54 protein-coding genes and 3 pseudogenes are annotated in these 56,923 nt (G+C 66.8%); 19 read left to right on the plus strand and 38 right to left on the minus strand.

Annotated elements, in window-relative coordinates; translation table 11 throughout:
- The 11 genes from fliH to fliR form a co-directional block, all read left to right on the plus strand.
- A partial coding sequence (fliH, locus tag M3A49_RS18130) for a flagellar assembly protein FliH (RefSeq protein WP_266229971.1) occupies positions 1-586 on the plus strand: 586 nt, incomplete at its 5' end.
- On the plus strand, positions 580-2,298 hold the full coding sequence (gene fliI / locus M3A49_RS18135) for a flagellar protein export ATPase FliI (protein WP_266229972.1): 1,719 nt from the start codon (positions 580-582) through the stop codon (positions 2,296-2,298). The genes fliH and fliI, both read left to right, overlap by 7 nt.
- Positions 2,295-2,747 (plus strand): flagellar export protein FliJ, encoded by a 453-nt coding sequence (gene fliJ / locus M3A49_RS18140; protein ID WP_266229973.1) that lies wholly within the window; start codon positions 2,295-2,297, stop codon positions 2,745-2,747. The genes fliI and fliJ overlap by 4 nt, the downstream gene beginning before the upstream one ends.
- Before the next feature lie 21 nt (positions 2,748-2,768).
- Complete coding sequence (locus tag M3A49_RS18145; RefSeq protein ID WP_266229974.1) at positions 2,769-4,319, plus strand: flagellar hook-length control protein FliK; 1,551 nt, start codon at positions 2,769-2,771, stop codon at positions 4,317-4,319.
- A gap of 263 nt (positions 4,320-4,582) precedes the next feature.
- On the plus strand, positions 4,583-5,086 hold the full coding sequence (fliL, locus tag M3A49_RS18150; protein ID WP_254358105.1) for a flagellar basal body-associated protein FliL: 504 nt from the start codon (positions 4,583-4,585) through the stop codon (positions 5,084-5,086).
- Between the two features lie 46 nt (positions 5,087-5,132).
- Positions 5,133-6,131 carry a flagellar motor switch protein FliM gene (fliM, locus tag M3A49_RS18155; RefSeq protein ID WP_254358122.1) on the plus strand — a complete coding sequence of 333 codons (999 nt, stop codon included), beginning with the start codon at positions 5,133-5,135 and terminating at the stop codon, positions 6,129-6,131.
- Complete coding sequence (gene fliN, locus M3A49_RS18160; RefSeq protein ID WP_028203378.1) at positions 6,124-6,582, plus strand: flagellar motor switch protein FliN; 459 nt, start codon at positions 6,124-6,126, stop codon at positions 6,580-6,582. The genes fliM and fliN overlap by 8 nt, the downstream gene beginning before the upstream one ends.
- A complete protein-coding gene (gene fliO / locus M3A49_RS18165) occupies positions 6,579-7,220 on the plus strand; it encodes a flagellar biosynthetic protein FliO (protein WP_416338973.1) in 642 nt (213 codons plus the stop codon). The genes fliN and fliO overlap by 4 nt, the downstream gene beginning before the upstream one ends.
- A gap of 102 nt (positions 7,221-7,322) precedes the next feature.
- On the plus strand, positions 7,323-8,063 hold the full coding sequence (gene fliP / locus M3A49_RS18170) for a flagellar type III secretion system pore protein FliP (protein ID WP_245623582.1): 741 nt from the start codon (positions 7,323-7,325) through the stop codon (positions 8,061-8,063).
- 10 nt (positions 8,064-8,073) lie between these two features.
- Complete coding sequence (gene fliQ / locus M3A49_RS18175) at positions 8,074-8,343, plus strand: flagellar biosynthesis protein FliQ (protein WP_028203375.1); 270 nt, start codon at positions 8,074-8,076, stop codon at positions 8,341-8,343.
- Between the two features lie 51 nt (positions 8,344-8,394).
- Positions 8,395-9,186, plus strand: coding sequence for a flagellar biosynthetic protein FliR (gene fliR / locus M3A49_RS18180; protein ID WP_266229975.1), 792 nt, complete (start codon positions 8,395-8,397; stop codon positions 9,184-9,186).
- 82 nt (positions 9,187-9,268) lie between these two features.
- Here the strand turns inward: fliR and flgL are convergent, their stop codons facing one another.
- From flgL to M3A49_RS18240, 13 genes and pseudogenes are all read right to left on the minus strand, one after another.
- Positions 9,269-10,513 (minus strand): flagellar hook-associated protein FlgL, encoded by a 1,245-nt coding sequence (gene flgL, locus M3A49_RS18185; protein WP_266229976.1) that lies wholly within the window; start codon positions 10,511-10,513, stop codon positions 9,269-9,271.
- An 11-nt stretch (positions 10,514-10,524) separates the two neighbouring features.
- Entirely contained in the window at positions 10,525-12,552 is a 2,028-nt protein-coding gene (gene flgK / locus M3A49_RS18190; RefSeq protein ID WP_266229977.1) for a flagellar hook-associated protein FlgK, read from the minus strand.
- A 209-nt stretch (positions 12,553-12,761) separates the two neighbouring features.
- Positions 12,762-13,532: a flagellar brake protein gene (locus tag M3A49_RS18195; protein WP_266229978.1), complete on the minus strand. Its 771-nt coding sequence runs from the start codon at positions 13,530-13,532 to the stop codon at positions 12,762-12,764.
- Positions 13,533-13,800: 268 nt separating this feature from the next.
- The gene (gene flgJ / locus M3A49_RS18200) at positions 13,801-14,802 is read right to left on the minus strand and encodes a flagellar assembly peptidoglycan hydrolase FlgJ (RefSeq protein WP_266229979.1); all 1,002 of its coding nucleotides are present in this window, start codon (positions 14,800-14,802) and stop codon (positions 13,801-13,803) included.
- A gap of 10 nt (positions 14,803-14,812) precedes the next feature.
- Entirely contained in the window at positions 14,813-16,012 is a 1,200-nt protein-coding gene (locus tag M3A49_RS18205) for a flagellar basal body P-ring protein FlgI (protein ID WP_051481339.1), read from the minus strand.
- Positions 16,006-16,737, minus strand: a complete 732-nt coding sequence (locus tag M3A49_RS18210; protein ID WP_416338976.1) for a flagellar basal body L-ring protein FlgH — start codon at positions 16,735-16,737, stop codon at positions 16,006-16,008. Before M3A49_RS18210 ends, M3A49_RS18205 begins: the two co-directional genes overlap by 7 nt.
- A 14-nt stretch (positions 16,738-16,751) precedes the next feature.
- Positions 16,752-17,540, minus strand: coding sequence for a flagellar basal-body rod protein FlgG (flgG, locus tag M3A49_RS18215; RefSeq protein ID WP_266229981.1), 789 nt, complete (start codon positions 17,538-17,540; stop codon positions 16,752-16,754).
- Between the two features lie 65 nt (positions 17,541-17,605).
- Positions 17,606-18,364 (minus strand): flagellar basal-body rod protein FlgF, encoded by a 759-nt coding sequence (flgF, locus tag M3A49_RS18220; protein ID WP_254358114.1) that lies wholly within the window; start codon positions 18,362-18,364, stop codon positions 17,606-17,608.
- A 27-nt stretch (positions 18,365-18,391) separates the two neighbouring features.
- Entirely contained in the window at positions 18,392-19,576 is a 1,185-nt protein-coding gene (gene flgE / locus M3A49_RS18225; RefSeq protein ID WP_416338977.1) for a flagellar hook protein FlgE, read from the minus strand.
- Positions 19,571-19,630: pseudogene (locus M3A49_RS42695) on the minus strand (hypothetical protein); the annotation flags it as partial. The pseudogene M3A49_RS42695 and the gene flgE, both read right to left, overlap by 6 nt.
- A gap of 26 nt (positions 19,631-19,656) precedes the next feature.
- Entirely contained in the window at positions 19,657-20,301 is a 645-nt protein-coding gene (locus M3A49_RS18230; protein ID WP_081771589.1) for a flagellar hook assembly protein FlgD, read from the minus strand.
- 196 nt (positions 20,302-20,497) lie between these two features.
- Positions 20,498-20,923, minus strand: coding sequence for a flagellar basal body rod protein FlgC (gene flgC / locus M3A49_RS18235; protein WP_028203363.1), 426 nt, complete (start codon positions 20,921-20,923; stop codon positions 20,498-20,500).
- 93 nt (positions 20,924-21,016) lie between these two features.
- On the minus strand, positions 21,017-21,532 hold the full coding sequence (locus tag M3A49_RS18240; protein ID WP_266229983.1) for a flagellar basal body protein: 516 nt from the start codon (positions 21,530-21,532) through the stop codon (positions 21,017-21,019).
- A gap of 246 nt (positions 21,533-21,778) precedes the next feature.
- On the opposite strand from M3A49_RS18240, the gene flgA reads away from it, so the two are divergent.
- From flgA to M3A49_RS18255, 3 genes are all read left to right on the plus strand, one after another.
- Complete coding sequence (gene flgA, locus M3A49_RS18245; RefSeq protein ID WP_266229985.1) at positions 21,779-23,101, plus strand: flagellar basal body P-ring formation chaperone FlgA; 1,323 nt, start codon at positions 21,779-21,781, stop codon at positions 23,099-23,101.
- A gap of 180 nt (positions 23,102-23,281) precedes the next feature.
- Positions 23,282-23,635 carry a flagellar biosynthesis anti-sigma factor FlgM gene (gene flgM, locus M3A49_RS18250; RefSeq protein WP_254358118.1) on the plus strand — a complete coding sequence of 118 codons (354 nt, stop codon included), beginning with the start codon at positions 23,282-23,284 and terminating at the stop codon, positions 23,633-23,635.
- 49 nt (positions 23,636-23,684) lie between these two features.
- On the plus strand, positions 23,685-24,128 hold the full coding sequence (locus M3A49_RS18255) for a flagella synthesis protein FlgN (protein WP_028203359.1): 444 nt from the start codon (positions 23,685-23,687) through the stop codon (positions 24,126-24,128).
- Between the two features lie 164 nt (positions 24,129-24,292).
- On the opposite strand, the gene M3A49_RS18260 is transcribed toward M3A49_RS18255, so the two are convergent.
- The 20 genes and pseudogenes from M3A49_RS18260 to flhD all read right to left on the minus strand — a co-directional run bounded on the left by M3A49_RS18260 (position 24,293) and on the right by flhD (position 47,529).
- Positions 24,293-25,024, minus strand: coding sequence for an RNA polymerase sigma factor FliA (locus tag M3A49_RS18260; RefSeq protein WP_254344869.1), 732 nt, complete (start codon positions 25,022-25,024; stop codon positions 24,293-24,295).
- A gap of 359 nt (positions 25,025-25,383) precedes the next feature.
- A pseudogene (locus M3A49_RS18265) lies at positions 25,384-26,166 on the minus strand (MinD/ParA family protein); the annotation flags it as partial.
- Complete coding sequence (flhF, locus tag M3A49_RS18270) at positions 26,159-28,273, minus strand: flagellar biosynthesis protein FlhF (protein WP_266229986.1); 2,115 nt, start codon at positions 28,271-28,273, stop codon at positions 26,159-26,161. The gene flhF and the pseudogene M3A49_RS18265, both read right to left, overlap by 8 nt.
- Positions 28,274-28,571: 298 nt before the next feature.
- Entirely contained in the window at positions 28,572-30,671 is a 2,100-nt protein-coding gene (flhA, locus tag M3A49_RS18275; RefSeq protein WP_266229987.1) for a flagellar biosynthesis protein FlhA, read from the minus strand.
- 131 nt (positions 30,672-30,802) lie between these two features.
- Positions 30,803-32,008: pseudogene (gene flhB / locus M3A49_RS18280) on the minus strand (flagellar biosynthesis protein FlhB); the annotation flags it as partial.
- Between the two features lie 241 nt (positions 32,009-32,249).
- A complete protein-coding gene (locus M3A49_RS18285; protein WP_266230171.1) occupies positions 32,250-33,500 on the minus strand; it encodes a DUF3443 domain-containing protein in 1,251 nt (416 codons plus the stop codon).
- Positions 33,501-33,555: 55 nt separating this feature from the next.
- On the minus strand, positions 33,556-34,056 hold the full coding sequence (locus M3A49_RS18290) for a DUF2844 domain-containing protein (protein ID WP_266230173.1): 501 nt from the start codon (positions 34,054-34,056) through the stop codon (positions 33,556-33,558).
- 311 nt (positions 34,057-34,367) lie between these two features.
- Entirely contained in the window at positions 34,368-35,024 is a 657-nt protein-coding gene (cheZ, locus tag M3A49_RS18295; RefSeq protein ID WP_051481355.1) for a protein phosphatase CheZ, read from the minus strand.
- 130 nt (positions 35,025-35,154) lie between these two features.
- The gene (cheY, locus tag M3A49_RS18300; protein WP_028203354.1) at positions 35,155-35,550 is read right to left on the minus strand and encodes a chemotaxis response regulator CheY; all 396 of its coding nucleotides are present in this window, start codon (positions 35,548-35,550) and stop codon (positions 35,155-35,157) included.
- A gap of 130 nt (positions 35,551-35,680) precedes the next feature.
- Entirely contained in the window at positions 35,681-36,739 is a 1,059-nt protein-coding gene (locus M3A49_RS18305; protein ID WP_375542628.1) for a protein-glutamate methylesterase/protein-glutamine glutaminase, read from the minus strand.
- 59 nt (positions 36,740-36,798) lie between these two features.
- A complete protein-coding gene (gene cheD / locus M3A49_RS18310) occupies positions 36,799-37,659 on the minus strand; it encodes a chemoreceptor glutamine deamidase CheD (RefSeq protein WP_266229990.1) in 861 nt (286 codons plus the stop codon).
- Positions 37,656-38,603 carry a CheR family methyltransferase gene (locus tag M3A49_RS18315; protein WP_266229991.1) on the minus strand — a complete coding sequence of 316 codons (948 nt, stop codon included), beginning with the start codon at positions 38,601-38,603 and terminating at the stop codon, positions 37,656-37,658. Before M3A49_RS18315 ends, cheD begins: the two co-directional genes overlap by 4 nt.
- Positions 38,604-38,831: 228 nt before the next feature.
- Positions 38,832-40,691 carry a methyl-accepting chemotaxis protein gene (locus M3A49_RS18320; protein ID WP_266229992.1) on the minus strand — a complete coding sequence of 620 codons (1,860 nt, stop codon included), beginning with the start codon at positions 40,689-40,691 and terminating at the stop codon, positions 38,832-38,834.
- A gap of 203 nt (positions 40,692-40,894) precedes the next feature.
- On the minus strand, positions 40,895-41,431 hold the full coding sequence (cheW, locus tag M3A49_RS18325; RefSeq protein ID WP_028203349.1) for a chemotaxis protein CheW: 537 nt from the start codon (positions 41,429-41,431) through the stop codon (positions 40,895-40,897).
- Positions 41,432-41,488: 57 nt separating this feature from the next.
- Positions 41,489-43,777 carry a chemotaxis protein CheA gene (gene cheA, locus M3A49_RS18330; RefSeq protein WP_266229995.1) on the minus strand — a complete coding sequence of 763 codons (2,289 nt, stop codon included), beginning with the start codon at positions 43,775-43,777 and terminating at the stop codon, positions 41,489-41,491.
- A gap of 57 nt (positions 43,778-43,834) precedes the next feature.
- Positions 43,835-44,209 (minus strand): response regulator, encoded by a 375-nt coding sequence (locus M3A49_RS18335; protein ID WP_028203347.1) that lies wholly within the window; start codon positions 44,207-44,209, stop codon positions 43,835-43,837.
- 13 nt (positions 44,210-44,222) lie between these two features.
- Entirely contained in the window at positions 44,223-45,299 is a 1,077-nt protein-coding gene (motB, locus tag M3A49_RS18340) for a flagellar motor protein MotB (RefSeq protein ID WP_266229996.1), read from the minus strand.
- Positions 45,300-45,309: 10 nt separating this feature from the next.
- Positions 45,310-46,170, minus strand: a complete 861-nt coding sequence (gene motA / locus M3A49_RS18345) for a flagellar motor stator protein MotA (RefSeq protein ID WP_028203346.1) — start codon at positions 46,168-46,170, stop codon at positions 45,310-45,312.
- Positions 46,171-46,562: 392 nt separating this feature from the next.
- Positions 46,563-47,105 carry a flagellar transcriptional regulator FlhC gene (gene flhC, locus M3A49_RS18350; protein ID WP_266229999.1) on the minus strand — a complete coding sequence of 181 codons (543 nt, stop codon included), beginning with the start codon at positions 47,103-47,105 and terminating at the stop codon, positions 46,563-46,565.
- Between the two features lie 106 nt (positions 47,106-47,211).
- Entirely contained in the window at positions 47,212-47,529 is a 318-nt protein-coding gene (gene flhD, locus M3A49_RS18355) for a flagellar transcriptional regulator FlhD (RefSeq protein ID WP_028203344.1), read from the minus strand.
- Between the two features lie 595 nt (positions 47,530-48,124).
- On the opposite strand from flhD, the gene M3A49_RS18360 reads away from it, so the two are divergent.
- Positions 48,125-49,189 (plus strand): glycosyltransferase family 4 protein, encoded by a 1,065-nt coding sequence (locus tag M3A49_RS18360; RefSeq protein ID WP_266230000.1) that lies wholly within the window; start codon positions 48,125-48,127, stop codon positions 49,187-49,189.
- 192 nt (positions 49,190-49,381) lie between these two features.
- Here the strand turns inward: M3A49_RS18360 and M3A49_RS18365 are convergent, their stop codons facing one another.
- Positions 49,382-49,678, minus strand: a complete 297-nt coding sequence (locus tag M3A49_RS18365; protein WP_028203342.1) for an H-NS family nucleoid-associated regulatory protein — start codon at positions 49,676-49,678, stop codon at positions 49,382-49,384.
- Positions 49,679-49,964: 286 nt separating this feature from the next.
- Between M3A49_RS18365 and aqpZ the strand changes: the two genes are divergently transcribed.
- Together aqpZ and M3A49_RS18375 are read left to right on the plus strand one after the other, a co-directional pair.
- The gene (gene aqpZ / locus M3A49_RS18370; protein ID WP_266230003.1) at positions 49,965-50,711 is read left to right on the plus strand and encodes an aquaporin Z; all 747 of its coding nucleotides are present in this window, start codon (positions 49,965-49,967) and stop codon (positions 50,709-50,711) included.
- A gap of 214 nt (positions 50,712-50,925) precedes the next feature.
- Complete coding sequence (locus M3A49_RS18375; RefSeq protein ID WP_266230004.1) at positions 50,926-51,642, plus strand: histidine phosphatase family protein; 717 nt, start codon at positions 50,926-50,928, stop codon at positions 51,640-51,642.
- A 67-nt stretch (positions 51,643-51,709) separates the two neighbouring features.
- On the opposite strand, the gene M3A49_RS18380 is transcribed toward M3A49_RS18375, so the two are convergent.
- Positions 51,710-52,531 (minus strand): Cof-type HAD-IIB family hydrolase, encoded by an 822-nt coding sequence (locus M3A49_RS18380; protein WP_266230005.1) that lies wholly within the window; start codon positions 52,529-52,531, stop codon positions 51,710-51,712.
- Between the two features lie 93 nt (positions 52,532-52,624).
- A complete protein-coding gene (locus M3A49_RS18385; RefSeq protein WP_266230006.1) occupies positions 52,625-53,521 on the minus strand; it encodes a BadF/BadG/BcrA/BcrD ATPase family protein in 897 nt (298 codons plus the stop codon).
- A 179-nt stretch (positions 53,522-53,700) separates the two neighbouring features.
- Between M3A49_RS18385 and M3A49_RS18390 the strand changes: the two genes are divergently transcribed.
- Both M3A49_RS18390 and M3A49_RS18395 read left to right on the plus strand, forming a co-directional pair.
- On the plus strand, positions 53,701-54,297 hold the full coding sequence (locus tag M3A49_RS18390; RefSeq protein ID WP_266230007.1) for a DNA-3-methyladenine glycosylase I: 597 nt from the start codon (positions 53,701-53,703) through the stop codon (positions 54,295-54,297).
- A 294-nt stretch (positions 54,298-54,591) separates the two neighbouring features.
- A complete protein-coding gene (locus M3A49_RS18395) occupies positions 54,592-55,050 on the plus strand; it encodes a hypothetical protein (RefSeq protein ID WP_266230009.1) in 459 nt (152 codons plus the stop codon).
- A gap of 111 nt (positions 55,051-55,161) precedes the next feature.
- Here the strand turns inward: M3A49_RS18395 and rpsU are convergent, their stop codons facing one another.
- Both rpsU and M3A49_RS18405 read right to left on the minus strand, forming a co-directional pair.
- Positions 55,162-55,374 carry a 30S ribosomal protein S21 gene (gene rpsU / locus M3A49_RS18400; RefSeq protein ID WP_004198205.1) on the minus strand — a complete coding sequence of 71 codons (213 nt, stop codon included), beginning with the start codon at positions 55,372-55,374 and terminating at the stop codon, positions 55,162-55,164.
- 381 nt (positions 55,375-55,755) lie between these two features.
- A complete protein-coding gene (locus tag M3A49_RS18405) occupies positions 55,756-56,697 on the minus strand; it encodes an aldo/keto reductase (protein ID WP_266230051.1) in 942 nt (313 codons plus the stop codon).
- Between the last annotated feature and the right edge of the window lie 226 nt (positions 56,698-56,923).

The raw sequence follows: 56,923 nt of genomic DNA on the forward strand, positions 1-56,923 counted from the left end.
GCCCACGCCCGACGAGACTGCCGCGTTCGAGGCCCAGCTCCACGCGCTGCGCGACGCGGCCCACCAGGAGGGGCTGCGCTCCGGCCACGTGGCGGGTCAGGCGCTCGGTTATCAGGCCGGGCACGAACAGGGCCGCCAGCAGGGCTTCGAGCAGGGCCAGGCCGAGGCGCGCGCGCAAGCGGCGCAGCTCGCGGCGCTCGCCAGCCGCTTTAGCGACGCGCTCGAAACGGCGCAGGCCGGCGTGGCCGAGACGCTCGTGGAACTCGCGCTCGACATCGCGCAGCAGGTCGTGCGCCAGCACGTTCAGCACGACCCGACGGCGCTCGTCGCGGTCGCGCGCGAAGTGCTCGTGGCCGAGCCGCAGCTCGCCGGGTCCCCGCAGCTCGTGGTGAGCCCCGCCGATCTGCCGATCGTCGAGGCTTATCTGCTGGACAACCTTCAGGCGCGCGGCTGGAGCGTGCGCACCGACCCGACGATCGAGCGCGGCGGCTGCCGCGCGCAGGCCGCGACGGGCGAAACCGACGCCAGCATCCGCACGCGCTGGGAGCGCGTGACGGCCGCGCTCGGCAAGGCACGGCCATGGTGAACCACCCCCAGCCGCCGAGCCATCAGACCATCCACACGGGCGGTCTCACGCCGCTCGAGCAGGAACTCGCGCTCGCCTCGTTCGGCCCGCTCGCGAGCGACCCCGCGCAGCTTGGCGCGCTGCTCGTGGGCGACCTCGACATCCCGCGCAATCCGACCGGGCGCGAGGCACGCGAGCTGGGCGCCGTCGACGCGATCAACGCGATCGACGCCGCGCTTGCCGCGGACACGGCCGATGCGCCGCCGGGCCTGACGGGCCTGACGGATCACGGCGCGCCGGTCGCGGCCGAAGTCCCGCCCGCGCCCTACGTGCCGCCGGCGAACTACGACCCGGCCAACCCGTTCCTGACCACGTGGAACGCGCAACTGCGCAGCGTGCGCGAGCGCAATGCGCTCGCCCTGCCGCTGCGCGGCTGCGGGCGTCTCACGCGCGCGGCGGGCCTCGTGCTCGAAGCCGTGGGGCTGCGCCTCGCCGTGGGCGCCGAGGTGATGATCGAACTGCCGCCGGGCAGCTCGCTGCCGATGGCCGAAGCGGAAGTGGTCGGCTTCGGCGGCGACAAGCTCTTCCTGATGCCGACGACCGAAGTCGCGGGCCTGTTGCCCGGCGCGCGCGTCTGGCCGCTGGAGACCGCGCCGATCGCCGACCCGAAGGCGGGCGCGAAGCGCCTGCCGGTGGGCTGGGGCATGCTCGGCCGCGTGGTCGATGCCTCGGGCCGCCCGCTCGACGGCCTGGGCCCCTTGAACACCGAAGCCGACGCGCCGCTCACCGCGCCCGTCATCAATCCGCTGAACCGCGAGCCGATCCACAAGGTGCTCGACGTGGGCGTGCGCGCGATCAACTCGCTGCTCACGGTCGGGCGCGGCCAGCGCATGGGCCTCTTCGCGGGCTCGGGCGTCGGTAAATCGGTGCTGCTCGGCACCATGGCGCGCGCGACCAGCGCGGAAGTCATCGTGATCGGCCTGATCGGCGAGCGGGGGCGCGAAGTCAAGGAATTCATCGAGCAGATCCTCGGCGTTGACGGCCTCGCGCGCTCGGTCGTCGTGGCCGCGCCTGCCGACGTTTCGCCGCTGCTGCGCTTGCAGGCCGCCGCGTACACGACGTCGCTGGCCGAATATTTCCGCGACCAGGGCAAGCACGTGCTGCTGCTCATGGACTCGCTCACGCGCTATGCGATGGCGCAGCGCGAGATCGCGCTCGCCATCGGCGAGCCGCCCGCGACCAAGGGCTATCCGCCTTCGGTGTTCGCCAAGCTGCCGGCGCTCGTCGAGCGCACCGGCAACGGCCCCGAGGGCGGCGGCTCGATCACCGCGTTCTACACCGTGCTCACCGAAGGCGACGATCAGCAGGACCCGATCGCCGACTCGGCGCGCGCGATTCTCGACGGCCATATCGTGCTCTCTCGCGCGCTCGCCGAAGCGGGGCACTATCCGGCCATCGACATCGAGGCCTCGATCAGCCGCGCGATGACCGCGCTGATCGACGACCAGCATCTGAACCAGACGCGCGCGCTCAAGCAGATGCTTTCGCGCTACCAGCGCAACCGCGACCTCATCAACGTGGGTGCGTACGTGAGCGGGCGCGACGCCGTGCTCGACCGCGCGATCGCGCTGTATCCGCGCATCGAGGCCTTTCTTCAGCAGGGTTTTCGCGAAACCGCGAACTATGATCAGAGCGTCGAGATGCTCGGCCAGCTGATCGGAGCCAGGACATGACGAAACAGACCGCGCTGCAAACCTTGATCGGCCTCGCGCAAGACGACGTCGACGCCGCCACGCAAAAGCTCGGCCGCGTGCAGCGCGAGCGCGTCGAGGTCGAAAAGCAGCTTGAGGCGCTCATCACCTACCGCGACGAGTACCACACGCGTTTCACCGAATCGGCGCGCAGCGGCATGGCCGCGGGCAACGTGCGCAACTTCCAGGCGTTCATCGACACGCTCGACGCGGCGATCGAACAGCAGCGGCGCCTGCTCGAGCAGGCCACCGCGCGCGTGGACGCCGCCAAGCCCGAGTGGCAGCGCAGCAAGCAGAAGCTCGGCTCGTACGAAGTCCTGCAAACCCGCCACGACGATGTGCAGGCCAGCAAGGAGGCCCGCCGCGAACAGCGCGACGCCGACGAGCATGCCGCCCGCGTGACGCGCATGCGAACGTCGCAACATCCGTAACACGTTTTCGAGGCCGCCAGCATGTCGCTCCTCTCTACCGTTTCCTCGCTGCTCGGCGCCGCCGCCGACGCGGTGACGGGCAATTCCGCATCGAACGCCGTGTCGAACACGGCGTCGAACTCCATCAGCCAGGCAGATGCCGCCAGCCAGGGCTTCGCGCAGACGCTGCAGCAGCAGATGAACGCACAAAGCGCGCAGGCCAGCCAGAACGCCCAGGCGGCGCAAAGCGCGCAATCGAATGCGTCCGCGCAGTCGAACTCGAACGCGTCGAGCAGCAGCGCCTCGCAAAGCAGCAGCAGCACCTCGCAGACCTCTAACTCTAGCTCGAACTCGAGCCAGGCCTCGCAGGGCACGCCGGGCGCCGATCGCCGCGCCGCCGCCGCGCGTGTCCAGCAAAAGCAGGCCGCCGACGCGGGCGCGCAAGCCGCCGCGGCGCAGGCCCAGCAGGCGCAACAGGGCCCGCAGACCCAGGACGACACGAGCACCACCGCGAACGCCGATGGCAGCCAGACGAGCAGCGACAGCACGCTCGCCGGCGTCGCGTCCGCCGCTGCAGCAGCGGCCGCCACGGCCGCCGCCGGGGCGGCAGGCGACGGCACGGCCACCGGCAGCGCCGCGAGCGGCAACTCGAAGTCGGTGCACGACGCCCTGCAAGCCGCGCTCGCGCAGCTGCGCGGCGGCGCGGGTGCGCTCGCCACGCATGCGACGAACACAGCCGGCACGGCCGGCTCGGCGGCGAATGGCGCAACCACGTCCAGCACGGGCTCGGGTTCGAACATCGTCAGCAGCTTCGCCTCGCATTTGAGCGCGACCGCCCAAAGCAAGGCGTTCAGCACGGCCGCGAGCAGCGGCGCGAGCGCCGACGCGGCCAAGGGCGCCACGACCACCGCGACCGACGCCGCAAAGGGCGCCACCGACGCGCTCACGGCAGCGGCGCAGCAGCAGGCAGGCGCCGCCACGCAGACTGACGCAACGGCGAGCACCGCGACGACCGACGCGCTCTCCGCGACCCAGGCCGCAGCGGTCGCCGCCGCGACGGCCGCGCAGGCCCAGGCCGCCCAGGCGGCCAGCGCAACCGCAAATCCGGCGGCTGCGGCCGCCGCTTCCGCGTCGATCACGCCGCAGGTCGGCACGAACGCCTGGGAAGACGCGCTCAGCCAGAAGGTCGTGTTCCTCTCGAACGCGCACCAGCAATCGGCGGAACTCACGCTCAATCCGAAGGACCTCGGACCGCTCCAGGTCGTACTGCAGGTCTCGGACACCCACGCCCACGCCCTCTTCGTCTCGCAGCACCAGCAGGTGCGCGAGGCCGTCGAGGCGGCCCTGCCGAAGCTGCGCGAGGCGATGGAGCAAAACGGCATCGGCCTTGGCAGCGCAAGCGTGAGCGACGGCTTCTCGCGGCAGATGAACCAGCAGGCGCAGCAGGACGGCCGCGGTTCGGGCCGCTCCGGCGGTTCCGGTTCCGGTTCGGGCTCGGGCAGCACGCTCGCCGCGGCGGACGCCGTGGACGACACGAGCAGCGTCACGAGCGTCACGACGCGCTCCGTCGGTCTGATCGACACGTTCGCCTGACCCTTTCTCCTCACCCTGCCCGAACTGCCCGGCACGTTCGGCGCGTTCGGGCAGCGCAGCCGCGCCCAGCGGCTGCGTGCGCTGACATCGCGCCTCGTGCAAGCGGCTTGCCGCGACGCGCAACAAAACCACGAGATAGCCGGAATTCCCCCGTCTATTCCTCCCATCGCTGAAAGGCAAAAGCCGGAACAATGCAGCATGCCCGGACTGACCACCAGGTCGGTGCCCCGGACCCTTGCAAGCATCCAGGCTGACTTTTCGACATGGCGACCACCACCGCATCCCAGCAAGCCGCGCCCCAGGGCGCGAAACCCGGACCGATGAAGCGCATTATCGTCATCGCGCTCATTGCGATCCTCGCCGCCGCCGCGGCGGGCGGCGCGACGTGGTTCTTCATGTCGCGCCACGCGGCGAGCGCGCCGGCCACGCCGGCCGCCGCGCCGCCGGCCGCGCCCGTCTACTACGCGCTCGAGCCGATGACCGTCAACCTGCAGTCCGACGACGGCGAATCGCACTACCTGCGCATCGGCCTCACGCTCAAGCTCGACAGCCAGGCCACCCAGGACGCGCTCGTCGCGCGCATGCCCGAGATCCGCAGCCGCCTGCTGCTCGCGCTCTCGAACAAGCATCCGTCCGATCTCGCGCCGCTCGACGGCAAGCGGGCGCTCGCCACGGAACTCGCCGTGCTGATCTCTCAGCCTGCGGGCGCGAACGAGAAGCCGATGCACGTCGACGACGTGCTGTTCACCGAATTCGTCGTCCAGTGAGCGTGGCTGACATGATTCCCGCGATGGAGGGCCAGTCATCATGACGATGGGTCACGACGAGTTCATGTCCCAGGAGGAGGTCGATGCCCTCCTCAAAGGCGTCACCGGCGAAGTCGACTCCGATTCGGGCGGCTCCGATAACAAGGGCGTTCGGCCCTACAACATCGCGACGCAGGAACGTATCGTTCGCGGCCGGATGCCCGGCCTCGAAATCATCAACGAGCGCTTTGCGCGCCTGTTGCGCGTCGGCGTCTTCAATTTCATGCGCCGCACCGCCGAAATCTCGGTCGGTCCGGTGCGCGTGCAGAAGTACAGCGAGTTCACCCGCAACCTGCCGATCCCGACGAACCTGAACCTCGTACACGTGAAGCCGCTGCGCGGCACGTCGCTGTTCGTGTTCGACCCGAACCTCGTGTTCTTCGTCGTGGACAACCTGTTCGGCGGCGACGGGCGCTTTCACACGCGCGTGGAAGGCCGCGACTTCACGCAGACCGAGCAGCGCATCATCGGCAAGCTGCTCAATCTCGTGTTCGAGCACTACATGTCCGCGTGGAAAAGCGTGCGGCCGCTGCAGTTCGAATACGTGCGTTCTGAAATGCATACGCAGTTCGCAAACGTTGCCACGCCCAACGAGATCGTGATCGTCACGCAGTTCTCGATCGAATTCGGGCCGACGGGCGGCACGCTGCACATCTGCATGCCCTACTCGATGATCGAGCCGATCCGCGACGTGCTCTCCTCGCCGCTGCAAGGCGAAGTGCTCGACGTGGACCGCCGCTGGGTGCGCGTGCTCTCGCAGCAGGTGCAGGCCGCCGAAGTCGAGCTCACGGCCGACCTCGCGCAGGTGCCCGTCACGTTCGAGCAGATCCTGAACATGAAGAAGGGCGACGTGCTGCCCATGAACATCGCGGAGCACATCACCGCCAAGGTGGACGGCGTGCCCGTGATGGAGTGCGGCTACGGAATTTTCAATGGTCAATACGCGTTGCGGGTCCAGAAGATGATCAGCGCAGCCGACACGATGAAGGAAGGTGGATATGAGTGACATCAACGGCACGAGCGCAGACGAGCCGGTGCTCGACCCGGGTTTCGACGCCGCGGTGCAGGAAGCGGGCGGCGACTCGATGGACGACTGGGCGAGCGCGCTTGCGGAGCAGAACAGCAACGAAGCGCCCGCCGCGCAACCGGCGGCCGTGTTCCAGCCGCTCTCGAAGGTCGATTCGACCAGGACGGCCAACGACATCGACATGATTCTGGACATTCCCGTCCAGATGACCGTGGAGCTGGGCCGCACCAAGATCGCCATCCGCAACCTGCTGCAGCTCGCGCAGGGCTCGGTCGTGGAACTCGACGGCATGGCCGGCGAGCCGATGGACGTGCTCGTGAACGGCTGCCTCATCGCCCAGGGCGAAGTGGTGGTCGTGAACGACAAGTTCGGCATCCGTCTCACCGACATCATCACGCCGTCCGAGCGGATCCGGAAGCTGAACCGATGAAACCCCAGGCTGTTCCCGGCGCCGCTTCTGGCACCAGCACGCAGCGCACGCGGAAGTCCCGCGGCGCGCGCGTGCTGCGATTCTCGTGGCGCCTCGCCGTACACCTCTCGCTCGCCGGCGCCGCCGTTTTTGCGGTCATGAGCGCGCGAGCCGCCGACCTTCAGGCGGTCAACGAAGCCACGCGCGCGGCGTCGGGTGCTTCCGGCGCCTCCGCCGTGATCGCCGGCAGCGCGGTCCCCTCGCTCGGCTTCGGCGCGGTCGTGCAGACGGTGCTGGGTCTGGCGCTCGTGATCGCCGTGGTGTTCGGCTGCGCCTGGCTCGCGCGGCGTCTCGGCCTGCAAGGCGGTCCGAAGAACGCGCTCGTGAAGACCGTGGGCGGCGCCTCGCTCGGCGGCAAGGAGCGCGTGGCCGTAGTCGAGATCGGCGACACCTGGCTCGTGCTGGGCGCCGCGCCCGGCAACGTGCGCCTGCTCCACACGCTGCCCGCGGGCGAACTTCCCGCAGGCGCCGCGGCGGCCGCTCCCAACGCCCCCGCCCTCTCGGGCACCTTCGCACAGCGCTTTCGTGACGCGCTGAAAAGCGAGGCGAACAAACGCATCAACGCGCGTTTCATGCGTCACGACGGCGGAGCGCAGTAAATGCACGGCAGTTCCCTTCATGCGCCGAACGCAGGCGGCGATGTCCGCGCGCGCGCGGCTACCCTCGCGAAGATCGCCAGAACGGCGCTCCCGTTCGCGCTGATGCTCGGCGCGGGCGCCTTCGCCCTCGCGCTGCCGCACCTCGCGCACGCCCAGGCGGCACAGCCGGCGGGCCTGCCCGCCTTCAACACGAGCCCGGGCCCCAACGGCGGCACGACCTACTCGCTGAGCGTGCAGACGATGCTGCTGCTCACGATGCTGTCGTTCCTGCCGGCGATGGTGCTGATGATGACGAGCTTCACGCGCATCATCATCGTGCTCTCGCTGTTGCGCCAGGCGATCGGCACGACGACCACGCCGCCCAACCAGGTGCTCGTGGGCCTCGCGCTCTTTCTCACGCTGTTCGTGATGTCGCCGGTGCTCGACAAGGCCTACAACGACGGCTACAAGCCGTTCGCGGCCGGCACGATTTCGATGGACGACGCCGTGACGCGCGGTGTCGCCCCCTTCAAGACCTTCATGCTGCGCCAGACCCGCGAGTCCGACCTCGCGCTCTTCGCGCGCATCTCGCACGCGGCGCCCATGCAGGGCCCCGAGGACGTGCCGCTCACGCTGCTCGTGCCCTCGTTCGTCACGAGCGAGCTGAAGACGGGCTTCCAGATCGGCTTCACGGTCTTCATTCCGTTTCTCATCATCGACCTGGTGGTGGCGAGCGTGCTGATGTCGATGGGTATGATGATGGTCTCGCCCTCGACGATTTCGCTGCCGTTCAAACTCATGCTGTTCGTGCTGGTGGACGGCTGGCAACTGCTGATCGGCTCGCTCGCGCAGAGCTTTACCTGAGGACACAGACATGACGCCCGAAATGGTCATGACGCTCTCCCACGAGGCGATGTATGTGGCGCTCCTGCTTGCCGCGCCGCTCCTGCTCGTCGCGCTCGTGGTGGGTCTGGTGGTGAGCCTTTTCCAGGCGGCCACGCAAATCAACGAATCCACGCTCGCATTCATCCCGAAGCTGGCCGCCATCGCGGTCACGCTCGTGATCGCCGGCCCGTGGATGCTCACGACGATGCTCGACTACATGCACCGCATCTTCACGAGCATTCCGCAGCTCGCGGGCTAGGCGCAGCCCCGGCCGCCCCCTGCGCGTTCGGCGCAACTCTTCCGGCACACGATGTTCACGGTCACCTACGCGCAGCTCAACGCCTGGCTCACGGCCTTCCTCTGGCCGTTCACGCGCATTCTGGCGCTCGTGGCGGTCGCGCCCGTGGTGGGCAACCGCTCCGTGCCGACGCGCGTGAAGATCGGCCTCGCGGGCTTCATCACGCTGATCGTCGCGCCCACGCTCGGCGCCATGCCGCAGGTCACGGTGTTTTCCGCCGAGGGCGTGTGGATCCTCGTCAACCAGTTCCTGATCGGCGTGGCGCTCGGCTTCACGATGCAGCTCGTGTTCGCGGTCGTCACCGCGGCGGGCGACATGATGAGTCTCGGCATGGGCCTGGGCTTCGCGAGCTTCTTCGACCCGCAGGCCAACACCAGCTCGCCCGCACTCTCCTCGTGGCTGAACATGATGGCGATGCTCGCCTTCCTGGCGTTCGACGGCCATCTGCAGATGATCGCGGCGCTCGTCGCCACGTTCCAGACGCTGCCGGTTACGGCGAGCGTGCTCGGCGCCTCGGGCTGGCAGCTGATCGCCAACTATGGCACGACGATCCTCACCTCTGGCCTGCTGCTCTCGCTGCCGGTCGTGGTCGCGCTTCTCATCACCAATCTGTCGCTCGGCATTCTGAACCGCGCGGCCCCGCAGATCGGTATCTTCCAGATTGGCTTCGCGCTCACGATGCTCGTGGGCCTGCTGCTCATCCAGCTCATGATGCCGAACCTGATTCCCTACTTCGCGCGCCTGTTCGACAGCGGCATCGACCAGATGGGCCGCGTGGCGGCCGCACTGCGGCCGCACGGTTAAAACCGGCTTCGCACCGCGCGTGCAGGGCAATAAAAAAGCGGACCGAAGTCCGCCTTTTTTTCGACCGCTCAGTGCCTCGTGATCAAGGATTGATGTACTGGAACAGCGAGAGATTCTGCGTGGCGGCAAAGCTTTTCTGCGAAGCCGTGAGCGCGTTCGACAGCTGCTCGAACTGGCTGATCGCGGCCACCGTGTCGGTGCTCGTGAGGTCGGAGAGGTTCGACGTGACCTGCAGCGAGTTGGTCGACGTGACCGTTTGCAGCGCCTTCACTTCCTGCTCGCGGCCGCCCACGGAAGCCTGCACCGTGATCACGTTCGACAGCGAGTTGCCGATCTGCGTGAGGCCGGTGTTCAGCGCGTTGTTGAGGTTGGCGACCGCGGCGGTGGAGCCGCTCGTGGGCGTATTCAGCGCAGCGATGATGCTGTCGATGCTCGCGAACACGTCCGTGTTCTGCGACGCCGTGGCGGGCGTGACCGAGAACGAATCGCCCGCGGCGGGCGTGCCCGACATCGTCACGCTCATGCCCGAGCCGAGCGAGATCGCATTGCCTGCGGTGTAGTTGGCCGGCGTCGTCGTCGTCGCCGGGCTGACGCTGTTGTCGGTCACCGTGTAGGTGAGCGCGCCCGTGGTCGCGTCGGTCGCGAACGCGATCGAGTAGTTGTCGTTGTTGGTCGCCTTGGTCGGGTCCGTCACCGTCACGCCGCTGATCACGCCCGTGCCCGTGTTCGACGAACTGCCCGAGGCCACGTTGGCCGAACCCACGGCCTGCACGCTCTGGAACACCGTCGTGCCCGTGTCGCCGACCGCGATGTTGCGCGTGCCGGCCACCTGCATCACACGCTGGCCCGCGTCGCCGTTGTAGGTCACGCCGCCGCCCGACTTGTTCGAGAACACCTGCGAGGTGCTCTGGAAGCCCGAGAAGATGTAGTTGCCCGCGCCGTCCGTGGTATTGGCGAGCGTGAGCAGCTGCTCGCGGTCGCCTTGCATCTGCTGGGCGATCGCCTGGCGCGCCTGGTCCGTGAGCGAGCCGTTCTGCGCTTCGATGATGAGCGAGTGGATGCTCTGCATCGTGCTCGTCACGCTCGAGAGCGTCGTGTCCTCGAGCTGCAGCGCGGTGAGCGCCGTGGTCTGGTTCGACGAGTACTGCGTGAGCGTCGCGCTCGTCGCGGAAAGCGTCACGGCCTGCGCGGCGCCGAGCGGATTGTCGGCCGGGTTCGAAATCGCCACGCCGGTCGAGATCTGCTGCTGGACCTGGAGGAGCTGGGACTGCTGGTTCTCCATCGTCGACAGACTGGAGGAAAAAATCTGGGAAGTCGCGATACGCATGGGTCAGCGCCTCACTGGAAAATGCCGATCAGGGTCTGGAATAGCGATGCCGCCGTCTGGATCACTTTGCTGTTGGCCTGATAGAGCTGTTGATACTGCAGCAGGTTCGCGGCTTCCTCGTCGAGGTTCACACCCTGCACCGACTGTTGCTGCGAAGTGAGCTGCGTCACGAGCGACTGCTGCGACGTGTTCGACGCCTGCAGCTGGCTAGCGGTGTTGCCGATCGAGTTGACGTAGTTCGCATACGCCGTGGTCAGCGTGGTCGATCCCGTGTACGCCGTGCTCGACGTGAGCTTCGCGAGCGCGAGCGCGTTGCGGCCGTCCTGCGTGCCGCTCTTGTTGCCCGCCACCGTGAACGTGTCGTTGTTCGAGGGCGTGCCGGTCATCGTGAAGCTCACGTTGGTCGCAGTGCCGTTCGCGCCCGTCGAATCCGTGAGGTTCGTGATGGTGTAGGTTGCGCCCGTGGTCGGGTCATAGGGCACACCGGTCACCGGCGGCGTCGCGGCGCTGTTGATCGTCACGGTGCTGGTGGTGGTCGACCCCGGCGTCGTGATCGTGACGGTCGTGCCGTTGGGCAGGCCGGTCAGCGTGCCCGCCGTCGAGTTGTACGTGAGCTTGACCGGCAGATTCGTCGTCGAATAGCCCGTGCCCACCGCGCCTTGCGTCACGGTGGCCGTGCCTGCGTTCGTCGTGGACGCCGAAACGACGACCGGCGTGGCCGCCGCGATGGCCGCGGGGTCACTGGTCGCGACCGAGAAGCTTGCGAGCGCGCCGGCCGTCGGCTGGATCATGAACGAGTCGCCCGCGCTCACCGTGCCCGAAGGCGTAATCGAGAAGCCGCCGATCGTGATCGGCGCGGTGCCGTTCGGCTGGGTCGCGACCAGCGAGTTCGTCGTCGTGTCGGTGAGGTTCCAGTTCGTGCCGTCGTAGCTCAGCTTGTAGTTATCGGTGAGCGGCTGCGTGCTGTTCGTGAGCGTCGCGCTGACCGTGGTCTGCGCGTCGGGGTTCGTCGAGCTGGCCGTGACGAGCGGGTTGCCCACCGTGAACAGATTGCCGCCCGCGCCGCCCGAGAGCGTGAGGCCGAGTGCGTTCTGCGAGTTCACCTGCGCGGCGAAGCTCGTCACGATCGCGCCCAGCTGCGACTCCGCCGGATCGAGCGTGCTCGAGACGAACGAAACCAGGCCGCCCACGGTGCCGCCCTGCAGCGCGGCTGACGACAGGACCTGCGGCGTGCCTTGCGATGCGGGGCTCGCGCCGTTCAGGCCCTGCCACGTCACGTCGAGCTCCGAGGGGTTGCTGCTCGACGGCTGCGTGCCGAGGTTGTAGCTCTGGCTGCTCACCACGAGCGGCTGGCCGTTGCCGAGGAACACGCTGTAGCCGGTGCTGCCCTGCACGACCTGAACGCCGACCAGCTTCGAGAGATTCGCCACGGCCTGATCGCGCTGATCGAGCAGCTGGTTCGGCTGCTGGCCGCCCGAGCTCGCGGACGTGATCTGCGCGTTGAGGCTCGCGATCTGCTGCGTGTAGGTGTTGATTTGCGAGACCGAGCTCGTGAGCTGCGTGTTCACGCTCTGGCGCATCGAGTCGTACTGCTGGCTCGCGGCGTTGATCTGGGTCGCGAGCGTCTGCGCGTCGGAGAGCACGGTTTGCCGCGCTGCGGTATCCGAAGGCGAATTCGAGACGTTCTGCAGGCCCGTGAAGAAGTTCGTGATCGCGGTGGCGATGCCCGAGGTCGGGCTGCCCACGAGGTTCGAGAGCTGCGTGGCGAGGTTGTACGAAGCCGTGTACGAACTGCTGGCCGTCTGCGCATTGTTGACGGCCGTCGTGAGGTACTGGCTGTAGGCGCGCTGCACGGTGGCGGTGGTCACGCCGCTGCCGAGATAGCCGTTCGACGTGTACTGGCCCGCCGATTCCTGGTACACCGGCTTCTCGACGGTGTAGCCCGCGGTCGTCGAGTTGCTGATGTTCTCGCCGGTTGTCGTGATCCCAATCTGCGCCGCCTGCAGGCCGCTCAGACCGATCGAGAAAATGTTGGACATGCGTGATCCTCGAAAGCAGCCTGCCCCCCTGGCAAACCGCGTGGTGTACTCACGGTATAACGGCAACGCACTGCAAAAATTGAGCGCCCGATGAGGGCGAAAACGTTAGCGAGCGAGCGCGTGCGCGGCTGCCGCGCGTCGGGTGAACCGGCGCAACATGCGCTGCGCCGGCCAGGGTGTGGCGGATCGTGCGGGTGAGGCTGAGCCGCTCAGACGCGCGCGAGCGCGCGGCGCTTCATCTCGAGCTGCGTGATATAGCGCTGCAGCGTGTTCTCGGAGGCGCCGGGCAGCGCGTCGAAGCGAAAGCCCAGGTGATAGCGGCGATCGCCGTTGGGCAGATCGATGAAACGCAGCACGACGAGCGCGAGATCGACGCGCAGCTTGCCGTGCGCGCGCAGGTCGAGCTCGACGTCGGGCAGCACGAGCCCCATGGCGAGATCCGCGACGCGCTCCTCGGTCGTACGCAGCCCGAGGCCGCCGAGCGAGAGGTCATGCACCTCGTACGCGAAGCGCGGGCCGCCGCTCGGCAGTTCGCCGCGGCAGATGCACGGCTCGAGCACGGGCGTATCGACGCGGAAGTACTCGCGCCGCTGCACGTAGAACAGCACTTCGGGGAAATCGGCTTCGAACGCGGGGTGCCCTTCGAACTCGGTGCGCCGCGGCGTAGCCGTCTTGAACTCCACGCGCACACCGTCGGGCGAGGCGTGGAACAGGCACTCGGGCGCGGCGAGCACGCCCGTGTTCTGCTCGGGGATCGCGCCCCAGTCGAATACGAAAGTGCGCTCGCGTCCGTTGACGGCCAGAATGCGCGTGACGAGCTGTCCGCCGCGATACTGGAGGGTCAGGAAGTCGCCGCGATTGACGAGATTGCGTAGCTGGACGCCGATCTCGAGCGGATTGCGGCGCCCAAAATCGTGGGAGCCGTCGGCACCCTCGGCGCCCTCGCTTGCTTCCTGTGGATTCGACTGAACGGTATTCATCGGCCTGCCGGGAATTCGTGAACGTGCCGGCGCGAGAGCGGACCCTTTCCGCACGCGCCGTTCGGGCGGTCCGACCGCCCGGATTGCTTTTCCATCTCGCCTGCATTAGCGGCAGACATTACGAAAAATTTAGGGATTGGGCGTAAAAAAAATATGCCTTTTCCCTGCATGAAACACGCGTGTGCAGCTTCTTCCGGCAACTGCGCCGAGGCAACGTTTGCGGCAGCCTAATTGACGTCAACCGCGGCGCGGGCCGTCGAATCGATCGTCAGGCCATCCGCTGCATGATGGTCAGCAGCTTTTTCGCGTAGTGCGGGTCGGTGGCGTAGCCCGCGCGCTGCATGCCGTGCGCGAAGCTTTCCGCGCTCTTCGAGCCGTTGATCACCGACGCGTAGCGCGGGTTGCTCTTGAGCAGCGTGGCGTAGTCGGTCATCGCGTCTTCGTACGAGTCGTAGGCGCGGAACTTCTCCACCACACGATGCGGCTGGCCGTTCACGTACTCGGTCGTGACCGTCGAGACGGTCTTGCCGGTCCAGTCCTTGCTCGCCTTGATGCCGAACACGTTGTGGCTCGCCGAGCCGTCGGCGTTCTTGATCTCGCGCTTGCCCCAGCCCGATTCGAGCGCCGCCTGGCCGAGAATGAAGCGCGCCGGAATACCCGTGGTCGAGCTGGCCTGCTGCGCGGCGTTGGCGAGCTTGTCGACGAAGGCGTCCACGGAGGCGTCGCCGTTGCCCTTGATCGGCGGCGTGAGCGCGCTGTTGCCGCTGTAGCCCGAGCCGTTGGCGAGCGCGCCGTTGGCGGCAGCGTTGCCGTAGGCGCGGCCGAGCGCGTTGAGCATCGCGAGGTTGCCCTCGTTCGCGTCCTTGCCCGAAAGCCCCGAGATCGCGCCCGCCACGCCGCCCGCACCGCCCGCACCGCCGGCGCCATCGGCACCGGCCGCGCCGCCCATGCTGCGCATGAGCTGCTTGAGCATCGCGTTCGCCACGCCAATGCCCTTGTTCGACATCTGCTGGGCGAGCTGCTGGTCCATCATCGAGGTGAACTGCGCGCCGTCGTGCGAGTCGAGCGGGCCGTCGTCGGGCGTCGCTTCGCGCATGCTCTTGAGCATCATCTGCGTGAAGACCGCGTCGAACTGCTTCGCGGCCATCTTCACGCCCTGCTGGGGCGAGGCGTTCGCCGCGGCGCGCATCGAGTCGAAGCCCTGCACGTCGAGCGCGAAGCGGTTGGTGAGGTCGAGGCTGCCGCCGCCGATGTTCTTCGTATTATCCAAGTTACACCCCTTAGATGATCTCGAGGTCGGCGCGCAGTGCACCCGCCGCCTTCATCGCCTGCAGGATCGACATCAGATCCGCCGGCGTAGCGCCCAGCGCGTTGAGCGCTTTCACGACTTCGGCGAGATTGGCGCCCGCCGTGACGAGCTTGAGCGATCCGTTGTCCTGCTTCAACTGGATCTGCGACTGGCGCGTCGCCACCGTCTGGCCATTGGAGAACGCGCCGGGCTGGCTTACCGCCGTCTGCGTGTTCACGACGACCGAGAGATTACCGTGCGCGACCGCGCAGCTCTCCAGCGTCACCATCTGGTTCATGACGATCGAGCCGGTGCGCGCGTTCAGGATCACCTTCGCGGCCGGCGTGGCCGGATTCACGTTGAGGTCCTGGATCTGCGCGATGAAGCCCACCTGCGACCCCGGATCGGCCGGCCCGTGCACCTGGATCGTGCGGCCGTCGAGCGGCGAGGCCGTGCCCGGGCCGAACATGTTGTTGACGGCCGAGACGATGCGCTGCGTCGTATCGTAATCCATGTCGTTGACGGTCAGCGTGAGCAGACCGCCTTGCTGCGAAACCGGCGAGATCACCGAGCGCTCGACGATCGCACCGCCCGCGATGCGGCCCGCGGCGAGCTGGTTCACCTGCACCCTGCTGCCGTTGGCCGAGGCGCCCGCGCCGCCCACGGCCACGTTGCCCTGCGCGAGCGCGTAGACCTGGCCGTCAGCGCCCTTGAGCGGCGTGAGCAGCAGCGTGCCGCCGCGAATGCTCTTCGCGTTGGCGAGCGACGACACCGTGATGTCGATCTGCTCGCCCGGCCGCGCGAACGGCGGCAGCACCGCCGTCACCATCACCGCGGCGACGTTCTTCAACTGCATGTTGTTGAGCGTCGACGAGGAACCCGACGAGCTCGACGTGTTGTTGATCGAGATGCCGAGGTTCGCGAGCATGTTCGCGAGCGTCTGCGTGGTGAACGGTGCCTGGGTCGTCTGGTCGCCGGTGCCGTCGAGACCCACCACGAGGCCGTAGCCGATCAGCGGGTTGTCGCGCACGCCCTGGAAGGTCGCAAGGTCTTTCACGCGCTCGGCGCGCGCCGGCGTCGCGTAGGCGACGAGTGCGCCGCAGGCCAGCACGAAGCCGAACGCCACGCCGAGTGCGGCGAGCACGTCCTTCACGCGCGAGCGGCGCGAACGATGGAAGCGGATCTTCACCATGGCGCGATGTTCAGGAAAAAGCGTTGCAGCCAGCCCATCGTCTCGGCTTCGTCGATCACGCCTTTCGCGGAGTATTCGATCTTCGCGTCGGCGACGTCGGTCGATAGCACGGAGTTGTCTCCGGCAACGGTGTTCGGATTGACGACGCCGGAGAAGCGCACGTATTCATTGCCCTGGTTGATGAGCATCTGCTTCTCGCCGGAGACGACGAGATTGCCGTTGGGCAGCACGTTCGTCACGGTCACGGTGATGACGCCCGTGAACGTGTTCGAGGCGTTCGCGCCGCCCGTGGCGTCGAACTGGTTCGCGCCTGTCGTATTCAGGTTCGCGCGGTTGAAGAAGCCCGGCAGGAAGTTCGCGGTGCCCGAGAAACTCGCGCTGGTGCCGCGCTTGGTGGCCGCGCCCGACGATTTGGTCGCGTTGATGTTTTCGGAGATGACGATCGTGAGGATGTCGCCGGTATTGCGCGGACGCTGGTCCTCGAAGAGCGGCCGTCCCGCGTAGCCGGGGTTGTAAATCGCGCCCGGCGAGGTATTCACGGGCGGCGGAGGCGGCACGGCCGTCATGGGCTGCTGCGTGATCGGCTGCCGGTTGGGTAGGTAGGCGCAGCCCGCCAGCGTCGCGAGCGCCACAGCCGCCACGAGCGCCCGGGGATTGCCCGGATGCCGCGCGCGGATGCGAGGATGGTTTCGAACGGACTGCGACATATTCTTCACCGACTTGATTAACCAGAGAGACCTCAGACCTGCATCTGGCTGAGGGTTTGCAGCATCTGGTCAGAAGTGGTGACCGCCTTGCTGTTGATTTCGTAGGCGCGCTGCGTCTCGATCATGTTCACGAGTTCTTGCACGACGTTCACGTTCGACGATTCGACGTAGCCCTGGTTGAGCGTGCCCGAAGCGTTCTGGCCCGGCGTGGAAACCGTGGGCGTGCCCGACGAAGCCGTTTCCGACAACAGGTTCTGCCCGTTCGACTGCAGGCCGGTCGGGTTGATGAACATGGCGAGCTGCAGCGTGCCGATGGTCGTGTTGTTGCTCGAGCCCGGCGTCGTGACCGTCACCACGCCGTCGCTGCCGATGGTGAGCGAGGTGGCGTTGGCGGGCACCGTGATCGCCGGGATCACCTGATAGCCGCTCGCCGTCACGAGCTGGCCTTGCGAGTTGGTCTGGAACGAGCCGTCGCGCGTGTAGGCCGTCGTGCCGTCGGGCATCTGCACCTGGAAGAAGCCCGCGCCGTTGATCGCCACGTCCTTCGAGTTGCCGGTCTGCTGCAGATTGCCCTGCGTGTAGAGACGCTCGGTTGCCACCTGCTGCACGCCCGTGCCCACCTGGCTGCCCGAAGGCAGTTCGGTTTGCTGGGTCGAGTTCGCACCCGGCTGGCGCAGCGTCTGGTACATGAGGTCCTCGAACACTGCGCGCGAGCCCTTGAAGCCATTGGTGCTCACGTTCGCGAGGTTGTTCGAAATCACGTCCATTTGCGCCTGCTGGGCGCTCATGCCGGTGGCGGCGATGTAAAGCGATCGGTTCACGGTGTCTTTCTCCCGGTCCGGCCTCGCGCGCGGCGCGAGGCGGCCTTCATTTAACTTGAAATGGCTTAGCTGAAGTTGAGCAGCTGGTTCGCGCTCTGCTCGTTCTGGTCGGCGTTCGAGAGCAGCTTGGTCTGCATCTGGAACTGGCGCGCGTTGGTGATCATCGAGACCATCGCCGCCACCGGGTTCACGTTGCTGCCCTCGAGCGACTCGGTCGCGACCTGCACGGTCTGGTCCGCGTCGGCGGGGTTGCCGTCCGACGTGTGGAAAAGACCGTCGTCACCGCGCGTGAGCGCACCCGACGGCGGGTTGACGAACTTGATCTGGTCGATCATGGCGATCGCGTTGGCGGGGCTGCCCGGCGCAATGGCCGAAACCGTGCCGTCCTTGCCGATCGTGATCGCCGAACCGGGCGGCACCGCGATCGGGCCGCCGCCGCCGATCACCTGCAGGTTGGCGGCCGTGACGAGCTGGCCGTTTTCATCGACGTGGAGGTTGCCCGCACGCGTATAGGCCTCGTTGCCGTCGGCCGTCTGCACGGCCATGAAACCCTGGCCCTGGATCGCGATGTCGAGCGGGTTGCCGGTATGCGAAATCGCACCGGGCGTCATGTCCGAGCCAGGCGTCGCCGAGAGCACGTAGGTGCGCGTGGTCTGGTCGTTCACCGTCGAGCCGTCGCCGAACGACATCGGCACGGCGCGAAAGTTGGCGAGCTGCGCGCGAAAGCCCGTGGTCGAGACGTTCGCGAGGTTGTTCGCGACGACGGCCTGCTGCTCGAGCGCCTGGCTCGCGCCCGTCATCGCGGTATAAATGAGTCGGTCCATGATGTGCCCGGTACGTGGTTAGACGCGTTACATCTGCAGCAGCGTCTGGTCGACGGTCTGCTGCGTCTTGATGGTCTGCGCGTTCGCCTGGTAGTTGCGCTGGGCCGTGATCAGGTCGACGAGCTGGTTCGTCAAGTCGACGTTCGACGCTTCGAGCGCGCCGCCCGTGAGCGTGCCGTGGTTCGTGCTGCCCGGCGTGGAGACCTGCGCGACGCCCGAGGCCGCCGTTTGCTGGAACTGGTTGCCGCCCAGGTTCAAAAGGCCGTTCGGGTTGTTGAAGTTGGCGAGCACGATCTGGCCGAGCGCCATGGTCTGGCCGTTCGAGTAATTGCCCGTGATGGTGCCGTCCGCGCCGATCGAGAAGTTCGAGAGCGTGCCGCTCGCGTAGCCGTCCTGGGCGAGGTTGTTCACGCCGTTGGCCGAGCCGTACTGCGTCGTGCCCGCGAGGTCGAGCGTAAGCGACTGGGGCGTCGTGGAGCCGTCCGCCGGCGTAATGTTGAACGTGAGCGACGTGGTCCCGTTGGTCGTTGCCGTGCCCGAGGCCGTGATGCTCTGGAGCGCGCCGGACGAGCTGAACTGTGCCGTGCCGAGCTTCGTCACCGAGCCGGTCTGACCGGCATAAACGTCCCACTGGCCGCTCGTCGCGTCTTTCGCGAAATACATGTTGACCGTCTGGGTGCCGCCGAGCGTGTCGTAGGCCGTGACCGACGTCGAATACGTGTAGCTCTGCGAGTCGGTTGCGCTGAAGGGCGTCGTGGTCGGCGTCGTGGCCTGCGCGTTCAGGTTCAGCTGCGCCGTAATGTTCTTGGTCGCAACCGGCGCGATGTTGGTGGTCGGCACCTGCAGCGGCACGGTTTGCGCCGTATTGACCACGCCGGTCGAACTGGCGGCATAGCCCATCAGGTCATTGCCCGACGCGTCGGTGATAAAGCCGTTCTTGTCGAGCTGGAACACGCCGTTACGCGAATACGTGATCGTGCCGTTGTTCGACATCTGGTAGAAGCCATTGCCGTTGATGGCGACGTTCAGCGCCTGGCCCGTCGTGCTGATCGTGCCTTGCGCGAAGTCCTGCTGCACGGTCTGGAGCGACGCGCCGAGGCCGATCTGGTTGCCCACCGACGTCGCGATGGTGTTCGCGTAGACGTCGGCGAACTGCGCCGTGCTCTGCTTGAAGCCAACGGTGTTCGCGTTGGCGATGTTGTTGCCGATCACGTCGAGGTCGTTCGACGACGCGGCGAGGCCGCTCAATCCTTGCTGGTAGCCCATGTTTGTCTACTCCGCCTTTATCGTGTTCAGAGAATGGCGCCGACGCTCGAAAGCGCGACCGTTTTGCCGTTGGCGAGCGAGAGGCTCGCCGTGCCGTCCGACTGCTGGACCACGCCCTGCACCTGGCTCGCGACGAGCGCGGTTGCCGTGGCGGACTGACCGTTGGTCGTCGCGCTGGCGCTGATCGTGTAGGTGCCGTCGGCGACCGTGTTGCCCGAGCTGTCCTTGCCGTTCCAGGTGACCGGCACGGTGCCGGCCGACTGCGCGCCGAGGTCGAGGGTGTTGACGACCTGGCCTGCCGAATTGGTGATCGTGAGCTTCACGTCCGACACCGCCGCTGGCAGCGTGACGCCGAGTTGCGGCGATGTCCCGCTCGACACGGCGGCGCTGCTGCCCGGAGCGAGCACGGTCGAGCCGATGAGCAGCGCAGCCTGCGCGTTCTGGCCAGCCGAAAGCTGCGTGGAGAGCGATGACAGCGACGTATTGAGCTGCTGGATGCCCGAGACCGTGTTGATCTGGGCGAGCTGCGAGGTCATCTGCGAGCTGTCCATCGGATTAGTCGGGTCCTGGTTCTGCAATTGCGCGACGAGCATCCGCAAGAAGGTGGTCTGCAGGTCGCTCGCGCTCGTGCCGCTCGACGACGACGACGAACTCGAGCTCGTGCCGTTCATGGTGTCGAGCAGTTGCTGCGACACGGTGGCGGTGCTGCCGCCAATGGTTGTGTTGCTGGAACTCAACGCGTTCTCCCTCGATTGCGCTTCGTGCTTGGCGTGTGGGTGGCGGGCGCTCTTTCGTTTCGCGCCTGCTGGTCTCTTGTGCTTGCTGCAGTCTCTGTTGCTGCGGCGTGCCGTGCTTCAGGTTCCCGCTTTACGTTCCGATCGTGAGCGTCTTGAGCATCAGCGTCTTGGCCGTGTTCAGCGTTTCGACGTTGGCCTGGTACGAGCGCGACGCCGAGATCATGTTCACCATCTCCTGCACCGGATCGACGTTGGGCATCGTCACGTAGCCGTCCGCGTTGGCGGAGGGATTGTCGGGGTCGTAGGTCTCTTTCATCGGCGTGGGGTCGTCCACGACGCCGGTCACCCTGACACCGCCCACCTGCTGGCCCGAGGCCGTGCGCGCGCCGCCGAGCGGATTCACCGCGAACACGACCTGCTTCGCCTTGTACGGCTGGCCGTCGGGGCCGGTCGTGCTGTCGGCGTTGGCGAGATTGGACGCCGTCACGTTCAGGCGCTGCGATTCCGCCGTCATGGCGGAGCCCGCAACGCTGAAAATGTTCATCAGGGATGGCATGGTTTCGTTGACCTCACATCAGGTGCGCGTCACGCGCGCGTTGGTCGTTCATGGCTTCGTTACTGCGTTTTCCGGCTGCGCCGCGTGCGGCGATCAGCTCGAACCCGAGGTGATCGCGGAGAGCATCGTCTTGATCTGCTGCGAGACCACCGTCATGCCCGACTCGAAGTGCAGCGCGTTGTCGGCGAACTGCACGCGTTCGGTGTCGAGATCGACCGTGTTGCCGTCGAGCGCGGGCTGCACCGGCGTGCGGTACATGAGCTGGCTCTTGTAGGTGTCGGCCGGGCCGCCAGTCGGGATCAGCTTCGCGTCGCCGGCCATGTGGCCCGATTCCGTGGACGCCATCTGCATGCCGCTCGTCACGCCCGCGGGCTGCGCCATGGCAAGCGGCTGGGCGTTGCCGCCCGAGGTGGCCTTCATGCCCACCGTGCCGCCGGCGCCCGTCTGGCGCAGCGCGCCGGCCAGCGAGGCCGAGAAGTCCACGTCGCGCGCCTGGTAGCCCGGCGTGTCGGCATTCGCGATGTTCGAAGAGATCAATGCCTGCCGCGTGGCGCGCACATCGAGCGCTTCGCGCCCAAAGGCGAATTCGGCATCGAGTTTGTCCAGCATCGGGCGTTCTCCGTGAAACGAAAAGGATTCGGCGTGAGCGCGGCGGGCTCGCCAAAAGGCGGGGAAAGCGGCGCAAACGTTAGGCGCGTGGTCCGAAGGCCTTTGCGCATGGTGTGGAATATTAGGCGGGGGTGACAAGAACCAATCGGACGAATAGCCGGTAAAGCGCCCCTCTATTCGACGCTAGCGCGCGGGGGCCGCCGCCTAGAATGCGAGGCGTGTCAATGCATTCGATGGAGAACGACAATGCCGCAGACTGCCACCTTGCGTAGGCCGCACGCCGGCCTGGAGCGGCGTGCGCGCGCGCTGTCGTGGCGCGCGTCCTGGGCGTGCGTGCTCGCCTGCGCCTTGGGCGGAGCGCCCTTTGGCGGCGCGCCCTTTGGCGGCACGCTCGCTCATGCACAAACTCCGGCGCAACCTGAAGGCGCCGGCGGCCAGATTTTCATTGCGGGCCCCGGCGACCGCTCGGGCTCCGACGCCGCGCAGATGAACGCGCTGCTCGCGAGCAACGCGAAGAAGCCCGCCGCGCCGGCGGCCAGCAGTGCTCCCGCCAATGAGGCCGCGCCGCTGCGCGCGGCCAGCTACGCCGATCTGAATTCGCGCGGCGTGCCCGAGGATGCGCGCGCGGGCGTCGAGTCGAACGGCATGATCACGATTCCGGGTCCCGGCGAGCGCGCGTCCCAAGGCGACGCGCCGCGCATCGTCACGGTTCCCGCGCCGGGCGCGAGCGCCCAGCCCATGCGCGTGCCGGCGGCCAATGCGAACAACGCGGGCGCGCTGCAGCGCGTGAACCTGTCGAGCGCCGCGAACCGCGTCGCCCCGGTGGTCGTGGACGCCGGCGCGGCGACGCTCGCGGGCGCGAAGCCGGTTGCCAGCGCAAGCGCCGGCGCGCCGCCCAATCCCAATACCAGCGCCGTCGCCACGAACGTGCAGGCCACGCCGCCGGGCCAGCAGGACGGCGAATCGATCCGCGCCGTCGCGCTCGCCTTCCTGCAGCAGCAGTCGGCGGGCTTGCCGGGCCACGTGAGCATCACGGTCGCGCCGGTGTTTCCGCGCGGCCTCGCCGCCTGCACCTCGCTCGAGCCGTTCATGCCGCCGGGCGCGCGCACCTATGGACACACGACCGTGGGCGTGCGCTGCGTCGGCGCGAAGCCGTGGACGCTCTATGTGAGCGCGCGCATTGCCGTGGACGTGACGTACTACGTGGCCTCGCGCCAGATCGGCGCGGGCGAAGCCCTTTCGGCCGCCGATTTCATGCCGCGCGCGGGGGACCTCGCGAACCTGCCGCAGACCATCATCACCGATCCCAACCAGGCGACGGGCGCCGTCGCGCTCGCGCGCATTTCCGCGGGCCTGCCGCTGCGCACCGACATGCTGCGCAGCGCTGCCTCGGTCGTCATCGGACAGACGGTCAAGGTGATCGCCGTAGGCAGCAACTTCACGATCTCCGCCGAGGGCAGCGCGCTTAACAACGCCGAGCCCGGCCAGCAGGTGCGCGTACGCACGAGCGCCGGCCAGATCATCTCGGGCGTGGTCAAGGACGCAGGTACCGTGCAGGTGCAGATCTAGGGCCGTAAGCGCTGGTAAGGGGCCGGATCAGGGTGCGCTGAGCCCCGTCCGGCGGCCCGATCCGGCCGTTTCCGGCTTGGTGCGCCAGCACACGTAACAGCATGTAACGTTGGGATTTTCGGCTAAAGTTCCGCCCGACCTGTGCCGTTATCAAGGTCAAATCGATCAGGAACGCCCATCGTGAAAGTTGACTCCTCCACCCGCAATGATCCGCGCACGCTGCAGGATGGCCTCGCGCGCTCGCAAGCCGATTCGACCGGCGTAGGCGCCGCCAGCACCGACACCGCGGCCACCTCCGGCGCGGCAGGCAGCACGACTCCCGCCGCTCAAGGCGGCGCGAACGTGAGCCTCTCGTCGCTCTCGTCGACGATGCGCTCGCTCGCGGCGAGCGGTTCCGCCGACATCGACACGGCGCACGTGCAGTCGATCAAGGACGCGATCCGCAACGGCACGTTGCAGATCGATTCCGGCAAGATTGCCGACGGCGTGATCCAGACCGCGCGCGACCTCATGAAGCCGACGTCGGGCAACTGAAGCCCGATGCGCGAGCGCCGCGCAAACCTCGCTTTTTTGGTGCCTTGCAATGAAAGATGCCCTGTTGGCCACACTGATCGACGAACACGCCACGGTCGAGGCGTTCGCGTCGCTGCTCGCCTATGAAGAGAAGGCGCTCGTGTCGGCCGACGGCATGGAGGCGCTGCCGCAGATCGTCGAGCAGAAGACGACGCTCACGCAGCGTCTCGCGGGCCTGGAAAAGGCGCGCGACGCGCAACTGGCCGGCCTCGGCCTGCCAGGCGGCCGCAAGGGCATCGAAATGGCCTGCGACGGCGATGCGCGTCTTGCAAGCCAGTGGGCGCTGCTCAAGGGGTCGACGGAGCGCGCGCGCCGCAAGAATCTCACCATTGGCATGATGATCCGCACGCGCATGGAGCATAACCGCCGCGCGCTCTCGATCCTGCGCGGCGAAACGGGCAACGGCGCGATGCTGTACGGTCCCGATGGACGGCTGCCGGCGTTCGGGCTGTAAGCGCGCACGCAGATCGTTCGCCAAAGACAAAAGCCGAAGCGGCGATGCTTCGGCTTTTTTGTTTGCGCGAGTCCACTGCACCGACAAAAAGCCGGAGGGCTCACGCACTCCGGCTCTTTCACCGCACCAGCCCGCGCCGGCAGCCGCGCAGACCGTCTACCGCCTCAATTCTCCTGGCCGGCCCACGACATCTCGCGCAGCCGCGTGCGCAAGCGCGCCACCGCCTGGCTGTGCAGCTGGCACACGCGCGACTCGCTCACCTCCATCACCGCGCCGATTTCGCGCAGGTTCATGCCGCGCTCGTAATAGAGCGACATGAGCAGCTTCTCGCGCTCGGGCAGCCGCTCGATCGCCTCGACGAGCGCGCCGCGCAGGCTGCCGTCGAGCAGCGCCGAAAGCGGGTCCGAATGATCGACGCAGTAGCGGTCGAGGAACGGTTCGTCCTCGGCGGAGCGGTCGAAGTCTTCGTAGTAGATGAGCTGGCTGCCGTGCAGTTCCTGCAGCATGCTCTGATACTCGTCGAGCGGCATGCTCAGATGCTCGGCGATCTCCGTCTCGCTCGCCGAGCGCCCGAGCCGCTGCTCCACCTTGTGCACCGCGCTTTCCACTTCGCGCGAGGTGCGGCGCAGGCTGCGCGGCAGCCAGTCGTTGCTGCGCAGCTCGTCGAGCATCGCGCCGCGAATGCGCTGGCTCGCATAGGTCTCGAACTGCGCACCCTGATCTTCCTTGTAGCGGTTGGCCGCGTCGAGCAGGCCGATCATGCCGGCCTGGATCAGGTCGTCGAGGTCCACGCTCGCCGGCATCTTGGCGACGAGCTGCAAGCCAAGCCGCCGGACGAGCGGCGCGTACTTCGCAAGCACGTCGGCCTGCGAAATCTTTCCTTGAGCGTTATACATCGTGCTCTCCACTTCTCATCTCCCCTATTGGCGTCGTCGTGCGCACGTCAGACGTGCTGCGGCGACGTCCGCTGCGCGGGCGTATCGGTGCGCCAGCCCACATGGGACGGCGCGGACGCGGATGTTGCGTTGGGTGCGGGATGCACACCCGTCACGACCGCAACGAACGAATCGGCGTTCGCGGCGAGCGTGCTGTGTGCGGCGTTTGTTGCTTGCGTAGCGTGGGGCTGGACGCCGGCTTGCGGCGCGCCGTCCAGATCGTCGGCGGGTGCTTGGGCCGCCGCTTCATGTTCTTCGTCCGTCGCGCCGAATAACGCTGCGCTGGCGCGCGCCGTGGCCGGCGAGCACGCCGAGACCGCGGGTCGCATCGGCCAGTGCGGCAATTCGGCGGCCACGTGGCGGAAATCGCGCGCGGCGGCCGTCGACGGAAACGCATCGACGATGCAGCGCGCGAGCCTGAGCGCCTGCGCCATGTGCTGATCGGCGGCGACGCTTCCGGCGCTGTCGAGCGACACGCTCAGGTAGCGGCTCGCCACCCCCGCGAGGTTCTCGATCGCGGCCTGCGCGTCGCTTGCGTTCGCCACATGATTCGCGAGCACGCGGAACTGCGCGATCGCATGCGCGAAGTGCAGCCGTTTCATGCACGCGTAGGCGTCCGTGATCGACTGCGCACCGATGCGCATCACGATCAGCACGTCGTGCGCGTGCATGGCGAGCGGCGAAAGCGCGCCTTCGGCGTCGAGCTGCGCGTCGATCAAGACAATGTCCGCGGGACCCGAAATGACCTTCTGCAGCTGCGCGGCCGTGTACTGCGCACGGTTGTCGCGCGAGGCGGCCAGCACGCCGAAGCCGAGCGCATGGCGGCCCACGGCTTCCTCGAGCGTGCGCTCGCCGCGCATGACGGCGGCGAAGTTGCCTGCGCCGCGCACGCCGCCCACCAGCGCACAGACCGAGCGGGGTCCCAGGCACTCGTCGATCACGAGCACGTCCTTGCCCTGCGCGGTGAGCGCCGCGGCGAGATTGACCACCGTGGTCGTGCGCCCGGGCGAACCTGCACCGCCCGTCACCGCGACCACGCGCGAGCCTTCGCGCGCGAGAAGCCGCCGCAGCCCTTCGGCCTGATCGATTACGAACTTATCCAAACCTGACCTCGTGAGCCTGCGAATTCGAACGCGTCGAGAGTGCCGACAGCAGCGCCGGGATATCGTCTTCGTGCGGCACGAACGGCGAACTCTCTCGCGGAATGCAGAAAGCGCTGCGGATCAGGAAGCGGCGCGTCGCCACGTAAAGGTTCTCGGGGACCTTCTGGCCCGTGGAGACGTAATGCACCGGCAGCTTGTAGCGCAGCACGGTGTCGAGCGCGCTGCCGAGGTTGGTCGCTTCGTCGAGCTTGGTGAGGATGCAGCCCGTGAGCGGCGCGTCGTCCGGACCGCTCTGGTAGGCCTGCACGACTTCGTTGAGCGTGTCGCCGTGGTTGGTCGCCGAGAGCAGCAACAGGCGCTGCACCGGGCGGCCCGCGCCGCACAGCATGGCGATCTGGTCGGCCACGGCGCGGTCGCGCTGGCTCATGCCGATCGTGTCGATCAGCACGATGTGCTTGTTCTTGAGTTCGGTGAGCGCGAGCTGGAGGTCCGCGCCGTCGCGCACCGCGTGCACCGAAACGCCGAGGATCTTGCCGAAGATGCGCAGTTGCTCGTGGCCGCCGATACGGTAGCTGTCGGTGGTGAGCAGCGCCACCTTGCTCGCGCCGAAGCGCATCACGCAGCGCGCGGCGAGCTTCGCCGTGGTCGTGGTCTTGCCCACGCCCGTCGGGCCCATCAGCGCGAACACGCCGCCGCGCTCCATGAGCGCTTCTTCGTCTTCGAGCACGGGCAGGTTCGATTCGAGCACCGACTGGAGCCACTCCATGCCGGCCTCTTCGGTCTGCACGTCGGGCAGGCGGTCGATCATCATCTTCACGAGCTGCGCCGAGAAGCCCGCGGCGAACAGCTGCTTGGTGAGCGCGCCCTGCACCGGGCTGCGGCGCTGGCGCTCGCCCCACAGGAGGCCCGCGAACTGCTCTTCCATCATGCCGCGCATGGAGGCGAGCTCGTTCATCACGGTTTCGTTGACGACCTGCTCGATGCGCGCGCGAATCGCTTCGCTGACGGTTTGCGCCGCGTTGGCGCCATCGGCGCCCTGCGCATTGCGGTTGCCGGGCGCGGGGCCGGCGGCTTCCGGACCGTGGCCGAGACGCTGCGCGGCGCGGCGCGCGGCGACATGCGCGGCCTCGAGCGCCCAGTCGGGCGTGCTGGCATCGACGTCGTGCGGCAGCACCGGGTCGGCGACGCTGCCAAGACCGCGCGCGGCGGCGGCAGCGGGCGTCATGCCCGGCACGCGCGGCGCGTTCTGCTGGTTCGCGATGCGGCGGGCGTGGTCGATCAGCCAGGGGTTCGTCTCGGCCATCGTGCGCGGCGCATCGCCCGCCGGCGCGGCGGCGGCCTGCTCGAGCCGCGCTGCGGCTTCGCGTGCGGCGGCCTGGGCGCTCGCGTTCGCGGCCGGCGCCGTGGACGCAAACGATGGCGCAAAGGCCGGCGCGGCGAGCGACTCGGTCGCGGCCTGCAGCGCCATTTGCAGCGGCGAATGCGGATGCGGAACAGCTTGTTGCGATTGCGCGGCCTGCATCGCGGATTGCAGCGTCGGCGGCATCGCCGATTGCGCGGCCTGCTGGCCCGCTGCCGCACGTGAGGAAGGCGACGAAGCCGAAAGCGGCGCGAGGGCGGCGGACGCGGCCGCTGCTTCCTTGCCGAGCGAGACGGCGGTGTCGGCGGCGTGGTCGCCGTCGGCATCGGCGTCGGCGCTCGCGCCGCCATTTTCGACGCCCACTTCCGGGCTCGCGCCGAACACCGAGGAGAACACATCCGGCATGCCGCTCGCGTAGGGGTTCGCACTGCCGATCGGGGCGGCGAGCGCCGCGGGGGCGGCGCCAGGCGCGGTGCGCGGCGCGCGCGACATTTGCGTCATGGCGGCGGAGGGCTGTGCGAACGGGGCGCCTTGGCCACCCTGAGCCACGAGGCCGCCCAGGCCTTGCGCCGCGGCAGCATCGGCCGGCGCGATCGCCGCGAGATCGCGGTCCGCGAGCGCGACGATTTCGACGCTGCCGTCGTCGAGCGTGCGGTTCGACAGGACGACGGCGTCCGCACCCAACGCTTCGCGTACGAGCCGTAACGCGTCGCGGCTGGTGCCACCGATGAATTTGCGAATGTTCAAGCTAAGCCCCTGATGAGGTGAGCGGCCAATGCCGCCGCCGGTCGTCTGTTGCTGGAATGGCGCTGGATTGCTGCCGGCCTGCCGTCCTGTGCAAGGCCTTTTCCGATGTTGGAATTATTTCGAAGGTGAGCCCCCCATGATCGATGGATCAAGGCGGAGAAATGCGGGCAATTCGCGGAATCGGTGGCGGAGGGAGGCGGGCGGGGAAAAATTGCGCGCGGGAAGGCTCGCACGCGCCTCGGCTAATGAAAAAGCCCGCAAAAAGCGGGCTTCTTCTCATTCAGACGCGGCAGCGCGATCAATGCGCCCCAATCACGTTCACCACCTTCACGTTGCGCGTATCCGGCACCTCGGCATACGACAGCACCTTGAGCTGCGGCAGGCTGCGGCGCAGGAAGCGTGACAGCATGGGCCGCAGCGCATGCTGCACGAGCATCACCGGCGCGAGACCCAGTGCCTGCTGACGCCCCATCGCCTGCTCCGTCTGAGTGAGCAGCGTATGCGCGAGCCCCGGTTCGAGGCCGGGGTTCGGGCCCGAGGTGAGCGTCTGCGACAGCACGCGCTCGAGGTTCGCGTCGAGGCCCATCACCTGCATGTCGGCGTTGCCGGGGAACCATTGCTGCGTGATCGCGCGGCCGAGCGCGATGCGCACCGCCGCGGTCAGATCGTGTGCGTCGGTGATGCGCGGCGTGTGCTCCGCGAGCGATTCCATGATCGTGCGCATGTCGCGGATCGGCACGCCCTCTTCCAGCAGGTTCTGCAGCACCTTCTGCAGCGTCGTGACCGGCAGCACCTTCGGCACGAGGTCGTCCACGAGCGAAGGCGTGTCCTTCTGCACGCGCTCGAGCAGCGCCTGCACTTCGCGGCGCCCGAGCAGCTCGGCCGCGTGCATGACGACGAGGTGATTCAGGTGCGTCGCCACCACCGTGCTCGAATCGACCACCGTGTAGCCGAACACCTGCGCCTGCTCGCGCACGTTCGAATCGATCCACACGGCGGGCAGGCCGAACGCCGGGTCCGTGGTCGGCGTGCCGGGCAGCACCGCGCTCACCTGGCCCGGGTTGATCGCGAGCCACTGTCCCGGGTAGGCCTCGCCCGTGCCCACTTCCACGCCCTTCAACGCAATGCGGTAGGCGTTCGGGCGCAGCTCCAGGTTGTCACGAATATGGATGACGGGCGGCAAGAAGCCGATTTCCTGCGCGAACTTCTTGCGGATGCTCTTGATGCGCTTGAGCAGCTCGCCGTCGGTGTTCTTGTCGACGAGCGGAATGATGCGGTAGCCCACTTCGAGGCCGAGCGTGTCGATGAGCGCGACGTCGTCCCAGGTCGCCTCGGTGTTTTCGACGGGCGTAAGCGCGGCCGGCGCGGCGTCGGCGATCACGGCGCTCGCCTTCTTCGCCGCGGCGTTCTTCTTCAACGTGCGGCCAAGCTGGATCGAGCCGCCGCCGAGCAGCAGAAACGCGAAGTGCGGCATGCCCGGAATCAGGCCCATCATGACGATGATCGTGCCCGTGATCATGAGCACGCGCGGGTTCGTGAAGAGCTGGCCGGTGAGCTGCGTGCCGATGTCTTCGTTGGTCGCCACGCGCGAGACGATCACGCCGGCCGCCGTCGAGATGACGAGCGACGGAATCTGCGCGACGAGGCCGTCGCCGATGGTGAGCAGCGTGTAGGTCTCGCCCGCCGAGGCGAGCGGCATGCCGTGCTGCACGACGCCCACGATCAGGCCGCCCACGATGTTGATCACCATGATCAGCAGGCCGGCGATGGCGTCGCCGCGCACGAACTTGCTCGCACCGTCCATCGAGCCGTAGAACTCGGCTTCCTGGGCAATCTCGCTGCGGCGCTTGCGGGCCGCGTCTTCGTTGATGAGGCCCGCGTTCAGGTCGGCGTCGATCGCCATCTGCTTGCCGGGCATCGCGTCGAGCGTGAAGCGCGCGGAGACTTCGGCGATACGGCCCGCGCCCTTCGTGATCACCATGAAGTTGATGACCATGAGGATCACGAACACCACGATACCGACGGCGAAGTTGCCGCCCACGAGGAAGTGCCCGAACGACTCGATCACCTGGCCAGCTGCCCCCGGGCCGGTGTGGCCCTCGAGCAGCACGATACGCGTGGAGGCCACGTTCAGCGAGAGCCGCAGGAGCGTGGAGAACAGCAGCACGCTCGGGAACGCCGCGAAGTCGAGCGGCTTCATGGTGTACATGCTGACGAGCAGCACCATCACCGAAAGCGCGATGTTGAAGGTGAACAGCAGATCCAGCAGGAACGGCGGCAACGGCAGGATCATCATGCCGAGGATCATGCAGATCAGGATCGGTCCCGCCAGCGCGCGCAGATTCGTGCTTTGCAGCATCTCCGGGCGCCGCGCGAGGAAACCGGTGCGGGCGTTCATTCTGTTGCTCCTTCAGTGCCGTCGCGCGCCGGGTTTGTATCGGCGCGGCCAGCGGTGTTCGATGCGTTGTTTGCGTTCGCCGCGTTCGCCGCGTTCGCCGCGTTCGTGGAATTTGCCGCGTTCGCGCGACTGGCGGCCTCGGCGGCCGCGCGCTCCTCGGGTGTGAGCGCTTCGTCGGCTTCGCTGGCTTCGTCTTCGCCGCTCATCGCGCCCTTGTCCATTTCGGGTGGCACGTCGAGGTCGGTCGGCTCCATCGGCACGTCGCCGCCATGCTCGCGAAAGCGCTTGAGCTGATAGACCCACGCGAGCACCTGGGCGACCGCGCCGTAGAGCGGCCCCGGAATTTCGCGGTTGAGGTCGACGTTGTAATAGAGCGCACGGGCGAGCGGCGGCGCTTCGAGCAGGGGCACGTTGTTCTCGGCCGCGATCTCGCGGATGCGTGCGGCCACGAGGTTCACGCCCTTGGCGACGACCTTCGGCGCGCGCATCTCGCCATCGGCGTACTTGAGCGCGACGGCGAAGTGCGTCGGGTTGGTCACGACCACGTCGGCCTTGGGCACCTGGGTCATCATGCGGCGGCGCGCGGCGGCGCGCTGCTGCTGGCGAATACGCCCCTTCACGTGCGGATCGCCTTCGTTTTCCTTGTGCTCGCGCTTCACTTCTTCCTTGGTCATGCGCAGCTTGCGGTAGTACGACCAGAGCTGGTACGGCACGTCGAGCGCGGCGACCACGAACATGCCGGCGACCGTCATGCCGCAGCACACACCGATCAGATGCATCGCGTCGGCGAACGCGCGCGGCGCGGGCTGCATGGCGAGCCCGAGGATCTCGTCGCGCCGGCTCCATAGCGCCCAGCCGCCGATCACGCCCACCACGAGCGTCTTGGCGAGCGACATGCCGAGCTGGATCGGCCCGTTCACGGAGAAGATCCGCCCCAGGCCCGACATCGGATTGAGGCGGCCGAAGTTCGGCTGAAGCGCCTTCGTCGAGATGAGCCAGCCGCCGAGCGCCATCGGCGCGAGCAGGGCGGCGAGCCCCGTGAGCGCGAGCACCGGCATGAGCGCCATGAGCCCCTCGCGCGCGGCGACGCCGGCGCCGATGAGCATGCGGCTTGTTTCGAACGCCCCCGCGTGATTGAACGTGAACGCGCCGCGCATCATGGCCTGCAGATGCTCGCCGATCGTGCCGGAGAGCATCCACGTGCCATAGAAGCCCGCCGAGAGCAGCGCGAACGTCGCCAGCTCCCGGGAACGCGGAACCTGCCCCTCCTCCCGCGCCTTTTCGAGGCGCTTGGGAGTGGCGGATTCGGTTTTCTCGAGGTCGCTGTCCTCAGCCACGCATGCTCCGGTCGCGGGCACGCGCCGCTCGTCGCGGCTGCGCGGCTGGCGCGCGCCCTTTTTCAGTGACAGCGATTATTGCCGCCGGAGCCAAGCAGCGATTGACGGAGTAGGACGGGGAAATCAGGGTATTTCGGCCGATGGAACCGGGGCGGCATCACCGGCGAACGCCGGCGCGCGATGCGCGCACGCGCTCGCGGGCCGCAAACTTCACGGCGAACGCCCCCGGGCGCCTGCAATTTCAGAACGCGACGTAGGGCGCCTTGCCCCCGGACGCGGTCATGTCCATGCCGTAGTAGACGTAGCGGCCGTAGAAGAACGACAACCCCAGGTCGAGCGCCGCCGCCGAGCCGAACTGCCCTGCCAGGTTGTTGGCCGCATAGTTCGCGCCGCTGCCGAGCAATGCGTTCCCGTTCGCAACATTGAAGCTCGCGGTGCCGGTCGTTGCGCCGTTATTGGAAACGAGCGCCGCGCTGAAGGATTGCGTCGACGTTGGGCAATAGAACGTGCCGAGATTGCCGCCGCACTGCGGCAGGGCGCTGTCGACGAAGAAGATCGCGTTCGAACCCGAGTCGAGGAAGGTCTGGAGCGTGCGCCCGTTGAACGTAGAGCTGAGCCTGCCCCACGAGTCCGTGTTGAAGGTTTGCGAGGCCGTCATCGCGTTGTTCGACTGCGTGCCGATGCCGAACACGAGCGTGCCCGTCGCGCTGGGCGCGCCACTATCGGACACGGGCGCCATCTCGAGGATCACGCCGTTGCCGTCCGTGCCGAATTTGGGCACGGGGTTGGCCACCAGCTGGGTTTGCGTGACCGTTGCGGTGACGCAGTTCGTGTTGCCGGGGCAGGAGTAATACGTGCCGATGTTGTCATAAGGCGCGACGCCGATCCCGAGAATGCCGTTCGCGCCCAGGTCCTGCACCGTGTTCTGCGCGTTGCCAAAGCCCGAGCACGCCGTCGGCACCGTGTTTGAGGCCAGGTCGCCGATCACCTGGAACGGAATATTGGAGGCCGTCTCGCCGCCGATCTTGACGTCGGCAGGACGCACGGTGCCCCACGTGTAACCGTCGGCGAAGGCCGTGCATTCGGCGAGCGTGCCGCCGTTGGCCGTGGCGGTGGGCAGCGAGTTCAGCAGGTTCGGCAGCGCCGACGCGAGCAGACGCAGGCCGAACGACGCCGTATCCACCTGAACGTTGTCGACGGTCTCGCAGGTGCCCGTGCCGGCCACGCAAATCGTCACGCTGACGGTGGGAATGTTGGGCAGCGTGCCGGTCAGTCCGCGGTTCACGACGACGCCCACGGTGTTCGCGGCGGTAGCCGCAGTGGGCTGCTGCGTGGGACTGGGAACCGTTGAGCTGCCGCTGCCATTGCTGCCGCTCGAACTGCTGCTACTACTGCTACCGCTGCTGCCGCCCCCGCCTCCGCAGGCGGCGACGAGCGAAACCAGGGCAACGAGCGCGGCGCCCGAAAGAAACCGGAAAGGGCGCAGCCACAAGCTGCGCGAATGGCGTGAAGTCAGCACTGAAGTCAGCACGTTCGGCCTCCGCTCGTCACTGGATATCGGAGGCGCTGACGCCCGCAGGCAGCGCCTGCGGCAGCCATGCCTGACCGGAGAAGGCGCCCATGTGGCCGCCCGAATGCACGACGACGTTAGAATTTTCGACCACGCCCGGCCCGCGCACGCGACCGGCGGCGTGGCTCGCCTTCACGCCGGCTGTGTATTGGGGAAAGTAACTGCCCAGCAGCGTGGCGAGATTGGGCATCTGCGGGCCGTCCCAGGCCACGCCGAATACGGTGCCGGCCTGCGTGAGGTACTCGCGCACAACGGTGCCGTTGGCGAGCGTGGTCTGCTGAACGGTGTAGGCGGGAGTCGAGGAAGCGCCAGAAGCCGCGCCTTGCACCGCTGCGCGCGCAACGGCCGAGGCGTTGCCGGCCGCGGCTGCCGCCGAAGCGGCGCTCAGGGTGCTGACGCTCGCGCCCGCCGGCGTGGACATGGGCGCGCCGCCGAGCGCGGCGTGAGCCGCAGGCCCCGCGAGCAGTGTGCAAAGCAGGGAACCGAGAAGCGCCGCGGCGGGCGCGCGGCAGGGTGCGGCGCGGCGCGCAAACGAGCGCGCCGCCTTGCCACAGAACGATGTGTATGGATACAAGGCGTCCCCTCCCTCTTGCGATGGCGCGTTGCACCATACGCTGTCGGGGCCGCGCAGGAACGTTGCGGCGGGACACAGCAGGACGGGCAACGGCTGGCTATGCTTCGTGCCCCACCGCGACGCTCGCCGCGGTGGGGCACAAAGGCATGAGCACTAGTATGCCCGCCTTGGACTACATGCGGCAGCTAACCGAACGGTTAGCTGCATGTTAAGGGTCAGAACCCGAGACTTGCGAGCAGATCGTCGACCTGCGCCTGGTCCTGCACGACGTCGGTCTTGCCTTCCGGATTGATCTGCGGCCCGTTGAGCAGGCCTTCGGGACTGCCCGTGCTGCTCTGGGTCTCCGCGAGCGCCGCCGCCGTTGCCGCGAACTGCTCACGCCGCTCCGGCGCGATGTTCTCGACCAGCACGGTAAGCAACTGCTGCTCGATCAGATAGACCACGTCCATGATCTTCTTGATCACCTGGCCCGTCAGGTCCTGGAAGTCCTGAGCGAGCATGATCTCGAGCAACTGCTGGTTGGTCGCCGCGGTGGCTTGCGGCACGCCATCCACAAAGGCGCGCGTGTCGTCCATCAGCTGGCGCACTTCCTCGCGGCCGATCGGCGCGTCGTACCAGGTCGCCCAGCGGCTCGTCAGTTCCTTCGCGTCGCGTTCGAGCGTTTCCTGCAGCGGCTTGGCGATGTCGATCGCGGTCAGCACGCGCTCGGCGGCCTGCTCGGTCATGTTCGCGACATAGCGCAGCCGGTCGCGCGCGTCGGGCACCGCCTCGGCGGCGCGCTCGACATGCTTGTCGAGGCCGAGTTCGCGCATCGAGTCGCGCAGGCTGCGCGTCAGATGTCCGATGCGGGCGAGGATGCGGTCCGTCGCCAGCTCGCCGGCCTCGCCCGCGGCGGGCGGCGCGAAGTCGAACTCGGGAGGCTGCGGGAGCGGCTCGACGCCCTCGCCTTCCGGCCACTCACCGCAATGAGCGCCGGACTGCTCACTGATGGGCTCGTTCACGTCAGCTCCCCGTCTTGGCCATCTTCTCGAGAATCTTGTTGAGCTTCTCGTCGAGCGTGGCAGCCGTGAACGGCTTCACCACATAGCCGCTCGCGCCAGCCTGCGCCGCCGCGATGATGTTCTCCTTCTTCGACTCGGCCGTCACCATCAGCACCGGCAGGTGCGTCAGGTTCGCGTCGGCGCGGATCTCCTTGAGCATGGCGAGACCGTCGAGGTTCGGCATGTTCCAGTCGGAGATCACGAACTCGTAGTTGCCGCCGCGCAGGCGGGCAAGGCCCGCTGCACCGTCTTCGGCTTCGTCGACGTTCGAGTAGCCCAGTTCCTTGAGCAGGTTGCGGACAATCCGGCGCATCGTCGGAAAATCGTCCACCACCAGAATCTTCATTCCCTTATCCATCACGTTCCATTCCTCCAGGCGAAAACCCGGGCAATTATCCAGAGAAGCGCACTGCCTATCCAGATAAATTAATCGCGAGCGATCGTGCAAGCGTTTGCGGCCCGCATGATCTCTCTATATCGGCAATTTATTAGACGCGCTGAACCCGGTCGCCCATCGAGGCGAGTCGGGTCATCACGCGCCGGCTCATGTCTGAGAGCGAGGCGATCTCGTCGGCACCGCCCATGGCAATGGCTTCGCGCGGCATGCCGAACACGATGCAGCTCGCCTCGTCCTGCGCGAGCGTGTACGCACCGGCCTGGCGCATTTCGAGCAGCCCGGCTGCGCCGTCGCGGCCCATGCCCGTGAGAATCACGCCGATGGCGTTCTTGCCCGCGTGCAGCGCCGCCGAACGAAACAGCACATCGACCGACGGACGGTGCCGGTTGACCGGCGGGTCGTCGGACAGATGCGCGATGTAGTTGGCGCCACTGCGTGCGAGCAAGAGGTGTGCGTGGCCCGGCGCGATGTAGGCGTGGCCGGGCAGCACGCGTTCGCCGTGCTCCGCTTCCTTGACGGTGATGCGGCACAGCCCGTTCAGGCGCTGTGCGAACGACTTCGTGAAACCGGGCGGCATGTGCTGCGCGATCAGCACCGCGGGCGCGTCGGGCGGCAGCGGCTGCAGCACTTCGCGGATCGCCTCGGTGCCGCCCGTCGACGCGCCGACGATCACGAGCTTCTCGGTCGAGACGAGCGGGTTGTTGATCATCGGCGCCGGGCTCGCGGCGTGCGCAGCGGCGTGGCCGTGCGCGTGCGCTGCCGCGCCGGCGGGCGCAGCAGACGGAGCATGGTGCGCACGCACGCGGGCGCGCGCGGCGGCGCGCACCTTGTCGGCGAGCTTTTCCGAGTATTCGAGCATGCCGTCGCGAATGCCGACCTTCGGCTTCGTCACGAAGTCGACGGCGCCCAGTTCCAGCGCGCGCAGCGTGATTTCGTTGCCACGCTCGGTGAGCGACGACACCATCACGACCGGCATGGGCCGCAGGCGCATCAACTTCTCGAGGAAGTCGAGGCCGTCCATGCGCGGCATTTCCACGTCGAGCGTGAGCACGTCGGGATTGTGCTGCTTGATCAGCTCGCGCGCGACGAGCGGATCCGGCGCGGTGGCGACGACCGTCATATCGGGCTGACTGTTGATGATTTCCGTCATCAAACTGCGAATCAGCGCCGAATCGTCGACGCAGAGTACCTTGATTTTTTGCACAGCGTTCACGCCTCCTCTACTGTCCTGGCGTTGTCTTGACCGGATGCGCGCAGCGCGGACGACACGCTCGAGCCGAACAGCTCGATGCGAGGGCGCGCGCCCTGCGGCTGGGATTGGGAATTCTGGGGCGTATGAGCTGCCGCATTGGCCGCCGCATTGGCCGCCGCGTTCGCCGCCGCATTTGCAACATGAGCCGGCGCCGTGGCGCCCGGACCCGCGCGCCCGGCGCCGCCGACGCCGAACAGCTCGACGCGCGCCCGCGCTCGCGCGAGTCGTTCGGCGCGCGCTTCGGGGGTTTGCGCGGCGAGCTGCTGCTCGCGCTCGGCCACGCTCGTGTCCTGCGAGAGACGCAGCTTCTTGACCATCACCTGGCCCGTGCGCGGCAGGAACGCCACCTTGCGCGGATGCGAGCCTTGCAGGTCCTCGGCCACGATGCGGATGTTCTCGGTCGCGAGATAGCGACGCACGAACACGGCATTGCGGTCGCCGATGTTCATCGTCGTCATGCCCGCGAGCACCGCCGCGCCGCCGAACACCTTGGCCTCGAAGCGCTCACGCCGGCCGCCCGCCTTGATCAGCTCGTTGATGAGCACTTCCATCGCGTAGGCGCCGTAGCGCATCGCGTCGGAAGCGCCAGTGAGCGCGTGGGCGGAGTCCGCGCCGTCGTCGGGGAGCATGAAGTGGTTCATGCCGCCGATGCCGGCGGTGCGGTCCTGAATGCAGGCCGCGACGCACGAGCCGAGCACGGTGACGAGCACCATGTCCTCGCCCGTCGTGTAGAACTCGTTGGGCAGCAGCTTGACGCCGGGGCGCTGGAAATGCGTGTCGAAATAGCGGTTCGTCGCGATCGGGAGGCTGGCGCTCATGCGGGCACTCCGATTGCGTCGTTCGCGCGGCGCGGCGCGGCACTGGCCGCGGCGCCGCGCGTGAGTTCGTACACCGTCTGGCCGCGCAGACGGAACGCCTGCGTGACGTAGGTGAAATTCTCCGAATGGCCCGCGAACAGCAGGCCGTCCGGCTTCATGAGCGGCTCGAAGCGCGTGAGGACCTGCGCCTGGGTCGGCTTGTCGAAATAGATCATCACGTTGCGGCAGAAGATCGCGTCGAACGTCGTGCGCAAGCCGTAGTCCGCGTCGGTGAGATTGAGCTGCTCGAACTTGATCATCGCGCGCAACTCGGGGCGCACCTTCACGAGCCCCGAGTGCGAGCCGGTGCCCTTGAAGAAGAAGCGCTTCAGACGCTCCGGCGACAGGTGCTTGACCTGGTCGAACGAGTAGACGCCCGCGTCGGCCTTGGCGAGCACCTGGGTGTCGAGGTCGGTGGCGAGCACGCGCGCCTCGCGCGCCGCGCGGTCTCCAAGCGCTTCGACGAGCGTCATCGCGATCGAGTACGGCTCTTCGCCCGTGGAGGCCGCCGAACACCACACCGAAACCGGCTGCGCACCTGCCCCCCCCGCGCGGCGCTTCACGAAATCCGCGAGGATGGGGAAGTGATGCGCCTCGCGGAAAAACGCCGTGAGGTTCGTGGTGAGCGCGTTCGTGAACGCTTCCCACTCGGCCGTGTCGTTGCGCGCTTCGAGCTGGTCGAGGTACTCGCGAAAACTGTCGAGGCCGAGCGTGCGCAGGCGCCGGGCCAGCCGGCTGTACGCCATGTCGCGCTTGTGGTCCGAGAGCGAGATGCCCGCGCGGCGGTGAATGAGCGCGCGAATGCGCTCGAAGTCCGCCGAGGTGAAATCGAAATCGCGGTTGCTCTCGACGCCCGAACCGCCCGGCTCGCCGGCGTCCTGGCGCGTATTTCGCAGCGCTTTCATGCTGATGCTCCTTCGCATTGCGCGCCGCCCACTGCATGGGATACCGCGGCGCAGGACTGCTGCGCGCCGCGCCGGCCCGGTTGCAATGCGTGCGGCGCATGGGCGGCCTGCGCAGCGCGCGCGGGCCGTGGGGCCCGGCGCGGCAGGTCTTGCCGTTGTGTAGCGCTCATGTGCATTGCAGTTGCTCGTCGTGTTCAGTACTTCACTACTCTTCCATGCCGCGTTCGATCAGAACGTTTCCCAGTCCGAATCGCCCGAAGCGGATGCCGCCGTACTCGCGTACGTCTCGGCGCGCGCAGGCGCGGCCGGTTTCGCTGCCGGCTTTGCCGACACCTTGTTTGCCGACTGCGCTGCCGGTTGTGCCGCGGGCCTGGCCGTTGGCTTCGCGGGGTCCGCCGTTGCCGCCGCCGTTGCGACTGACGCCGTCGCGGCCTTCGTCCCCGCCGAAGCCGAAGACGGCGTCGTGCGTTTCGCGGCAACCGGCGCCGCCGGCATCACACGCGCCGGACTTGCACCCACGCTGCGCGCCGGCGCGCCGCCCGTCGTCCACGTGCCGAGCACGTTCTGCAGCTGGCGCGTCTGCTCCTCGAGCGATGCCGCCGCCGCGGCCGCCTGCTCCACCAGCGCCGCGTTCTGCTGCGTGACGGTGTCCATCTGCGTGACGGCGCGGTTGACCTGCTCGATGCCGCCCGACTGCTCCTCGGATGCCGCGCTGATCTCACCCATGATGTCGGTCACGCGACGCACGGCCTGAAGGATTTCTTCCATCGTCGTGCCTGCGCGGCCCACGAGCTGCGAGCCGCTTTGCACTTTCTCGGCCGAGTCGTTGATGAGTTCGTTGATTTCCTTCGCCGCGCTGGCGCTGCGCTGCGCGAGGCTGCGCACTTCGCCCGCCACCACCGCGAAGCCGCGGCCCTGCTCGCCCGCGCGCGCCGCTTCCACGGCCGCGTTGAGCGCGAGAATGTTGGTCTGGAACGCGATGCCTTCGATCACGCTGATGATGTCCACGACCTTCGCCGAACTCACCGCGATGCCCTGCATCGTGTTCACGACTTCACCCACCACCTCGCCGCCGCGCGTCGCGATGTCGGAGGCGTTGACGGCCAGCTGGCTCGCCTGGCGCGCGTTCTCGGCGTTCTGGCGCACGGTGCCGGTGAGCTGCTCCATGCTCGACGCCGTTTCCTGCAGCGAAGCGGCCTGCTGCTCGGTGCGCTGCGAGAGATCGGTGTTGCCCATGGCGATCTCGCGTGCGCCGACGTCGATCGAGCTTGCGCCCGTATGCACCGCGCTCACCAGCGTGATGAGGCTTTCCTGCATGCGCTTGATGCCGCTGAACAGACGCCCGATCTCGTTGTCGCTATAGACCGTGACCGGCTGCGAGAGATCGCCGTGGGCGATGCGCTCGAAGCACGCCACCGCGTCCTCGAGCGGCTGCACGATGAGGCCGCGCATGGCGAAGCGGATCGCCACCACGAGCACGAGCGCCACGGTGATCACCACGCCGATCGCGATGCGCATCACGGCGATCTTGTCGTGCGCGCCGACCTCGCGCGCCTGTGCGCTGTCTTGCAGCGCCTGCGCGAGCGGCCCGGCGACGTTGTCGTAGTCGACGAACATCGGGCTGATCTTCGTGTCGGCGATGGCGTGATAGGCCGGTTGATCGTTTGCGCGCAGGGCCGCGAATTCGGGCTGCACGCCGTCCTGCATGAGCGTGGCGCGTTTGGCCGCGAGCGCGTCGAGCGTGGCGGCGTCGAGGCCGCTCTTCGGCGCGTTCTGGAAGGCCTGCCAGGCTTCGTTGGATTTGCCGAGCAATTCCTGGGCGCGATCGATCACCTTCTTCGCATCGTCGGCCTGGCCTGCTGCCGTGAGCGCGCTGGCGCGGTCGATCGCGACGCGCGTACGCAGCAGATACGACGACGCGTCGTTCAGCGCATGCATCGCCACGAGATCGCCTCGCACGATCTCGGTGAATGCATCGCTCGCACGCCCGAGCGCGACGAGCCCGAGTGCGCCGACCAGCACGGTCAGCGCAACCAGAATGACCCCAACGCCCGTGAGCGTCGTGCGGATCGACCACTTTTGCAGCATCTCGTTTGCTCCTGTGCTGTGCGAATCGGGGCGGGCTATGCGGGCGGGCGCGGGCGGCCAGTTGCGGCCAGCAAGACGCGGCGACGCCCGGGACCCTGTACGAAGCGCGCGCGAAAACGAAGGCGGCTTGCCGCTTCTTGACGGCGGCTTATCCGCTCTCTCTCACGCTGGCCTCGCGGCCCCCCGGTTTAACTCTCGGCGCGTTAGACCAGCGCCTCGATCAGAGCCATTTCGCGGCTCGTCATCAGTTTTTCGATGTCCATCAGGATCAGCATGCGGCCTTCGACGGTGCCGAGGCCCGTGAGGTACTCGGTCGTGAGCGTCGCGCCGAATTCGGGCGCAGGCATGATCTGCTCCATCTGCAGCGTGAGCACGTCCGAGACGCCGTCCACCACCATGCCGACCACGCGATGCGCGACGTTCAGGATGATGACGACCGTCTGGTGGTCGTACTCGACGCGGCCCAGATGGAACTTGATGCGCATGTCGACGATCGGCACGATGATGCCGCGCAGGTTGATCACACCCTTGATGAAGTCGGGCGCGTTCGCGATGCGCGTCACGCTGTCGTAGCCGCGGATTTCCTGCACCTTCAGGATGTCGATGCCGTACTCTTCCGCGCCGAGGGTGAAGACGAGGAATTCCTGGCCGCCTGCGTCGGCCTGCAGCGCGTCGCGGCGTTGCGCGCCGGCAATCGCGCCGTGCGCGCCGTTGCCTTGAATCGATTGGACTTCTGCCACGTTAGCCCCTGAACGGTTGGGAGATGATTGGTTGAGTGCGTCCGGACTTCATAACGATTACGCGAATTCGGCGAACGCACCCGAATTTGCGCTGGCGCTCACGCCATGCGTGGCGCGCGTCTCGCGATTGAGCGCGGCCACGTCGACGATCAGCGCGACGCTGCCGTCGCCGAGAATGGTCGCCGCCGAAATGCCGTGCACCTTGCGGTAGTTCGTTTCGAGGTTCTTCACCACGACCTGCTGCTGGCCGACCAGCTCGTCAATCAGCATGGCGAAGCGACGGCCCTCGGTTTCCATGATCGTGACGATGCCCTGCGTCGGGTCCGTGCGCGCGCCTTCGACGTTGAATGCCCGGTGCAGCGCCACGAGCGGGAGATACTCGCCGCGCACGCGCACCACGCGGTCGCCGTTGGTGACCGTGTAGATGTCTTCGTGGCGCGGCTGCAGGGACTCCATCACGAAGTTCAGCGGCAGGATGAAGATCTCGCTGCCCACCTTCACCGACATGCCGTCGAGTATCGCCAGCGTGAGCGGCAACACGATGCGCGTGGTGCTGCCCTTGCCCGCGTGCGAGGTGATTTCCACGTGGCCGCCCATCGCCTGGATATTGCGCTTGACCACGTCCATGCCCACGCCGCGGCCCGACACGTCGGTCACCTGCTCGGCGGTCGAGAAGCCCGGCAGGAAAATGAGGTTCCAGACCTCGTCGTCGGACATGCTGTCGCTCACCTGCATGCCCTGCTTGATCGCCTTGGCGAGAATCTTGTCGCGGCGCAGGCCAGCGCCGTCGTCGCTCACCTCGATCACGATGTTGCCGCCGTGGTGCGCGGCGGACAGCACGAGCTGGCCCGTGGCGTCCTTGCCCGCGGCGCGGCGCGCTTCCACGGTTTCGATGCCGTGGTCGAGCGAGTTGCGCACGAGGTGGGTGAGCGGGTCGATGATGCGCTCGATGAGGCTCTTGTCGAGTTCGGTCGCCTGACCGAAGGTGACAAGCTCGACTTCCTTCCCGAGCTTCGCCGCGAGGTCGCGCACGAGGCGCGGAAAGCGGCTGAAGACGTAGTCCATCGGCATCATGCGGATCGACATCACCGCTTCCTGCAGGTCGCGCGCGTTGCGCTCGAGCTGCGCCATGCCGTTGTAGAGGCGGTCGTGCAGCGCCGGGTCAAACGTGCTGGTGGTTTCCGCCAGCATGGCCTGCGTAATGACGAGTTCGCCAACGAGGTTGATCAGCTGGTCGACCTTTTCGACGCCCACGCGAATCGAGCTGCCTTCCGCCGAATTCGCGGCGGCGGCCGGACGCGCCTTGCGCTCGCCTTCGGCTTGCGCGGGCGCCGGCGCGCTCGCGGGCGGGCGCGGCATTTCGTGTTCGGCTTGCGCAGCGGGCGGCGGGGCCGGGATCACGGCGCTCGCCGCAGGGCCCGCTGCCACCGCTGCGGCGGGAGGCGCGGCCGGTGCCGGTGCAGCCGCAGGCGCTACGGCGGGTGCGGCCGCAGCCGGTTGCGCGTCGCCCTGCGGCGCAGCGCCCCGGCCGATCGAAATCTGTTTCTCGTCGATCACGAAGCAGCACACAGCGATGATGTCGTCGGCGGTCACATCGGTTTCGAGCCACAGCGTGAGGTCGTCGCCGGTCTTCACCTGACCGAGAATGCGGCCGAGGTTGCCGAGCTCTTCGACGAGCAGCTCCTGGTCCTTCGCGTCGACGGCGCGCAGCGTGACGCGCAGGTGCGGACCTTCCGCTGCGGCCGCAGCGCCGGCAGCGGGCGCCGCGGCTGCCGCATCGATCGCCTCGCTCACGACGTGCTCGGGCGCACCCGAGCCTGCCGCCGCCAGCGTGCTGTGCATTTCGAACGCGGCTTCGAGATCTTCTTCCGAATCGCCGGCGCTCGCCTGCGGGGCCGGCACGGGCGCGGGGGCCGGGGCCGGTGCGGGTTCAGGCGCGGACGCCGGTACGCCGCGGCTTTCCGCATAGAGGCGCTCGAGCTTCGTGCGCACGGCGTGCGCCGCTTGCGCGTCGGGCTCGGCGCTCGCGCGGTAGGCGCCGAGCTGGTCGGAAAGCACGTCCTTCGTTTCGAGGAACGTGTCGATCATGTCCTTGCGCAGCACCAGCTCGTTGTTGCGAGCACGGTCGAGCAGCGACTCGAGAATGTGGGTCGTCTCGGTCAAGGCCGTGAAGCCGAACGTCGCCGCGCCACCCTTGATCGAGTGCGCCGCGCGGAAGATCGCCGCCAGATCCTCGGGATCCGGGCGACCGACGTTCAGGTTCAGGAGAAGCTGCTCCATCTGCGCGAGCAGCTCGTCCGCCTCGTCGAAAAACGTCTGATAAAACTGAGTGATGTCGAGAGTCATTGCTCTTTCACCGCGTTAATTGCCTGGGGGGTGCCTGGTCGTTCGCCGCGCGGCACCTCAAGGGTGGGCCTCGCCGAGCGCGCTCGCCAGATCGACGAGCAGCTCGGGGTCCACCGGTTTTTCGATCCAGCCGGTCGCACCTGCGTCGCGTACGGCTGCCTTGAAGCCTTCGTCCGACTCCGTGGTCAGCACGAGGATGGGCGTTTCGAAGTACGAAGGATTCGCCCTCAATTGCTTGATCAGGTCGAGCCCGCCCATGCGCGGCATGTAAAGGTCGGTGAGCACGAGATCGAAGCGCTGGGCGAGCGCATGCTCGAGCCCTTCTTCGCCGTCGCCCGCCACCGTCACTTCGTAGCCTGCCGAGCCAAGCGCCGCACGCAGGATCTCCCGCATGGACACCGAATCGTCGATCGCCAGAATGTTCCTGATCATCCGTTCCTCGTTGTCATTGCGCTGCCGGCGCGACGGCGGGGGCAACCACCGGCACCGCCGGCGCCACCGTGGTTGCCACCTTCGGCGCGATCGCGACCGGCGCCGGCGCAGCCTTGCCCGGCACGTCGTCCGGCGTGAGCGCGGGCAGGCTTTTGCCCGAGCCCGCTGCGTCGTCAGAGAGCGTGGTGGTGGTCGAGTCGTCGTGCATGAGCGCGTCTTCGGACTTCTTGTTCAATACGATGATGCTGATGCGGCGGTTCTCCGGGTCGAGCGGATCGGCCTTGTTCAGGTTCTGCGTGGAAGCGAGACCGAGCACGCGCAAAACCTTCGATTCGTCCATGCCGCCCGCGATCAGCTCGCGGCGCGAGGCGTTCGCACGGTCGGCGGAAAGCTCCCAGTTGCTATAGCCCTTCTCGCCGCCCGCGTAGGGCACGGCGTCGGTGTGGCCTTGCACGACGATGCGGTTGGGCACGTCGTTGAGCGTCTTGCCGATCGCCTGCAGGATGTCGCGCATGTACGGCTCGACCACGTCGCGGGCCGTTGCGAACATCGGGCGCTTCTGCGAGTCGACGATCTCGATGCGCAGGCCCTGCAGCGTGGAATCGATGCGGATCTGCTGCTTGAACTGGCGCAGCACCGGATTCGCCTCGATCGCGGCCATCAGCTTCACCTGCAGGTCGTGCAGGCGCACCTGCTCCTTGCGTTCGAGCGAGCCTTCGAGCTGCTTCGTGGCGTCGTCGTCGTTGTGCTTCGACTGGTTGCGCTCCGAGCGCTCGGTCGCGCCGTCGGTGCGGCGCGTGATGCCCTGGTCCTGCGACGAGATGTCACGGCCACCGCCCTTCAGGATGCTCGAGTCTTCGGCGCTGCGGTCCCCGCCCCAGAGCGTGATCTTCAGCGGCTGGTTGAAGTAGTCGGCAATGCCGCGCAGCTGCACCGTCGACGCCGACGAGAGCAGCCACATCAGCAGGAAGAACGCCATCATCGCGGTCATGAAGTCCGCGTAGGCGAGCTTCCACGCGCCGCCATGATGGCCGGCCTTCTTCGGCGCGGCGCGCTTGACAACGATTGCGCGGTCCTTGTTGTTGCTCATGAGCCGTCCCTTACTTCGCCTTCACGCGGCGCACGTGCTCTTCGAGTTCCGTGAACGACGGACGCTCGGTCGAGAACAGCACCTTGCGGCCGAACTCCACGGCAATGGCCGGCGCGTAGCCGTTCAGACTCGCGAGGATCGTCACCTTGATGCACTGGAACATCTTGGTCGACTCGGTCACGCGCTGTTCCGCGAGGCTCGAGAGCGGGCCGATCAGGCCGTACGAAAGCAGAATGCCGAGGAAGGTGCCGACCAGCGCCTGGGCGATCATCTCGCCGAGGACCGCGGGCGGCTTGTCGGCGGACGCCATGGTGTGAACCACGCCCATCACCGCCGCGACGATACCGAACGCCGGCATCGCGTCGCCCACCTTCGCGAGCGCGTGAGCGGGCGCCTCGCCTTCGGCGTGGTGCGTTTCGATTTCCTCGTCCATCAGGCTTTCGATCTCGAAGGCGTTCATGTTGCCGCCCACCATGAGACGCAGGTAGTCGGTGAGGAATTCGACGATGTGGTGGTCGGCCAGGATCTTCGGATACTGCGTGAAGATCGGGCTCTTCTGCGGATCGTCGATATCCGCTTCGAGCGTGAGCGTGCCTTCCTTTCGCGCCTTCGCGAGCAGGACATAGAGCAGCGCGAGCAGCTCCATGTACACGTCCTTGTTGTATTTGGCGCCCTTGAACAGCGTGGGAAGCACGCGCAAGGTGGCCTTGATGGTCTTGATGCCGTTGCCGAGGATGAACGCGCCGACGCCAGCACCACCGATCATGAGCAGTTCCATCGGCTGCATGAGCGCGCCGAGATGGCCGCCCTCGAGTGCGTAGCCGCCGAAGACGCAAAGGATCGTCAAGAGGGTTCCAACGATAATCAGCACTGCCGGGTCCTCACTAGAAATGCGCCGCGAACCGCCGTCGGCCCGCGCCCTTAGCTGGGTTTACGGCAACGGCGCGAAAAACTTTGGGTTTGAGTGGGCGCGGATCGTAAGCCGGCCGGGCGTCTGCCGTCTGCTTGACATCGGCATGACGGATGAATCTGGGGCCGGTTCACAAAGCCGCACGGGAAGGGGTTGCGGTTCGTGCCTGTGACCGCGTTTAAGGATGCGGGCTTGCTGCGGCAGGCGCCGTCCGGTGGGGCCGCGCGGCCTTTGCGCCGAGGCGGGCCGGGTTTATCCGGAGTATCGGCCTGCACGGACGGCACCAAGCCGCATCAAGCCGCATCAAGCCGCGTCAAGGCGCGTCAAGGCGCATCAAGCCGCGTGGATCTGCCTCAAGCGGCGATCTGCGACGCAAGCGCGTTGCGCCGTGTGCGCCCCGCCCGCGAGGGCGGCTGGCACAGCCCGCAGACGAAGCCGCGTTGCGGGTCGTGCGCGTGCGCCACGTAGCGGCCGCCGCAGCGGCTGCACGGCGTCATCTGCAAGAGGCCCGAGGTGAAATAGCGCACGAGCGTCCAGGCGCGCGTGAGGCTCAGCGCGGGCGTTTCGTCGTGCAGCCGCAGGTGCTCGAGATAGAGCCGGTAGCTCTTCACGATCGCGTGGATCGGCTCGCAGCGCGCGTGGCGGCTCATGAACATGAACGTGTTGTAGAACAGCGAGGAATGGACGTTGGGCTGCCAGGTCATGAACCAGTCGGTCGAAAACGGCAGCATGCCCTTGGGCGGCGACTCGCCCTTCACTTCCTTGTAAAGCCGGATGAGCCGGTCGCGCGAGAGCGAGGTCTCCACTTCGAGCAGTTGCAGACGCGCGCCCAGCTCGATCAACTCGATCGCGAGCGCGATCTCCTTTACCTCCTTCACCACACTCTTTGTCGCCATAGACACCCGTTGGAAGCCGCAAAGGAATGCGCCTGGCCCCTGCCGCCGTTCGCGGGCAGCAAGGGGGCAATGCGCGGCCGCGCGCTGCGGCGCGGGGCGAAGCGGTTCAGCCGATCTGCTCGACGTCCTGGCCCGCCATGATGATCGCGGAGTGGGTCAGCGCGGTTTTGCCCTTGTCGGCAAGCGCGCTCAGGATGGCGTGGTCATCGAACCGGAAGCGGCAAAGCAGCTGGTTCGATGCGGCAAGGCGCACGGTCTGCGCGAAAGAGAGATTGGCAAGCACCTCGGCAGACTGCTCGGAGATGCCCATGCGGAACATGCCCGTCGGCTTGTCCTCGCGCAAAAGACGTTGCGCGAGCAACAGGTACGACAGGTTCACTTCCTTGATCTCATTGAGCATGTCGCTGTGCGTCGTCGCGCTCATGGATTCCCCCGAATCAAATCGCGGCGGCTGGTCAGACCGCCCGCGGAAAACGTTTGCTCGCCCAGATGCAACCCAAGTGCATCCGAACGGCCTGTTTATGGTCGTAGGTGCATTGTGGCTGGGGCGGGAACAAATGGATATCGGACGGATGCCGCGACGCGTTGCGAGAAAAACTCTCGCTAACGTGTAGGAATTTTTCTGACAATGAGGCGGGAGCGGCGGCGGGAGGCGGGGCGCGTCATCTCATGCGCATAAGCCGCGAAATTCTCCGTTGATTATAGGCTTTTTCATGGCTGCGTCACCCGTGCGTGCTACCTGCCTCATTCGCGACCTACGCGCCAACGTCTTTTGACCCTTGTGCGGACGCCCGGGCACGCGGATTGCGCAATGCGCGCCCAGGCCACGTCACGCTTTGCAATGGCCTCTTACACCTGCTGTATCCCGCTGTAACAACATTAAGCGTTTGCAAAACCGCGTGTATCGGGCCGCGAAATGGCCATAATCGGTCTCAGGGATAACCCGATACCGTTGTACCGCCGCAGTGCCGCATCACAGGTTCGTTGCACACGCGGCTTTTTGCCCAGGAGATCGAACAATGCGAATCGCACAAATTGCGCCACTTTATGAAGCCGTTCCGCCCAAGCTCTATGGCGGCACCGAGCGCGTCGTGTCCTACCTGACCGAAGCGCTGGTCGACCTCGGCCACGACGTGACGCTGTTCGCCAGCGGCGATTCGGTCACCTCGGCAAACCTCGAAGCCGCCTGGCCGCGCGCACTGCGTCTGGACCCGACGATCCGCGACGCGCTAGCCCCGCACATGGTGCTGCTCGAGCACGTGCGGCGCGTCGCGCACGAGTTCGACGTGCTGCACTTCCACCTCGACTATCTGCCGTTCCCGCTTTTCACGACTATGGACACGCCGTTCGTCACGACGCTCCACGGCCGCCTCGACCTGCCGGAGCTGCAACCGGTATTCGAGCAGTTCCCGAACGCACCGGTGATCTCGATTTCGGACTCGCAGCGCCAGTCGTTGCCGCAGGCTGCGTGGCAGAACACGATCTACCACGGACTGCCAAAGAACCTGCTCACGCCGCAGGCCGACCGCAAGCCCGAGTACCTCGCGTTCCTCGGCCGGATCTGCCCGGAAAAGCGCGTGGACACGGCGATCAAGATCGCCGCGCTCTCCGGCCTGCCGCTGAAGATCGCCGCCAAGGTCGACAAGGTCGACCAGGACTACTTCAAGACCGAGATCGAGCCGCTGCTTTCGCAGGCGCACGTGGAGTTCGTCGGCGAGATCAACGAAGAGCAGAAGCCCGCGTTCCTTTCGGGCGCGAAGGCGCTGCTGTTCCCGATTGACTGGTCCGAGCCGTTCGGCCTCGTGATGATCGAGGCGATGGCGTGCGGCACGCCGGTGATCGCGTTCAACCGCGGTTCGGTGCCGGAAGTGATCGACCCGGGCGTGACGGGCCATGTCGTCGAGGACGTACAAGGCGCCGTGGCCGCGCTTCAGAATATCGATTCGCTTTCGCGCGAGGCAATTCGCAATCAGTTCGAACACCGATTCACGTCGCACATCATGGCCGGCAATTATGTCGACACTTATACGGCGCTCATCGAAGCCGCACAGCGTCCGGTACTGCGTCGTGTCGCCGCCGGCTGAGTGCGAAGCATTCCAGGTTTCGCGATAAATCCAGACGAATGTACGGTGTGAATCGTTTGCGAGTCGTCGAATAGCGCCATTACGCGTTCATTACAGATGACGCACAAAAAGAGCCGCATGAATCATGCGGCTCTTTTATTGCATTTGCGGTTGCGCCGGTATGGCGGCCGGGCTGTTCCCCGGCGGCATGCGTCAGGCGATCAGGTAGCGTTCGCGATTCTTGCCCGCGATCCACTTGGGCGGCTTGCCGCGCCCGCTCCAGGTCGCGCCGGACTTGGGGTCCTGATAGCGCGCGGGCAGCGGCGCCTTTTTCGGCGGACGCCCGCGGCGCGCGGCCTCGGCAAAGCCCAGGTCCTGGGCGGAAAGGCCGTACTCGGCGATCTTTTCCCTGATCGTGGCGATGACGTCCGCGATCTCCGTGCGCCGCGCCTCTTCGGCCTGAGCCTGGAGTTTTGCGATCTGCGCCTTGATTTCTGTATATTGCGACATTTCTATTCCCCCTTCATTGCTCTTGAAACCGGCTCGATCGGAGATTAGACGTAAATAACGGAATTCGCAATCGCTATTAATACTGCTTTTTCACGCTATTCTTCGATTAACGACCGAGCGGCTCGGGCGCAATTGCGTACACATCGAACGCAATAATTCGATGAATTACGTCGAAATTGACAATCCTTGACAGCACCGAAAAGCGCGACTGCCTAGAATCTGGCATTTCCCGGTGCCGGTGCTTTACGCGGCCCCTTCTAGAATCGACTTTTCGAGGTGTCACGCAATGCACTTATTCAGGCGACTCATTGCCGAACTGATCGGCACTTTCTGGCTCGTTCTGGGCGGCTGCGGCAGCGCCGTGCTCGCGGCCAACTTCGCCGGCCCGGTTCACGGACTCGGTATCGGGTTCTTGGGCGTGTCGCTCGCCTTTGGCCTGACCGTGCTCACCATGGCGTACGCCATTGGCCACATTTCGGGCTGCCATCTGAATCCCGCCGTGAGCGTGGGCCTTACCGTGGCGGGCCGCTTCCCGGCGCGCGACCTCGTGCCCTATATCGCCGCACAGGTGGTGGGCGCGGTGATCGGCGCTTTCGTGCTTGCGCTCATCGCGACGGGCAAGCCCGGTTTCGACCTCGTCGCGAGCGGCTTCGCGACCAACGGTTACGGCGAGCAGTCGCCAGGCCACTACGCCATGGGCGCCGCGTTCGTGTGCGAAGCCGTCATGACCGCGTTCTTCCTGTTCGTCATTCTCGGCGCAACCGACAAGCGCGCACCCGCTGGCTTCGCGCCGATCGCCATCGGCCTGTGCCTCACGCTCATACACCTGATCTCGATTCCCGTCACCAATACCTCGGTGAATCCGGCTCGCTCGACCGGCCCCGCGCTCTTCGTGGGCGGCGAGGCAATTTCGCAGCTGTGGCTGTTCTGGGTCGCGCCGATCGTCGGCGCCGTGATCGCGGGCATCGTGTACCCGGCGGTGGCGGGGCGGTGCGAAGCGATAGCGGCGGTCGCCGTGTGCGAAACGGCCTGACGGCCTCTGACGCGCTCTTACACGTCTGCGCGGCCCGGACCACGCCGAATCGCGACACTTTCTTCGCGCAGCTGCAAACGGGCGCTTCGGCGCCCGTTTGTCTTGCTAAGCCGCGCGGCGCTCCGGCTGCGCTGCTGGCCGGGCCTGTGGTGGCCGCGCTGCTAGAATCGGGCGACCTTCCCATTGTCTTGCGACCTGGAGCATCACGCCCAGCATGAAGCGCTCACGCCCCCGGCCACTCCGGATCGCCCCGACGCTCGCCGCAGCGCTGGGCGCACTGCTATGCGCCTGCGCGCCGCTGCCACACGTCAACGGAGCCAATAACGCCAGCGAGACAGCGCAGACGAATCCGGGCAGCGCGCCATCCGCACGCAACGTCGAAACACTCATCTTCGTGAGGCATGGCGAAAAGCCGCCAGAGGGATTCGGCCAGCTCAACTGCAAGGGGCTGAACCGCGCGCTTGCGCTGCCGGCCGTGATCGCGGCCAAGTACGGCAAGCCCGATGCCATCTATGCGCCCGACCCCGGCGAGCAAAAGGAAGACAACGGCCGCGCCTACTACTACGTGCGCCCGCTCGCGACGGTCGAGCCGACCGCGATCCAGTTCGGCATGCCGGTCCAGACTCCATATGGCTATTCGAAGATCGACGCGCTGCAAAGCGCGCTCGTCGATCCGCAGTGGCGCGGCCGCACCGTGCTGGTTGCGTGGGAACATCGGGAAATCGAGACGCTCGTGCGCCGCATCGTCGCCGCGCACGGCGGCAGCGCGAGCGATGTGCCGCGCTGGGAGAGCGCGGACTTCGACAGCATCTATGTGGTGCGCATCGACTGGAGTGGCGCCGCCGCGCTCGCGCATTTCTCGCACGAGCGCGAAGGGCTCGACGCACGCGCGGACGACTGCCCGTGCGCGCAACTGCCCGCCGCGCAGTAACCGTCCCGCAGTAGCCGTTCGAATGGAATCGCGACAGCGACGGCACTAGCGGCCGCGCCCGCGTGAATTACGACGCGAGTTCGTCGTCGAGCGCGAACAGCTTGCGAAGATGATGCGCGACACCGGCCTCGAAGTTGTTGCCGATGCGCGGCACCCGAGGCAGCCGCTTGATGAGATCGGGATTGGCGTTGTTCATCATGAACGGATGCCCCGCCGTTTCGAGCAGATCGATATCGTTCATGTTGTCGCCGAACGCGACGCAACCCGCGGCGTCCACGCCGAGCCGCTCGAGCACGACGCGCAGCGCGCGGCCTTTCGAAACGCCGGCCACCATGACTTCGAGACAATCCGGCAGCGAGTAGGTGACATAGAGCGCGTCGCCGAACTCGCGTGCGAGATTCTGCGCGACGTGTGCGAGATCTGCCGGATCGCCAAGATAGAGCGCCTTGGCGATGCCTGCGCCTGCGTAATCGCGCAGATCCGCCACGCGGTACTCGAAGCCCGAGTCCTGGTGATACGCGAGCAGTTCGGGCGCATCGCGGTCGATGAGCCAGGCGTCATCGGTATAGATGCTCACGATCACACGACCGTGCACGCCCACCGTTTCGGTAGCGACGAGACGTTCGACCATGGGCGCACTCAGATTGCTCGCGTGGATCAGCGTGTCGTCGGGCGCGTGCACGCGCGCCCCGTTCGCAGTAATGAGATACGGGCGGATGCCTAGCACGTCGCGAATGCCGGCCACGTCGCAATAGTGGCGGCCGGTCGCGATCACGAACGGCATCCCCTGTGCATCGAGCGCGCCCAGCGTGGCAACCGTGAACGGATCGACCTGATGGTCGCTATTGAGCAGCGTTCCGTCGAGATCGGTTGCAATGACCTTGTACATGGTGATCAGACAGCTAGCGGGAAACGTTGAATCGTAGCATCTGCGGCACGGCTATGCCCTTGACCTACGTTCGCGCCCCTTCTCGCCTGCCATTCAGTGGTCCGCGGCAGCGCTTGCCAGCCGCCGGGCTTCCATCTGCGCGAGCCGAAGCGCACCGGACGTGGAATCGGCGAGCGGCGCGCGCAGGCGATCGCGCACCGCTTGCGGCACCCATTCGCGCAGCGGCTGCCCAAGGCCGCCCGAGAGCGCCGCCGGCAGCTTGCCCGAAGGATCGAGCGCGGTGATGAGTTTCGCGATTTCCACGCCGGCTTCGGCGAGCAGCCTGGCGACGAACGGATGTTCGCGATGCGCGAGGACGACCGGCGCGAGGCTGGCATAGGCCGTCTGGTTGGCCGCGCACTGCCACACGATCAGACTGTCACGATCGGTGGCCCGCGCGTGTGCGAGCAGGGCCCGTGCGAAGTCGTCCATGGGCACGCGTGCATCGAGCGCCTGCTGCGCCCAGACGATCGCGCGCAGGCCGAACCACGCGCCACTCGCTTCGTCTCCCGAGGGAAAGCCGAAACCGCCCGCAATGCGACACTGGCCGCCCTCGTCGAGCACCGCCGCGATGCTGCCCGTGCCCAGGGCGACCACCACGCCTGGCGCGCCGCCGTGCGCGCCCAGCAGCGTCGTGTAGGCGTCGCTTTCCACCGCGAGTCCGGCCACCGGGGGTGCGGCTGCGAGAAACGGCGCCAGCCAGTCGGGGTTGTTCACGCCCGCGAGCCCGCAGCCGAGCACGCATTGCGACCAGTCGAACGCGAGCCCCGCCTGCGCAAACGCCGCGCGGCAGCCTTCCTCGATCGATTGCCAGGCGCGTTCGATACCGAGTCCGAGCCCCGACGGCCCCGCGGCCGCTCGCGCGAGTTCGACGCCGCTGGTGTCGCCGAGCGCGATGCGCGTGCCCGTGCCGCCGCCGTCCACGCCAATCAACCAGGTGTATTTCTGCATGATGTCCGCCGCGCCTCGCGCGCCTGTCAGTTCGGTTCGAAAGCCAAAATTTTTGTCGTGCCGCAGAGACTAACGGCTTCCCAGGGTTCGCACAATCGGCCATCCGGCCAGGGTGGCGGCGCGGCACCGATCCGCTATGCTTGCGTGGCTCGAACGACGACTCGCAAGGAGAACTTACCGTGACACACCGCTGCAACTGGGTATCGGCTGGCGCGTCGCCGCAGTATGTGCAATACCACGACGAGGAGTGGGGCGTGCCGTCGCGGGACGACCAGCATCTGTTCGAAATGATCGTGCTCGAAGGCGCGCAGGCAGGACTCTCGTGGTCCACGATACTCAACAAGCGCGAAGGCTATCGCCGCGCCTTCGCCAATTTCGACATCGCGAAGGTTGCGCGCTTTACGCCCAGGCACGTCGAAACGCTCATGCAGGACGCCTCGATCGTGCGCAATCGCGCCAAGATCGAGGCCGCCATCGCCAACGCCCACGCCGTGCAGCAGATTCAGGCGGAACACGGCTCGCTCGCGAAATTCGTCTGGTCGTTCGTGAATGACACGCCCATCCAGAACGATCTCGCCTCTTATCGCGACGCGCCGGCCTCCACCGAGGTCTCGGACGCCCTTAGCAAGGCGCTCAAGAAATACGGCTGCAAATTCGTCGGCACGACGATCTGTTACGCGTTCATGCAGGCTGTCGGCATGGTCAACGACCATGAGCGCGACTGCATGTGTCGCGAGGCTTGCGCAGCGCTTGGCAAAAGGAAGCGCCGCGCCTGAGCGCAGCGAAACTCACGCAACTCGGGAAAGTCCCGAGCGGGGCGGGACGCGCCTGGCAAACCTTTGTCCCGCATGGCTTTGTGACACGCCAGAGCGATTGCGCCCGGCGCCGGCCAACCCACTTTTTGATCGCTACGGTGCGCCGCCCCACGGTTTTCCACTGGCGTGCCGTTATAACGGGAAGTGAATGCAAGCGCGTCAGGGGAACGGGCAGTGATGCCGGCTGGAAGGCCGGCGGCGCCGCATTAGGAGGGAATTAACCTGTGCCCGGCACCTGGGCAACAGGGGGTTGAAATGAAAAACGTCCACTTCCTGAGTCATCAGGAGATCTTCGACCGCGCGGTGGCCCATCTCTTTGGCCAGGGGCGCGCGGCACTTCTTCCACGCGGCGGCGGCGCCTACCGGGGCGGTGGCTGTGGCGGCGGCTCCGGCAGTGCGAATAGCTACGGCGGTTGCCCGGTCGGCAGCTTCATCCGGCCGCGCGACTATATGAGCGCCATGGAAGGCATTCCCGTGCGCTACATCGGCCGTGAGACGAACGACGTGCCGCTCTATATGGACGTGGGCGTTGCCGCGCTGAAAAAGGCGCTGCTGCGGGCCCATATCAACATTTACGACCCCGCTACGATCAATCTGCTGAGTTGCCTGCAGAACGTGCACGACGTGTTTGGCGTATGGGAATGGCGCGAGCGCCTCTATTCGATTGCCGCCCAGTTCGGCTTGTCATCCGAACAGCTAAGGGACGCCGCCTGATATTGGCCAGCGCGCAGGTTCTACGCACAAACACGCACAAACGCAAACGGCGGCGCAGCTTCTTGCGAAGCATGCGCCGCCGTCTGGCGGAACACCGAAAAGCGAAAAAGCTTAGTGGAGCTTCTTCGGCAGCATCTGGCTGCGCAGGCGCTTGTGCAGGCGCTTCACAGCAGCTGCCTTCTTGCGCTTGCGAACTGCCGTCGGCTTTTCGTAAGCTTGACGCTCACGCAGCTCGGCGATCAGACCGTTCTTTTCGATTGCACGGCGGAAGCGGCGAATCGCCACTTCGAACGGCTCGTTTTCCTTCAGAAGAATCGTCGTCATGTATTTCCTAACTCAAATCGCTTAATACGGTTCAAAGGCGCGAGCGTCAAAGCCGCTCACGCGCCGGCCCTCCGGTCGTTCGCCACGCTGGGGCTAAACGAGAGGCAAGGCGGCCACGGAGGCCGGAAAAGAGAAGTAGGGGGTTCACAGCGGAACGCGATCAGGTCGACCTTGCTGCAACACACCTGACCGCCGGTTTGCGGCCGCCAACAGTAACGAACACGGCAACAAAACAGGCAAAGATCTCAATTCACTCCCAATCATATCAGGAAAAGATCTGCCTGACCAGGGTTTCTTGATTCTACTCAGGGACTTGCGCGGCTTGCCACGGCCGCCGCGCCCGCCCTGTCAATTAGGACACCTGGGTTAATGCCTTTGCCGTCAGGCGCTCGCGTCGTTGAGCGCCTGGATGTCGGCCGGATCGAGCTTCAGCCGCACCGCGGCCGCAAGACTCTCCAGCTGATCCAGCGAGGTCGCGCTCGCGATCGGCGCGGTAATGCTCGGGCGCGCGATCAGCCACGCCAGCGCAACCGCTGCGAGCGTGCTGCCGTGACGCTCGGCCACATAGTCGAGCGCCGCGAGGATCCGGATACCGCGGTGATCGAGGTACTTCTCGACGCGCGAGCCACGCGTGCTCTTCGCGAGATCCTCACGCGAACGGTACTTGCCCGAGAGAAAGCCGCTCGCGAGACTGTAATAGGGCACGACCGCAAGCTTCTGCGCCATGGCCACCGGTTCGAGATCGGCCTCGTACCGGGCGCGGTCGTACAGGTTGTATTCGGGCTGGATGATCTGGTACGCGGGCAGGCCGGACTTCGTCGAAACCGCGAGCGCTTCCTCGACGCGCGCGCCCGTGTAGTTCGACGCGCCGATCACACGCACCTTACCGGCCTCGATCAGCCGCTGATACACGCCGAGTGTTTCCTCGAGCGGGACTTTCTGGTCGTCCTCGTGCGAGAAGTACACGTCGATGTAATCGGTCTGCAGACGACGCAGCGAATCTTCCACGGCAGCCGCGATGTTGGCGGCGGAAAGTCCCGGGCGGCGCGCATCTTTTGCGACCTTCGTTGCGATCACCACCTTGTCGCGTTTGCCGCTCTTCGCGATCCACTTGCCGATGATCGTCTCCGACTCGCCGCCCTGGTTGCCGGGCACCCAGGCTGAGTAGACGTCGGCGGTGTCGATGAAGTTGAGGCCGGCGTCGGTGAAGGCGTCGAGGATCGAGAACGAGGTGGCTTCATCTGCGGTCCAGCCGAAGACGTTGCCGCCGAACATGAGCGGGGCGACCTGCAACGAGGAAGTGCCGATCCTGCGTAGTTCCATGGGGCCTCCAGAAAAAAGGGCGAACGGGGAACCGCTGAGGATACGCCGCCTCGCGGCGCGCTGCAGCGGGCACGGGCGCGCGGCCGGCGTCACTGCACTAAACCACGCGCGATACCTGCCGTAAACACGCTTGCAAACTGCAAGACGCATGAATGCGTGAGGGAAGCGGGAAGCACGAAGCGCGGCGCAACAGGACTTTTTATGCACCGCGCAAATGAGGTCTCGA

The organism is Paraburkholderia sp. CNPSo 3076 (genome assembly GCF_026343935.1).
Classification (GTDB): domain Bacteria; phylum Pseudomonadota; class Gammaproteobacteria; order Burkholderiales; family Burkholderiaceae; genus Paraburkholderia; species Paraburkholderia nodosa.

Coding starts and splice junctions, on each gene's coding strand:
- motB (WP_266229996.1), bottom strand. CDS start 45,299: ATGAGCAACAACAAGGACCGCGCAATCGTTGTCAAGCGCGCCGCGCCG.
- cheY (WP_028203354.1), bottom strand. CDS start 35,550: ATGGATAAGGGAATGAAGATTCTGGTGGTGGACGATTTTCCGACGATG.
- M3A49_RS18195 (WP_266229978.1), bottom strand. CDS start 13,532: ATGAATACCGTTCAGTCGAATCCACAGGAAGCAAGCGAGGGCGCCGAG.
- fliL (WP_254358105.1), top strand. CDS start 4,583: ATGGCGACCACCACCGCATCCCAGCAAGCCGCGCCCCAGGGCGCGAAA.
- fliJ (WP_266229973.1), top strand. CDS start 2,295: ATGACGAAACAGACCGCGCTGCAAACCTTGATCGGCCTCGCGCAAGAC.
- M3A49_RS18205 (WP_051481339.1), bottom strand. CDS start 16,012: ATGGTGAAGATCCGCTTCCATCGTTCGCGCCGCTCGCGCGTGAAGGAC.
- flgC (WP_028203363.1), bottom strand. CDS start 20,923: ATGCCATCCCTGATGAACATTTTCAGCGTTGCGGGCTCCGCCATGACG.
- M3A49_RS18260 (WP_254344869.1), bottom strand. CDS start 25,024: ATGTATAACGCTCAAGGAAAGATTTCGCAGGCCGACGTGCTTGCGAAG.
- fliR (WP_266229975.1), top strand. CDS start 8,395: ATGTTCACGGTCACCTACGCGCAGCTCAACGCCTGGCTCACGGCCTTC.
- flhA (WP_266229987.1), bottom strand. CDS start 30,671: ATGAACGCCCGCACCGGTTTCCTCGCGCGGCGCCCGGAGATGCTGCAA.
- rpsU (WP_004198205.1), bottom strand. CDS start 55,374: ATGACGACGATTCTTCTGAAGGAAAACGAGCCGTTCGAAGTGGCGATT.
- cheD (WP_266229990.1), bottom strand. CDS start 37,659: ATGAGCGCCAGCCTCCCGATCGCGACGAACCGCTATTTCGACACGCAT.
- flgA (WP_266229985.1), top strand. CDS start 21,779: ATGCCGCAGACTGCCACCTTGCGTAGGCCGCACGCCGGCCTGGAGCGG.
- M3A49_RS18240 (WP_266229983.1), bottom strand. CDS start 21,532: ATGCTGGACAAACTCGATGCCGAATTCGCCTTTGGGCGCGAAGCGCTC.
- M3A49_RS18255 (WP_028203359.1), top strand. CDS start 23,685: ATGAAAGATGCCCTGTTGGCCACACTGATCGACGAACACGCCACGGTC.
- aqpZ (WP_266230003.1), top strand. CDS start 49,965: ATGCACTTATTCAGGCGACTCATTGCCGAACTGATCGGCACTTTCTGG.
- M3A49_RS18320 (WP_266229992.1), bottom strand. CDS start 40,691: ATGCTGCAAAAGTGGTCGATCCGCACGACGCTCACGGGCGTTGGGGTC.
- fliP (WP_245623582.1), top strand. CDS start 7,323: ATGCTCGGCGCGGGCGCCTTCGCCCTCGCGCTGCCGCACCTCGCGCAC.
- flgK (WP_266229977.1), bottom strand. CDS start 12,552: ATGTCCAACATTTTCTCGATCGGTCTGAGCGGCCTGCAGGCGGCGCAG.
- M3A49_RS18360 (WP_266230000.1), top strand. CDS start 48,125: ATGCGAATCGCACAAATTGCGCCACTTTATGAAGCCGTTCCGCCCAAG.
- M3A49_RS18385 (WP_266230006.1), bottom strand. CDS start 53,521: ATGCAGAAATACACCTGGTTGATTGGCGTGGACGGCGGCGGCACGGGC.
- M3A49_RS18145 (WP_266229974.1), top strand. CDS start 2,769: ATGTCGCTCCTCTCTACCGTTTCCTCGCTGCTCGGCGCCGCCGCCGAC.
- M3A49_RS18335 (WP_028203347.1), bottom strand. CDS start 44,209: ATGATCAGGAACATTCTGGCGATCGACGATTCGGTGTCCATGCGGGAG.
- fliN (WP_028203378.1), top strand. CDS start 6,124: ATGAGTGACATCAACGGCACGAGCGCAGACGAGCCGGTGCTCGACCCG.
- flhC (WP_266229999.1), bottom strand. CDS start 47,105: ATGGCGACAAAGAGTGTGGTGAAGGAGGTAAAGGAGATCGCGCTCGCG.
- M3A49_RS18380 (WP_266230005.1), bottom strand. CDS start 52,531: ATGTACAAGGTCATTGCAACCGATCTCGACGGAACGCTGCTCAATAGC.
- fliM (WP_254358122.1), top strand. CDS start 5,133: ATGGGTCACGACGAGTTCATGTCCCAGGAGGAGGTCGATGCCCTCCTC.
- flgF (WP_254358114.1), bottom strand. CDS start 18,364: ATGGACCGACTCATTTATACCGCGATGACGGGCGCGAGCCAGGCGCTC.
- M3A49_RS18395 (WP_266230009.1), top strand. CDS start 54,592: ATGAAAAACGTCCACTTCCTGAGTCATCAGGAGATCTTCGACCGCGCG.
- M3A49_RS18405 (WP_266230051.1), bottom strand. CDS start 56,697: ATGGAACTACGCAGGATCGGCACTTCCTCGTTGCAGGTCGCCCCGCTC.
- fliO (WP_416338973.1), top strand. CDS start 6,579: ATGAAACCCCAGGCTGTTCCCGGCGCCGCTTCTGGCACCAGCACGCAG.
- fliI (WP_266229972.1), top strand. CDS start 580: ATGGTGAACCACCCCCAGCCGCCGAGCCATCAGACCATCCACACGGGC.
- cheA (WP_266229995.1), bottom strand. CDS start 43,777: ATGACTCTCGACATCACTCAGTTTTATCAGACGTTTTTCGACGAGGCG.
- M3A49_RS18365 (WP_028203342.1), bottom strand. CDS start 49,678: ATGTCGCAATATACAGAAATCAAGGCGCAGATCGCAAAACTCCAGGCT.
- M3A49_RS18305 (WP_375542628.1), bottom strand. CDS start 36,739: ATGACGGAAATCATCAACAGTCAGCCCGATATGACGGTCGTCGCCACC.
- fliQ (WP_028203375.1), top strand. CDS start 8,074: ATGACGCCCGAAATGGTCATGACGCTCTCCCACGAGGCGATGTATGTG.
- M3A49_RS18375 (WP_266230004.1), top strand. CDS start 50,926: ATGAAGCGCTCACGCCCCCGGCCACTCCGGATCGCCCCGACGCTCGCC.
- flgL (WP_266229976.1), bottom strand. CDS start 10,513: ATGCGTATCGCGACTTCCCAGATTTTTTCCTCCAGTCTGTCGACGATG.
- M3A49_RS18230 (WP_081771589.1), bottom strand. CDS start 20,301: ATGAACGGCACGAGCTCGAGTTCGTCGTCGTCGTCGAGCGGCACGAGC.
- flhD (WP_028203344.1), bottom strand. CDS start 47,529: ATGAGCGCGACGACGCACAGCGACATGCTCAATGAGATCAAGGAAGTG.
- M3A49_RS18315 (WP_266229991.1), bottom strand. CDS start 38,603: ATGAAAGCGCTGCGAAATACGCGCCAGGACGCCGGCGAGCCGGGCGGT.